Consider the following 42539-nt stretch of genomic DNA (forward strand, 5'->3'; position numbering starts at 1 on the left):
ATTACGCTACTTTGTCACCGTCGCCGAAGAAATGCATTTCGGCCGCGCGGCAATAAGGCTGCACATGACGCAGCCACCACTGTCGCAGGCAATCCAGTCGCTGGAAGCGATGCTGGGCGTGCAGCTGTTTCGCCGCACCAGTCGTAGCGTCGCCTTGACGCCGGCCGGTATCGCCTTGTTGCCGGAAGCGCAACGTATCCTCCAGCAAACCGCTGCGCTGCCTGATCTGATGCGCCGCGCGGCATCCGGCGCTTCCGGCCGTTTATCGCTGGCATTCGTCTCAACTGCCGATTACAGCGTGCTGCCACCCTTCCTGCGCGAATTCCGCGAATCGTATCCCGGTGTCGAAATCGATTTGCGTGAAGCGACCACCGACGTGCAGCTGGACGACCTGATGCAGGGCCGCATAGACGTCGGCCTTTTGATCCCCCCAATACCAGACAAGGCAAAATTGCAACTGGATTATTTACCGGTGTTATCGGAACCTTTGATTCTTGCTGCACCTAAGGGATTGAAGGCGCTGCGCGGCAAGCAGAGCGTCGCCCTTCAGGCACTGGCTGACCTACCGCTGATTATTTTCCCGCGACGTATTGCTCCCGCCTTCCACGATGCGATTCTGGCTTGCTATCGCGATGCCGGCCTGACGCCGCATATCGGGCAGGAAGCAATCCAGATGCAAACCATCATCGGTCTGGTCTCTGCCGGCATGGGGATCGCGCTTGTGCCACAATCCGTATCGAATTTAAAACGGCCGGGTGTCGACTACAAACCGCTGGCAAATAAAACGCCGCTGGTCGAAACCGGCCTCGCATGGCGACGCGATAATGCGTCACCGGTGCTGCAGGCTTTTCTTGAACTGTTGCGAAAGAACTAGAACATGTGGATACATCCTATGCCCGATCCGATTGCACTCTCCATCGGTCCACTTGCGATACGCTGGTACGGCCTGATGTATCTCGCCGCGTTTGCGCAATTCATCTGGCTGGCGCGCATACGCATCAGGCAGCCGCATATTGCCAATGCCGGCTGGAAGAAGGAAGACATCGATGACATGCTGTTCTACGGCGTGCTCGGCGTCATCGTCGGCGGTCGTCTGGGTGAAGTGATTTTTTACGATCCGGCTTATTACTTTTCGCATCCGCTGGAAATCTTCAAGGTATGGAAAGGCGGCATGTCTTTCCACGGCGGCTTCCTCGGCGTGTTGTTTGCAATGAGCATCTGGGCGCGCAAGCAGGGCCGCAATGTACTCGACGTATGGGATTTCATCGCGCCCATGGTGCCGCTTGGTTATGCATTCGGCCGCCTCGGCAATTTCATCAATGCCGAATTGCCGGGTCGTATTGCCGACGCATCGCTGCCGTGGGCAATGATCTGGCCGAATGTCGATAACCTGCCCCGTCATCCATCGCCGCTGTATCAGGCGCTGGTCGATGGCGTGCTGATGTTCATCCTGCTATGGATCTTCTCGCGCAAGGCGCGCCCACGCATGGCGGTCGGCGGCATGTTCGCGCTGCTGTATGGCTCGGCACGCTTCTTCACCGAATACTTCCGCATGCCGGATTACGAAGTGCATTTCGCTGGTATCACGATTTCTGCCGGGCAGATGTTGTCCGTACCATTAATCCTGGTGGGCATCGTCATGCTGTTTCTGGCTTATCGTAGTCAAGCTGAAAAAAAGGCTGCTTGAGGATGCAGACAAAGATACAAACAGACACACGTATAGAAGTCTTAATTTCAACATTCCGTGATGGGCAGCACCGATGATTTCCTGGGCTGCCTTTACCAAACTTGCAGATAGCAATTTCACGATGCCGGTCGCTGCCTTGCTGGCAGTGTGGCTGGCCGGCGCACGCGCATGGAAGCCGTTTTTTCAGTGGAGCTTTCTGTTCGGTGCCGGAATACTTCTGGTCGTCGCGACCAAGATCGCCTATATCGGTTGGGGCGCAGGCATACCCGCGCTTGATTTCACCGGTATCAGCGGTCATGCGATGCGCGCCACCGCCATCGCACCTGCGTTAATGGCAATACTGCTGCAAAAGAAAACGCGCCAGCTACAGCAAATCGGCCTGCTGGCCGGACTCGCCTTCGGCATAGCCATCAGCATTTCACGCCTGGCGATTCATGTGCATTCGGTATCTGAAGTCGTCAGCGGCTGTCTGTTGGGTGCAGCTGTCGGCCTTGGTTTTGCGTGGCTGATACGGAATCGGCCTATCGTTTTTGATCGCAAGCTATTGCTAGTTGGTGTAATCGCCTTGTTGCCGGTACTCAGTTTGAAACCGGCACCGACTGACTCATGGATGGAAAGCGTTGCCTATTACCTGTCCGGAAAAGAGCGTCCGGCGAAAACAACCAGTCTTGAATCGGTGACGACTGAATATCACTAAACCACCGGGCTGAAAACACTCGGCCTGGCGGCTCTTCAATTCGCTTTTTCCAATCCTGCACCACGCCAGTTCGCCAGCATATCCGGTAGCGCCTTGCGATACATCAGCAAGACGACTGCCGCATAACTGATGACGCCCACTGCCACTGACAATATCAGCACGGCGAGATTCGACCACCCTGCGCGTGCAATCGCCATCTGCGCCGCCTCTACACAAGTCGCCATCACGAACACGCAAAAGAACGGTGTGAGCAATGGTTGCAACTGTCTGCGGAAACTGATGTGCGCATATTTACGCAATAGATAAAGACCCAATGGATAGGTCACCGCAACGCGGCATGACCACGCAGCAATGATATAGATCGCCGATTGGTGCGCCGTCAGGAAAACAGCTGCGATCGTGCAGGCACTCGCGCATACTGCCGGCAACAGCAATGCACGCGGATAGCCCAGGGCACGCAAATACGGACTGACGAATACGCGCGTAAAACTGATCGCCCACACCAGACACAGAATCACGATCATGGCAATTGCTTCCGACCATTTATCGCCGAGCAGCAAGGGCACCCATTGTCCTGTCGTCAAGGCCAGGCCGACAAAGATCGGTGTCGAAACAAAGGCCATCACTTCCGTCACCTGCAGGAAGGCGCCTTGCAAACGTTCCTTGTCCTTTTGCATCGACGAGAACAGCGGCAAGCCGATACGGCCCGCAACGCTACCCACAATATTCGATAGCGCATCGGTTGCCTTGAATGCCACGCTGACAAAACCCAGCATGCTCAAACCGTGCATCGCACCGATCAGCAAACTGAACACGCGCGTCAGGAAAGCCCACAGCGCACCTTCCAGCATCACAGGAAAGCCGAACACGATCAACTGCTTCGCGTGCATCCATGAGAAGCGTCGCAAAGGCTTGCGCTTGTGGCCGCGCCAAAAAATCAGCGTCAGCAAAATGTTTTGCACAATACCCGCCGCCACGATGCTCCAGACGCCAAAACCCGCCAGCGCCAGACCAATCGCGACAAAGCAGTAACTCAACTTGCCAGCGACCGTACGCCTTGCAATCGCCTTGGTGCGCAACTTGCGATCCAGCATCGCCGACGGCAGCAGATTCAAACCGGTGAACAGACAGGCACTGCCTTCGGCGATCAGGATGGCGCCAACCAAAGGCTGTTGCATGAAGTAGATAAAGTACAGCCCGACCAGCAGACAGAAGGCGAAGCCGGACAGGCCGAGCAGAATGGACATCCAGAATGCGCTATCGATATGCAGCATGTCTATCGGCCTGCGCTGGATCAGTGCTTCGTTAATGCCGAGACCGATCACCAGTTGCGTCAGCACGACGATGGATTGCGCAAACGCGACGCTACCGAAATCGGTAGGCGTCAACACGCGCGTCATGATCGCCAGCGTCAGAAAACCGAGCAGGCCGACGCCGACGCTATCGACAATAGCCCACGGCACCACACGCCGCATATTCTTCATCGCGACACCAGCTGGCGTTTTATTTTTCCCAGTGTTCTTCTGATGCCAGAAATAAATGAAAATTTATTCAGCAAGCGATTCTTGCGTATCGTCAGCTTCAATGCGCTAACCCACGGCTCCTTGATGTTGCGCTTCCCGGCAATCTGCACGATCTCGTCCAGCAATACCAGTTGTGCATGATTACCGGCACGCAGCGCACGTATCTGCGCATCGCTCGGACGACCAGACAGGGATTCCGGCAATTCGGCGCCGACTGCCATGAAGTTGAGCTTGGTGCGCAGGCATTTTTCACAGCGTCCGCAATTCCGCCCCGTGATCGGCCCTTCCCAGCAGACGCGCAGATTGCGCAAGCCAACTTCCCAATCGAGGATGCGTTCGGCTTTTTCAGTGCGGGCAAATTCGCCACCGTCATACACAATCTGAAAATCGCGGCTGGACAACATTGCATACGTAATCGGATTGCCACCCCACGGCAATACCAGCCGTGTGTAATCTTCGTCGGAGCCGACCAGACCGGCCTGTGCGCTGCCCTGCCAGTTGCGCAGGCAGCTTGCGACGCCATTGCCGAATTCCATTTCCCAGTTCACGCATGCAACGTCGCGCCAGTTTGTTTTCAGGGTCACCATGGGCACGTTGATCGAATGCAGGGAATCCGCAGCAGAAGCCACCGTGATATCGAATGCAGCATCCGCATTCAATGCAATATCGAAACCCTGGATCAGCACGCCGGCCAGCAAGTGATAACTACGGCGGCCGGCGCGCCCGGTCACATGCCGCCATGCTGTAAACGAGGCATCCAGGCCACCGGAAAATGCCGCCACCGCTTGCGGCGTCTGCGGCAGGCGGATTGCATCATCAGGCAGCTCGCGCGCGGCGCTGACATGAATCTGCTGATACAGATCCGGCCGCCATGCCGCCCAGCATGCGATCAGATCCTCCAGATTTTTCAGTAGAGAAAATGTCACCGGGCCATCAATATACATATCCTGCCCGCGATGCATGGCGACAAATACCAGCGCCGTCGCCGCCATATCGTGCACCTGCAAGGGTGCCGGCAGAGATTCATTCTGCCCCGCCAACTCCCACCACACCTGCTGGTCGCCAAAACTGGCGATACGCCTGACCTGGCCATCGCTGCGTACTTCACGCAATTGCACAACCAGTGTTCCGCTTGCGGCTTTTATGAAAGGGATGTCCTGCAAATCCATCATGCGCGTTGATAAGCATCGTCGAAACGCACGATGTCATCTTCTCCAAGGTAAGCACCCGACTGTACTTCGATCAGGTGCAGCGGCATCTTGCCGGGGTTTTCCAGCCTGTGCGTCATGCCGATCGGAATGTAAATGGATTCGTTTTCCGTCAGCAGCCTGACAGTGTCGCCGCAGGTGACAAGCGCAGTGCCGGTCACGACTACCCAATGTTCTGCGCGATGGTGATGCATCTGCAGCGATAATTTTTCACCCGGATCGACAGTAATGCGCTTGACCTGAAAACGGTCACCGGCATCGATAGGCTCATACGACCCCCACGGTCGATACACGCGCGTGTGATTCAAGTGTTCGCAGCGGTTTTTCTGCTTCAGAAAATCAACCACGTTCTTGACCCGCTGTACCTGATCCTTGTTGACGATCAGCACGGCATCCCTGGTTTCCACCACCACGATATTATCCAGCCCGATCACGGAAACGAAACGACTCTCGGCGCGTATCAGCGAACGCTGCACCTTGTCCGTGTACACATCGCCCTGCAGCACATTGCCTTCCGCATTGCCATCCTGCATTTCGGACAGTGCTGACCAGGAACCGATATCGCTCCAGCCTATATCGGCAGGAATCACAATCGCCTGTTGCGTATGCTCCATCACCGCAAAGTCTATCGATTGCGCTGGGCATGCTGCATACGCAGTTTCATTCAAACGGCAGAAAGATAAATCGTTGTAGGCATTCGTTACTGCAGCCTTGCTACAGACCGCCATCTCCGGCTGCAGGCGCTCCAACTCGGAAAGATAGGCATCGGCACGAAACAGGAACATGCCGCTATTCCATGAATAGCGTTCATCTGCAACAAAGGCTTGTGCCGTCGCCAGATCGGGCTTTTCCACAAAGCGCTCAACGGCAAAACATTTTTCAGCACGATCGATCGCCGCGCCCCGACGTATATAGCCGTAACCGGTTTCCGCAGCCGATGGCAGGATGCCGAACGTCGCCAATGCCTTCTTGCCAACAGCATGCGCTGCCACCAGCACTGCGTCATGGAATGCGTCGGTATCGATAATCAGATGATCGGCCGGCAATACCAGCATCAATGCATCAGGATCAAGCGCCAGCAAATAATTGGCCGCCACGGCAACTGCGGGGGCGGTATTGCGTCCCTCTGCTTCCAGCAGGATTGCAGTTGGCCTGATATCGATCTGACGCAGCTGCTCCGCCACCAGAAAACGGTGATCGTCGCCGCATACGACCAGCGGTGGCGCAATCTCGGGCCAGCCGGCAACGCGCAATATTGTTTCCTGCAGCATCGTGCGATCGGAAACCAGCGGCAGCAATTGCTTGGGCGAAGCGGCACGCGATAAAGGCCACAGGCGACTGCCAGATCCACCGGATAGTATGACCGGATAAATTGTCACACGGCACCTGCACATGTTTTCTGGCCGGTAGCGGAAGCATCTGCCTTAAGCAGCGCTTTATTTTTCGCTGTCGGGGATTTTTTTTCGCGCGTCTTGCTGCGGCGATCGCGCGCATCGCGCCAGGAATCCTGCACGCAGTCGGATACGTGACGCATCTTGCCTTCGCGACTGACGCAATAATTCTTGCACACCACCAGTTCCTGCATATGTGAATGCGGCGACACGCGCGTGTACTCGAACAACACGCTGCGCTCAACTGTCGAGCCGCTGCAGATCTGGCTGCCATGTCCTATCCAGGTCGGACCTATGATGGTGCTGCCGGCTTCTATCGTACTGCCGGAACCGAGATAGACCGGTCCTTCTATCGTTGTGCCTTCCCAATCGATACTGGTGTTCAGTCCGACCCACAGGCCTTCTGAAATTTGCGTGCCGGGCATCGTCATATGCGCCATTTCTCCCTGCATCACGCTTTGCGAAACGGCCCAGTAATCCTTCACGTTGCCGATATCTATCCAGTTGAAAAAACGTTTTTGCGCAAAAAATGGCACGCCTTTTTCCACCAGTAAGGGAAACAGCTGCGAACCGATATCGAATTCTTCACCGGATGGAATCAACTCCAGCACTTCCGGCTCGAAAATATAGATGCCGGTGCTGGCCAGATTGGACAACGCTTCTTCCGGTTTGGGTTTTTCCTGAAATGACAGGACACGCCCTTCTTCATCAGTGACCACCATGCCGTAATCAACGGTTTTTTCAGGCGAAACTTCTTTCGTGATGATGCTGACCAGCGCGCCTTTTTGCCGATGTTCAAACAGCGCTGATTTGATATCCAGATCAATCAGGGCATCGCCGCAAATCACCAGCGTGGTTTCATCGAAAAAACCGCCGAACTCCTGGATTTTTTTCAAGCCACCAGCCGAGCCTATAGGCTTGGGCATGACTTCGCCGTCGTCGGTCATATAACCTTCAAACGAATAACCGATCTGTGCGCCGAAACGCTGGCCTTCGCCAAAGTAATCTTCGATTTTCTGATGCAGATAGCTGACGTTCACCATGATTTCATGGATGCCGTATTTGACCAGATGCTCGACCAGATATTCCATCACCGGCTTGCCGAGTATCGGAATCATCGGTTTCGGCAATTCATAAGTAAGAGGCTGGACACGCGTTCCTTTGCCTGCCGCAAGGATCATTGCTTTCATGTTTCCCCTGAATGATGTGATTGACTGAAAATGTAGAAATGAGATGGGTGGAAGCAAAAGCCGGAGCCGGTTTACTCATGAATAGGCAAAACGTTCTCCCTCCATACTTTGCCAGCGCCAGGTATCGATACACATCTGCTCTATGCTGCGCTCGGCACACCAGCCGAGTTCGCGTTGCGCCAGCGACGCATCGGCATAACACACGGCAATATCGCCAGGGCGTCGCGCCACCACTTGATAAGGTACGCGCCGCCCGCTCGCCCGTTCAAAGGCCTGGATCATTTGCAGCACGCTGCTGCCGCAACCGGTACCGAGGTTATAAACCTGCACGCCGGCTTCGCTGCCCAGCAATTTTTCCAGCGTCTTGACGTGTCCGATGGCGAGATCCACCACATGAATGTAATCGCGCACACCAGTACCGTCGTCGGTCGGATAATCGTCGCCGTACACCGACAGTAAATCGCGGCGGCCGGATGCAACCTGCGCCACGTAAGGAAAAAGATTATTGGGAATATCGTTCGGGTCTTCACCGATCAAGCCGCTCTCATGCGCACCGGCCGGATTGAAGTAACGCAGCAAGGCCACACGCCACGCGGGATCGGAATGCGCCAGATCGCGCAGCATTTCTTCTATCATCAACTTGCTGCGGCCGTAGGGATTGGTGGCCGCCAGCGGAAAATCTTCCTGTATCGGAACCGTTGCCGGATCGCCGTACACGGTCGCCGATGAACTGAAGACCAGATTCGTTACATAGTGCTTTGCCATGACCTGAAACAGCACCAGACTGCCTTCGACATTGTTGTCGTAATAGTCCAACGGTTTCGTTACCGATTCCCCGACTGCCTTCAGTCCGGCAAAATGCATGACCGCATCAAAATTGTATTGCTCGAATATTCTTTCGATTGCTCTGCGATTCCGCAGATCGGTCTGAATGAATGGAATCGTCGCACCGGTGATGGCCGCCACACGTTCCAGCACCGATGCCTTGCTGTTGCACAGATTGTCGATCACCACCACCTGATAACCGGCATTGATAAGTTCTACGCATGTATGTGAGCCTATGTAACCGGCTCCTCCCGTTACCAATATTTTCATGATCAATTTATCCAGGAAGCTCCATGAGCGTACCTTTACAAAGAGACATCAGTGAGGGCAAAGTTCACTTTTAGACAAGAGGAAATCGTAACAAAAAGTATCCTTGTAAAATTTATACGGATAGATATGCAAATTATTTTCTTTCGGAAATTTTCGGAGTAATAAAATATTTTTATTCAGAAATTTTTCCATGCAATCGAAGAAAAATGCCCTCTCGCAATCCTGTTTTATTTCTCAGCGCATAGCCATCTGCACAGTTTTCCCCCGCTCGGCATTGCTATTCCCTATCAGATAATCGGCACAAAACAAATGCAATAAACGTTGCACTGCAGCTTGCATATTGCACAGGGAAAATTCGTATCCGATTTTCGATTGATGTCCGAACAGCAGCATCAGCAACGCTATGCAGGCACTGTCGATGTGCGTCACTTCGCTGAAGTCGAGCCGGATATGAAACGGCGTCGCCGTCACACTGGCAAATACTTCGCGCAAGGGTTGCAGATTACTTTCTTCCCATGCACCGCTTGCAGCAATGATGCAGTTGCCCCCCTGCACTGTCAGCGATACACGTGCGTTTGCAACTGCATTGCTGTCGCGTCGATGCAAACGCGTCGCCACTGCGCACGGAATCACATGCAGTGCCATCAATTTGAGCAGCGTTATTCCATCATTGAAGTAGCGCTTCCACAACGTTGGTTCTTCCTTGATACGCCATAGCCATTCACCTCCAAGTTGGCCTACCCACGTCGGTGCACGCTTGACCGTGCCTGCGACAAAATTCACGACTGCCCCCAGATGGCTGACAACCGGCACCTGAAGTCGAGGCAGATTATGTTCTATCCATGCCTGGCCTTTTTTTGCACCCAATGCCACCACCAGAAAATCCGCCTTGCTGTCATTGATATCGTCGATGACGGCATCACTGCTCATCTCTTCGACGCTGGCAAAACCCGGCGACTTGTGTCCTGCGCAAACCAGGCCGGATGCAGTCGCATTCAGTTTGTTGGCTGCAATCTCGGCGACGCCATCCGGCCCGCCAAAGAAATACACCAGCAATACTTTGCCCGGTCGATGACGCAAAGCCTCGAACAAGGTCGAGCCGGCAACACGCTCCGTGACTGGCAATCCCAACAGTTTGGCAATCCAGACCAGCGGCATGCCATCGGCCACCGACAGATCGCTGCGTATGACGGAATCGCGAAACTCGCCGCCATCCAGACTGGCAACGGCAAAGTTCAGGTTCGGTGTGGAAAAGAAGCAGCGCTGGTGACTGCGTGCCGCATCGATAATTTTTGCCGTCGCCTGTTCCATGGAAATCGCATCGAAGGGCAGACCGAGGATGCAATAAACGGGACGCTGAAAATCGGTGCTGATCTTGCTGCTGGTGCTGATTGCAACATGCTCGATGCCTGCATCAAGCTCGGCTTCAGATTGCCGCCGTAGACGATTAGTCTGCATCGCGTTTCGCCCTCACCCATTCGACCTGGCGGCTGACAAAAAACTTCAGATACAGAGGCAGCTTCCAGAATACATACGTCACTGTGGAAAACAGATCGTGAAGACTGACTACATGCCGGCCGAAGCGCCGCCATGCAAGCAAGACAGCCAGTATCAATCCAGACAGGCTGAAAGCAGCCAGCAACAATGGCGCGATCCAGGCGAACATGAGATACCCAGCGATGGCAACGGAAAATAATGCGCAGGCAAGCAGCGTCAACAAGGCTACAGGCGGCACGCACATATCCAGTGCCAGCGCGATCAACATGCGATCATCGCGTCGCAGGCCTTGAATCAGCAAAGGCAAGCCGTGATGCAGGATCATGCTCATGTGGCCATGTTCCCAGCGCGTCCTCTGCATGCGTGCAGCTTCTTCACCAACCGGAAAATAACTGATCACGCAAGCATCGGGGCAGAAAATCGGTGCCGCATTCTTGCGCGCCATCTCTATGCCTAGCTGCATGTCTTCCGCCAGATTGCCGTTTGCCAGATCCGCCTGACTTATCAGCTTCCATGGAAACGCCATGCCGGTACCCATCAACTGACACGGCAAACCCAATCTGAGAAAGCCCAGTGGACGCACATGGTTTTTGACTATCCATGCAAACTCGGCAATCCGCATCTTCAAGCCGGAATTTTTCTTCGCCTGCATCAGATCCAGCGCCTGCACCGGCCTTTGCGTCGTTATCGCCAGGCAGGCAAGCCGGTCTATGGCTCCTTCCAGCAAGCGGCAATCGGCATCGATCATGATCACGACTTCCGGCGGGCTGTGCGCAAGATGCTGCACGCCGTAATCCAGTGCATAGCCCTTGCCACGCTGTTCCGGGTTAATGCGTTCAAGTACAGGCGCACCAGCCGCCAGCGCCAGCGCCGTCGTTTCATCCGTGCAGTTATCTGCCACGACAAGAATACGGTCACCATCGCGCAGTTGTTCGCGTATCGAGGCAATCGTCGCCGCGATGCCTTTCGCTTCATTGTGTGCCGGTATGACTACTGCAACACTGGGACGCCACTCGGTTGGCAAGGGCGTCACACGCGTCTTTTTCAGTGCCGCCAAAGTCTGCACCAGCAAAACCGCAACCGGTATTGCGGCCAATACCAGAACAATGATCAATCCGATGTGCAACAGGATCACCATTGCGCAGCCTCTACCAAGCGACGCTGCGGCTGCAAGGCCTGTTGAAACAATTGTTGCAGGCGTGCTACTTCATGATCGATATCGTGACGCTCCAGCACGCGTGCGCGCGCCAGCCGCCCCATGCGCGTCAACTCTTCAGCCGATGTTGCCAGGCAGCGTTCCATCGCCTGCGCCAATTCTTCAGCCGAACCGGGCGGATAGAGCCAGCCATTTTCGCCGTCGATCACCAGTTCCGGCACACCTGTAATCCATGTACTCAGGATAGGCCGCTGTAGCGACATCGCTTCCATGATCACGACCGGCAGGCCTTCGGCGAAACTCGCCATCACCATCGCGCGGGAATCCAGTATTTCCTGCTTGACCTGATCGCTGCTGATCCAGCCGGTGATACGTACACGCGACTGCAAACTGTGTTTGGCAATCAAGGCTTCGACTTCCCTGCGCATTTCGCCGTCGCCGGCCAGCACCAGTTCAAACGCGATGCCTTTTCTTGCGAGGATGGCGGCAGCTTCCACCAAAATCTGCTGACCTTTTTGCTCGCACAGGCGACCGACGCAGATGAAGCGCGGACGCTCAGGCAAAGTCATGTCGACGTTATTGTAAAAAGCCGGCTCCAGCCCGCAATGCACGATGTGCACCTTGTCCCATTGCGCATATGGCAGGCTGCGATACAACTGACTGCGACAGTAGGAAGTGATCGCCGCGACAAAGGTCGCGCGTCGCAGTTTTTCCGGCAGGCCGATGAATTCCGGCTTGTCGAATTCTTCCGAACCGTGAATCGTCAGGCTGTACGGCACGCCGCTCAATTCACTCGCCAGCATCGCTACCTCGGCCGAGTTGGTGCCAAAGTGTGCATGCAAGTGCGTGATGCCATCGCGTTTCAACCACAAGGCAAGGCGGCATGCTTCGGCCAGATAGATCAGGTGATACGGCAATGACCTGTCGGCACGCCGGCTCATGCGAAACGCCAAAGCCAAAGCCTTGATATATCGGATAGGCGAAGTCAGTTTGATCTCGATCACAGAACGCAACAGACCAAACACGCCGCGCTGCAGGATGTAGCGCGTGCGTTCACGCTCGACAAAATCTTCAGCATCGACCAGATCGCCTTCCCAGCCGCGCAAGGAAAATCTGTGTATCGCGAGACCCTGCCGTTCCAGCGCCAGGATTTCCCTGCGGATGAAACTATGGCTGACCTTGGGATATTGATTGATCAGGTAGGCTATACGTAATGCGCTCAAACCAGTTCCTCTCTACTTTCCTTATCGATTTCTTCCACTGCTGCCACGGACTGCGGCAGATCATATTTTTGTATCACTCTGGCCGGCACGCCGACGGCAGTTGCGCCATCCGGCACATCGCACAAGACCACAGACATCGCACCGATATGGCAACCGTTGCCGATACGCACACCGCCCAGCACCTGTGCATATGCACCGAATTCCACGTCATCGCCGATCACCGGCACCGGGCCATCGGCGACGCGATTGCCTATCGTGACGCCTTGGCGCAAGGTGCAGTTCGCGCCTATGCGCACTTCCGGATGTAAAAAAATCCCGCCGAAATGCCATATCCGCAAACCGGGCCCTATCGCTGCAGCCTTCGGCAGGCTGATGCCGACTGCGGTCTCGACCAGGCGAAACCAGAACCAGTAAAAAAACGTAAGTGATTTCCTGCTCAAACCTGCCGGCATGCGATCGACGCGACGCCCAAAGCGATAAGTCCATACAGCCCATATCGACTGCTCTTTTAAAAATGGACGGCGTAAGGCATAACGCTGCACATCGGCTTGCCAGTCGCTGTCCTGTGAAAGTCGCTTCATCAGACAACTCAATCCTGTAACAGCAATTCGCCGCGTACCGTCGATGGCTCGCCGACACCGCTGATCGCATGCACATTCACAATGGCAGTCTTCGATGGCCAGGTAAAAATCTTGCTCTCGCCATTGCCCAGTTCGCCACTATCGAAATGAATGGATGAGCCGGACGGTTCGCGCACCTGCAAGCGCAGTTTTGCACCGCCGCTGGCAAGCGCACGCACGCGATAAGTTTTGCCGACTTGCGGTGCAGCCCACGCCAGCGGATGCAAACCACGCGATGAATAATTAACTTGCGTCACACGCGTGCTGCTGGCCGGGAACACCACGGCCTGTTGCCAGGTATCGAATACGCCCGCTACCGTGCCTACATTCAGTTGCCATGGACCGCGCATCGACAGTAAATTGAAATTCTTTTGCGGCGTTACCGGCTTGCCGTTCCCATCCACCCAGCTCTGTGCAGATTTCACCTGGCGCAATGCATGGCGTATGCGTTCGAGATCGTCGGCCACGGCATTGTTCCAGCCGCCCTTGTGCAGATCGAAACCGGCGCCATTCTCTACATAGATGAAAAACGGCGTGCCGAAATTGCGATCGACTACGTAAGCGCCGTAGGTTTTCAGCGTCTCTGCCACCTTGCGCAAATCCGGGTTGCTGATTTTCTGTGTGTCATAAGACGACGGCAGCATCAGCAATGCGCCTTCCGGAATTTTCCCGGTGTTCGTCGTGGCGGCATTGGTATCGGCCGAAGTCGCGGGAAAGATATAGGTCGGATTCGGCGACAGCGCGTTGAAGGTCAGAGACATCGCCAGCGCATGGCGATACATGGTGTCGCCGTCATTGATTTCATGCTTGCGTATCAGGCCAGCCGCCGTCGGCACACCGGCTGCGCGCGATCCCTGAAAATAATGCGCCGGATCGCCCCAGCCACGGCCATCTATACGCGTCCATGCGTACTGCGCCGCTACCCATTTCCCATCGATTTTTTTCAGTTGCCAGAATGAATGCACGATACCCGTCACCGGATCGACGATATCGGCATGACCATCGCTGGCGCTGGCGGCCACCACATCCACCGGCCAGCGCGGCACCGTCACGTCGTGAAAGGTTTCTGCATCCGGATCCCACAAACCTTTTGTCTTCGGCAGGCCGGTGACCGTCATGGGTGCATCGCCGGCATTGGCGAGAAACACGCCCGTCGACCACTCGCCACCAGCCACGCCTGGTTTATAGGTAGAGACGGGAATCACGAAGTCGTCGAAAACAGGTGCCACCGGACGGCTGTTCCAGGGTGAAGTGGCAGCAAACGGTTTGCCATACGTTCCCCAGGCATCGGCGGCATGCACAGGTACTGCAAGCAGCAAGCCGGCCAGCACTGCTGCCGAAGTCGAAAAGACGGGCTTGAAACGCGGGGAGACAGATACAAGAGTTTTTTTCATGGAAGATCGGCTTCACGCCGTATTGAGTTTCAATTTTTTTACCAGGGTCTTGCCGCTTCCCGTCCACCAGCTTTCGTAATAAAAAGTGGAGACATGCGCGAGCGCGAAGAGAACAATAAACAGCAGCGGGCGCTTCAGGTATTTGATAATCACGTCACCGCTGCCCAGCCAGGTGCCGACTGCCAGCATCGGATGGATGACGTACAGTGCATAGGAAATGGTTGCCAGATAAACCAGCACGCGATTGTCCAGCAGCGGCGCAATGGCCCGCCCCGGATTCAGGATGGTGGCACCGACCAGCAAGGCTGCCAGATACGGCCGCAGATAATTCAGTGCTGCCCCCTGTTCATGGCAGGAGATCAGCAACAGCAGCAACAACGGCCATTGCGGTATCCGTTGCAGCCACGCCAGCAAATGCGTTCCCAGACGCCGATGAATAATCAGGGCGAGCGTGCAACCGGCCAGAATTTCATCCATACGGTAATAACTGACACTGGATGCATACACGCCATCCGTCACGCGCAGCAGGGTAAACAGCAAACCGATCAATGGAATTGCCAGCAGGCTGCGCACGCCGAACACGGCAAACATCAGGGCAATGCCGATATAGAACTGCATCTCCATGCACAGGCTCCAGATGTGCTCGGTCAGGCTGACCAGGTGCGTGGGCGGCAGATTTGCATAGAAAAAATAATGCGCCAGCCAACTATCCGACGATGCACCGGCCATGCCCAATGCAATCGCCAGATACAGCCACGCCAGGGGAATGATGCGAAAAAAGCGGCGCACCAGAAAATCGAGCGTGGACGGATTTTTCAGCAGGAAGGAAGTGATCAGGAATCCGGACAGCGTAAAAAACAATGCCATCCCCAGCAAACCGAACATCGCATTCAGTTGCAGGGATTTCGGCCCGACCGGCAGCAGATGCGCCGCCAGCACGCACAGGATGCTGATGCCGCGCCAGCCATCCAGCACTTTCAGATGCGGAGTTGATTTCATGGCCGCTCCAATGGGCGCGGATGGCCGCCGCTTTTCTTATCCGGCACGGCAACGCTGACTGCCAGCGCACAGCCTATGCCGACACTGAACCAGAAATACCAGTTGAAAACCAGATAGCCGAATATATTGTCGGACGAGGACACCACCAGATAGCTGAACACCAGCGCCAGTGTGACGAAGGCTGCCAGCCTGTCGATACGCATCAGCGATTTGAGCGTCAACGCTACCCGCGCATACAACCAGAGATAGGCCAGCAAGCCGATCATGCCGGCATCGAAAAACCATTGCACATACACATTGTGCGCACCCCAGTTCATGTGATTGGCTGCAGGAAAAAACGTTTGCGAATAATGGCGAAATGCCTCAAGGCCGTAACCGAACAGATAATGACTGGGCCGCATCCACTGCAAGCCGCTTTCCCAGATCGACAGCCGCCACGCAAATGAATTCAGCTTTGCATAAGCAACCGCTGTCGTGCCGCTGCCCAGATCGAGCAGGCGCTCGCGAATTTCTGGAACCAGCAATGCGACTAGCGGCAACAGCATCAGATACAGCAGGTAGCGGCGTTCGAACAACAAGGCATACGCGAAGAAAACGATCATGCAGGCCAGCCACGCACTTCTGGTCTGCGTCAGCACCAGCAGCGCCAGCAGATAGAACAGATACAGCGTCAGTGCAAGGCGGCTACCGCTACCCAGTGCCACCGTCTTGTCCTTCAGCGCATACAAGGTGAGCGGAATGATCAGCGTCAGGTAGAAGGCAAAAATATTCGGATGGGTAAATGTCGATTGCAGGCGAAATCCTTCTGCACCACCCGCGGCACCGTGCAGGGCAATATCCGCCAGCGCATACGCAGCCGGCAAGGCGGACGACCATAAAACCAGTTTCACGCAACGCCGGAAATCCGGCGCCGCACGCACAAAATAAAAGGCAATGACAAACATCGAGAAGTAGGACAACAGGGTCAGATAGCTGCGGATGGCATCGCCCTTTTCCGGCGACATCGCCAAACCGAACAAGGCAACCAGCAGGAAAGGCAGCCATGCCAGCACCATCTTTTTCGGCAGGCGCGATGGCTTTTCAAATACCAGCATGCACGCCAGCATGATCACGCACAGATTGATGAGGCCGCCTATGCCGGTTTCATAACCGCCTATCGAAAAACGCGTGGAGTCGAGAATCACGTCGCCGGCCGAGCGGAACACGATGATCAGCGCCAATAGCAGCAGACGGTTGAACAGTAGCAGCAGGCCGAATACCAGCACGGCCGGCAAGGCCAGCAGGCGCGCCGGCTTGTAATCCATCAGCTCGGCATAGAACGGCACGACGATGCCGATCGCCAGCGCCAGTACGATTACGACGAATCGCGTATACGCATCGCCGGCACCGGGCAGCCAGCGCGTATGCACCGTGGCACTGCCGGCTTGCATGGTCGATTCGGTTTGCATGTTCATCGCAGCACGCATGCCGTCATGCAAGCAGTTCTTGCGCCACGCTCATTTGAGCCTTGCCGGGGAAATGCCGGATCAGCCACGAACGTATCGCATTCCACTCACCGGTTTCCGGCGCATTGCGCGACTGGAAGCGGAAGTAGCGCCACAGCAGGCGCGCTTCCTGACGGGTGGTCGCCATCTTTCTGAATGCCAGCTCGCGTTCCAGCTCTTCCGAATCGCCCAGACCGCGCCGCAATGTATACGCCATGCGCTCGAAGGCGTCGGAAAAATCCGTTTGCCCGGCAACATCGAACAGGATGCCGCCGTGATTGCAGAATGGTGCCGGATCGAAATACGGCAAGCCATGCATGATGCTGAACGAGCGCGCCAGATAGCGCGAAATCGCCAGTGATACTTCGACCTGTTCGCGAAAGCGGGTCGCACTGACGTTGCTGCCGTGCCAGCGATACTGAATCAGCTGCGACGGTACATTCGTGCATTTTCCGAGTATCGCCAGTTGCCCGAACAGGAAGTAATCTTCTGCCAGCGCATTGACGGTCAGACGCTTTTCGGCCGGCATCACATTCAGAAAATCGACGCCATAACGCACACCCAGCTTTTGTATCGCGGCAAAATCCATCATGGCTGCCGGATGCGTGATCGGATTGCGGAAAAAACTCGCTGCCGCCACGCGCTGCCGACCAATAGGCATCTTGATACTGCCGTTGATCGCACTGCTGCCGTCTATCACTTCCGATTGCCCGCTGATGGCAATGCAATCCGGCTGGCGCTTGAAGGCGGCCAATACGATTTCCATGCGATCGATGAAACACACATCGTCGGCATCATGCCGCATCACATATTTGCAATCGCTGATCTCCAGGCCGCGATTGAGCAAACCGGCCAGGCCTTCCGCCTCGGGAAAACTGTGCACCTGTATGCGCGCATCACGGCGGTGATAATCCTCTGCCAGTTCCAGGCTGCCATCGGTAGAGCCGTGATCCAGCACCAGCAAACGCCAATCCTTGAAGGTTTGCGCGCAGATGCTGTCCAGCGAAGCCGCCAGAAAATCGATACCGTTTTTTACCGGCAGTAATACATCTATGGTTGCCAAAATAATGTTCCTTATAGTGTGGCCAGCTTCAAGCTGGCCTGTGCCACAGGCGAAGCAGATTGAGGTTTCTGCAACATGACCAGTTCGCTGTCGCCGGTCCACGCTTCGACGTAACGCGAATTTTTTCCATAGCTGTTGTCCAGCACGATGTTTTTCCTGTTCAGCAGGCAGGCCAGAATATGGCCGTGCAGACGATCGGTGACAATCAGCTCATGCTGCGCAAAAAGCCGCGCGGCATCTGCAATCAGGCGTCCCGAATAGGCCATCCACAAAGGCACCAGAATGCGATTGGCCTGTCGACCCAGGCCGCGGCGAAAGAAGCCGCCAATGGCGCGCCGGAACAAGTTGATCCGCGCTTCGCGTTCACCGACAAACTGCGGCCAGTCCGTTACCGTGCTCGACACCGTAGGCAGCATGCGGCTGTGGTCACTGCTTTCGTCATCGACGCGGCTGATGCGCAAACTGCCTGCGCCAGGTTGCAGCACATGCGCGCGCATCGGATGCAGCTGATGCGCCATGTCCGGCAAGAGATAAACATGGTCGGTGAATTCCTGCGCCATCTCGAACGAAACCTGGTCGCGCACACAGAGATGCGCATCCGCATGCGTACGGAATATTTCTGCCGACTGCGCCATCTTCTCCGGCGTCGAAAAATGCAGCGACTGCGGCAGGATGATGATGCGATTTTCCGGATGGCTCTGCACGATCCGTTCCCTCAATTCCTGGAAGTACGGATACAGATCGCCGAAGTTGCCGCCGCCGTGAAACACGATCACATCTTCCGGCGCAATCCAGCGCGCGTCGTAGGCAAAGTAAGGCGCAATCAATTTCGGCGTCAGCCCCTGCTTGCGAAAAAAAGCCAGCGTGCCGTGCATGATCAGCAAATCACCGATATTCCCGTGCACTGGAATATCGACGTAATGGAAAGGCGCGCAGCCGATCAGATCGCGCAATACTTCGTGCCGCGCCATCAGTTCGGCGCTCAGTTTTTCGTGCGTACTTTCAGACTGCATGCCATTTCATCGCCTGCGAGGCGATGCTCATGAAACTAATATTCATTCAGGACTGCTCCCACCACCATCACGCCCGCATGCTTCATCGAATCGACCAGATTGCCGATCGCGCCGGCATGGCTGATATCCTTGCGCGCCACCACCAATGCAGAGCCGGCCCGTGCAGCGGCAGTCTGGCTGTCGGCATAGTCGTGGTCGGGCGGCGTATCGATCAGGATCACGTCGAATTCAGTGCCGAACTCGCGCAGCATGTGCGGAAACGCCGCACGCCCCAGCAATTCCTGCGGATTCGGCGGCGTGGCGCCGCTGGGTAGAATCGATAAGTCCACCAGCGATGCAATCCGGTGCACGTCAGCCACGCCGCTACGGCCGGACAGGATGGAAGAAAGTCCGCTGCGGTTTTCAATACCGAACAACTGATGCTGGCTCGGGTTGCGCATGTCTGCATCGATCAGCAAGGTACGCTGGCCGAGCTGTGAAAACAGCACCGCAAGATTGGCCGCAATGAAACTGCGACCATCACCGCGTTCGGCACTGGTAATCGCCATCGCCGAACGTTTTTCACCGGCGCCGAACCAGCGCATGACCAGCTGGCTGCGCAAGGCGCGCAAGGCCTCGACCTGTTTGCTGAACGGGTCATAAGCGGCAATCACGTCTTCGCTGACATTGCTTTGACCGCGTATCAGATAGGGATAGGAAAACTGGTTTGACAAGGCAAAATCGATATCGGCCGGCGTCAGCAAACCCAGCGCAATCCCTGCATCGCCAAAGCGCTGGCGACCGACGGACTGCTCCTGCAAAATTCTCTGCATTTCATCGGTAGTCAGGCGACCGCTATCGACCAGAATGCTGCCTATCTGACTGCTCGCAAGACGCGGAGTCTGCTGATACTGCAGCCTGGCCGCATCCTGCAGTTGATTCGATGTTCTGAACATAATATTTTCCAATTCGCTTGTTTCAGATGTTGACTATCGGCAAAGTGCGCATCGTCAAGCCGGCAGAGGGCCGCCCAGGCGGCGTTGCGGGCGGTGTTTTATCGCTCGCGATTTTTCTATCACTCCCAGTAACGGAAGATCGAACAGCAGTGGCAGGTCTTCTGCCGAACGCACCCGATGATCGAACAGCTCCATCGCAATCGCCGCTGCGATACCGAGAATGCTGCCCACGACGAGCGCAACCAAAAGATTCAGCAACAGGCGCGGCGAGGCAGGACTGCGCGGTACGGCGGCAGCCGTCAACACCGAAATATCCGATTGCGTCGATTGCGCTTCCAGGCTGGTTTGTGTCAAACGCTGCGATGCAGTTTCATAGGCACGCTTGGCGTTTTCCATCTCGTTGGCCAGCACGCTCAATTCATCGCGTGCACTATTCAAGGCCAGCACCTTGGCCTTTTGCGCATCGAGTGCCGCCCGCACTTCGGCTTCACGCTGCTGCAGAATGCGCGCGTTGCCGGCAACGCCGGCTGAAGCCAGTCCTATCTGCTGATTCAGGTTGGCGCGCAACTGATCCACCTCAGACTTGGCGGCGATGTACTGCGGATGATTGACATTCAGACGCGCCGAAGTATCGGCAAACTTGGCTTCCGCTTCCGACAATCTGGCCTTCAGGGACTGGATCAGCGAATTGCTCAGCACATCGGGTGAACCGCCTGCATTCTTTTGCACCTGGCGCTGGCGCGAAGCGGCCTCCATTGATTGCCCTTGTACCATCACCAGCTGGCTGGACAATTCATTCAGGCGCGCAGTCTCGACATCGAGCTTGTTGTCGCTGCTGAAAATATTGTTTTCCTTTTGATAGGCAGACATCCTGTTTTGCGCCGTCTCGAATTTGTCGCGCAGCAGCTTGATCTGTTCATTGATGTAACCGCTGGCTTTTTGCGCCGGTGCCACCTTCAGGTCGACGCTGACCTGCTGATATGCTGCCGCGAAGGCGTTGGCGATTCTGGCGACATACTCGGCATCGTCACCCTTGAAGCTGATATTCAATACGCTGCTGTCGCGCGCCGGTTCTACCGTCAGATTGGCGCGCAAGCCATCGGCCAGCCAGTCCTGTATCGTCGCCTGGCCATGTTCGATGCGGGCAAAACGCTCCTTGATCGCAGGCTCTTCCGCCAGCTTCAGATCCTCTACTACCTTCAGCGCGACCATCTTGCTGTTGACGACATCAACCTGCGTCGGCAGGTAACCCGGCATCAGTTGCGCCGGCACGTTCAGACCGGTGACGGGATCGATACCCTTGTTATTGAGTACCAGCGAGGTCGTGGCCTTGTAGGTTTTCGACATCGCAAGACTGACGGCGAAGGCGGCGATCACCGTTACCGCCAGCAACAGCAGGGCGATCTTGTAACGGGCGCGCAAGGTGCGCAGGATTTGTGCAAGAGTCATGACAGTTTCCGCTTCAGAACAGGCTTTCTTTTACATACACGATGTCGTTCGGCTTCAGCAGATCGTCATGCTTGACGTTGATGATTTGCAGTACGCCATTCGCATCGCGCCGCTTGATGCGCACGCCGCGTTCGGTGCCGCGCGGACTGAGGCCGCCACCGGAAGACAAGGCCTGCAAGACCATCATGTCGCGCTCCAGCTTGTAGGAGCCCGGCTTCTGCACTTCGCCATAGATATAGAAACGCGGCGCACGTTCGACAAACAGCGAATCACCGGCAGACAATTGACGATTTTTTGACGGATCGCCGGATCGCACCAGTTCCAGCAGGTCGATGGTTTCCTTGCTGGTCTTGCCGTCTTGCGTATGCGTGAGGATCACGGTATCGCCCGCCTCTTCATTCGCCCCCCCGGCCAGCGCCAGGATGTCGGTCAGGCTGCGTTTGCCATCGACCGGATAACGTCCCGGTTTGTTGACCTGCCCCAGCACCGACACCTGCTGGCTCTGCATCTCCGTGACCATCAGATTGACCTGAGGCTTGCGCACGAAACCGCCCTTGTCCAGCAGCTCGGCAATTTTTCGCTCGGCTTCATTCGACGATAGCCCGCCGACCTTGACATCACCCACCAGTGGATAGGAAATGCTGCCGGCTTCGCTGACACGCGTTTCCAGTGTCAGGTCCGGATTGCCGAAAACGGTGATCTTCAGTACATCGCCAGGCCCGAGCGGTACATCGGCTGCATAGGCCCAGCTGCCGACCGTTACCATCAGCACCATCAACATGGCTTGTCTTATATTTTTCATGGTGATTTTTTTCACTATTTTCTCCATCTGCATGCATTTAATTTTCATCGTCAGTACGCGTTATCGCGTTTCAATACGACGCCGATGGTGCGCGCGATAATCCACAAATCCAGCGCCAGCGACCAGCGCCGCAGGTAATCCAGATCGTAGGCAATGCGCGCTTCCATCTTGTCCAGCGTGTCCGTCTCGCCGCGAAAACCATTCACCTGCGCCCAGCCGGTAATGCCGGGACGCACCTTGTGGCGCAGCATGTAACCCTTGATCTGCTTGCGGTACAACTCGTTGTGCGCAACTGCATGCGGACGCGGGCCGACGATGCTCATGCGTCCTTGCAGCACATTGAAAAATTGCGGCAATTCGTCCAGTGAGGTGCGACGCAGAAAGGCACCCACGCGGGTGATGCGCTGATCGTTGCGGGTTGCCTGCACCACGCGTGCGCCGTCTTCACACACGGTCATCGAACGAAACTTGTAGACGATGATTTCTTCACCATCCAGACCGTAGCGACGCTGGCGGAAAATCACCGGGCCCGGCGATGTCGCCTTGATCGCAATTGCAATACCCAGCATGACCGGCAGCAGCATCAGCTGAATGATCAATGCCAGCGCGATATCGCTGCCGCGCTTGATCATGCTGTTGATGCCGGTAAACGGCGATTCGCAAATCGCCACGACCGGCAAGCCGGCCACGCTGTCGAAGCGCGCCTGTATCAGGTCGAATACATAGATATCCGGAATAAAATAAATGGAGGCCGTGGTGTCCTGCAATTCATTCAGCAATTTGCGTATGCGCGGCTGGGCGGAGATCGGCTGACTGATGAAAATCGTGTTGATATTGTTGTTGCGTACATACGATGGAATATCCGCCATGCTGCCCAGTAGCGGTACTTTTTGATCTTCCGGTTGACGCGCGCTATTTCGATCGTCGAAGAAGCCGCTTACTTCCATCCGCAAATCCGGATTTTCATCCACGCGCTCCGCCAGTTTGACGCTCAGTTCGTTAACACCAACCATGACTACCGAGCGTGTACTTTTTCCATGCAAGCCAGAACTGGCCTTCTGCAGAATGATCTGGCCCAGCAGCAAGGCCGGCGGCGTGATCGCCAGCCAGATCAAGACCTCTCGCTGCAAAAACAAGTCAGACAAGCCGGCGACATACGCAAAGAACAGCAGCAGCACGACGATTGCCATCCACGCCAGTACGATGGATTTTCCCAGCATGAGAACATTGCTTGCCGATGCATCGCGCCACGGATCGCTCCAGCCGAAAACCGTGCAGCTGATGAGGAAAGTCAGAATCGCCAGCACCACATGATTGGCACTGAAGGCATGTCCGGACAGCACCGTGATCAGGTACAGCAATCCGATCGCAATCAGCGGGTCAAGCAAGTGCCGGTAAAACTTGCGCGCCGGCATATCCGCCGGATACTTGATTTGACTAATATCAGAATTCATAGCGTGTATTGATCTGAATGCCATTCGTCCTGTAGGACGCCTCGGCGATATTTGAATCCAGCGTCGTGCGGTAGACGGAAGCACGCACGCGCAAATGTGTAGTCGGTTTGTAAGTCACCCCCAGCATTGCATTGCGATAGCGGTCATCGCGATCCGATGGCGCTATGCCCTGAATCACCGCCACGCCGTTGTAGTCGCGCTTCTCGGTCATGATCAAACCGTCGACACTGATCTTGCTGCTGGCATCCCAGGTTGATCCCACACTGACACCCTGATTGCGCGCATAGTTGGCCGCCAGATCGTCTGTCGCACCCAGTTCGCGCCACACTCCCAGCGAAAAAGCTGTCTTGCCAGTGGCCTTCCAGTACGCCGTGAGGCGTGCGCTAGGCACACTGGAATCGCGTTGCGGATTGGCGGCGTATTCACGCTTGGCCCAGCCGCCGAGAAACTGCAGATAGGTCTTGCCGGTAAGTTGCCAATCGACCTTGGCCTTCAATTCATTCTGGTCGTAGGAATTGATATCCGCGTATGGATAACGACCCTCGATGTGACGTGCAACCAGACCGACCTTGTTGCCGCTTTTCGCCAGATAGTCGATCCCGATATCAGTCATGTCGAGATTGCGTTCGGAAGGATTTTGCGCTTGCGTGTCGTAACGCAGATCGAAGCGGTTGTATGCAGCGTTCAGTTGCCAGCTTGGATGGAAGCGCCAGGAACCATCGACATAATTCTTGCGCTGGGTGCGGATGCTGCGTTCAAAACTGCGGTAATCGTCGAAAGGTGTCAGGCCTTCCGAATAACTGGTGCCGACATTGCCGGAAAATTGGTTACCGGCCACCCATTTCCAGTTCGCCAGCAGATCCTTGCCATCATTACTGAATTGATTGAAGCGATCGTATTCGGAATGATTGGCAGACAGGTCTGCGGTCAATCGCTGTCGACCCAGTTCCTTGTCCATGCGCAAACCGATCGCAGCACGCGTCCAGCGATCGGAAAGCGCGGCGCCGCTTTGCTTCGCCGCTTCCGGCTGGCGCAACAGGTTGGCATCGTAGTAGGCGCCGAAGGTCACATACGGCGTAAACGTATCGACAGCCGCACTCTCTTCAGCTGCCTGCGCCGACACACATGTCAGCGCACCTGCAAGCAGTACCAGCACATACGAGCCGGCTACCGGATTCTCACGTCCATGATTCATGATGAATAATCGCAATCAGGCGACGCAAAGCATGCGGATGCTGTTACCGGAAAATTGCCCGGCAACCTTGCGCGAACCTGTGCGCTTGATCTGTACGCAAGCAATTCTGCTTGTAATCCATGTAGACATCATTGTTTCACCATTCCCTATTCCTGCGTCGTTTCTGCAGCGCACTCACACAAGACGAGTGCAATACATGCAAGATAACGACGGAAATTTTTTATGACACTGCGATAAAAATTAATCCGTCACGCAAGCATCGCTGCGTATGCCTTGTTGACGTATTGATATGAAATGCGGGGGTATGAGAAGCACAAATGTGAATTAGTTCCGCGACAAAAAATGGAAGCGCGTGCAGAGAGAGTCGAAGTATTTCTTGCTGGAATTTATAAGAAGTAATGAGAAGAAACTGCTTAATTTCGAGAACAGAAAAGATTGAAAAATATTTTGTAGGACAAGCAGAAGGGCCTCGCACAGCTAGCGACGATATCTCTTTGACGCAGCAGGGAAAATTAAAAAAACATGCTGAAAGCATCCATCGCATCACTGCTTAAATTTTAAGCAATGTATTTTTCGCGTTTGAAAAATTTACACAGGAATATTTACATGTCGGTTGCAGACATGGGGTTACACAAGGTTACAAATGGAAGCGGATTTTTTGTAACTGTGGAATGACATCGCAGAATTTATCGACGATGAATAGCGGAAATGAATACAGATGAAAAACAGCGAGAGAGAAATTCTGCCTATTTATTAAGCAATTTCTTGCAAATGAATTGCCACTCCTGCTCCGTGACCGGCGTAATCGACAGGCGGCTACCTTTTTGCAGCACCACCATTTCAGCCAATTCCGGCGTCTGACGCAATTCTGAAAGCGGCACCAGGCGTGTCTTCTTGCGGATGCGGACATCGACCAGCATCCAGCGTGGCGTTTCGCGCGTGGCTTTCGGATCGAAGTAATGGCTGTCCGGATCGAATTGTGTTTCGTCCGGGTAAGGCGTACTCGCCACCTCGGCCAATCCGGCGATGCCCGGTTCCGCGCAACTGGAATGATAAAACAGCACCCCATCGCCAACCTGCATTGCATCACGCATGAAATTACGCGCCTGATAATTACGCACGCCGGTCCATGCCACGGTCTGATGTGGCGCCGCCAGTGCATCATCGATGCTGACTTCGCCGGGTTCGGATTTCATGAGCCAGTAGCGCATACGTTTTTATCTGTTAGCGACGGAGTGAAGAACGGAAAACGAAAAACCAGGAAACACTTGAGGATATTACAGAAAAACGGGCAATAAAAAAACGGCTGCATTTGCATGCAACCGTTTCAGTAATCAGGCCCCGCCAATGCCGCTTTGCCGGCATCCTGAACCAAGAGGTTCAAGTTGGCCACAGTTAGTTCAACTTCGGGTTCATCGAGCTAGCGACGATCACTCCCATCGAACAAAATTCCGCAGCCGCTGCGCATAAATGGTTCAAGGAATTATGGCAATGGCGAACACGGCAGGAACGCTTAGTTTACTCCAATCGGCGCCTGCGGGGAAAGAATTACTGCAGATATTTAAAATAGATTTTCTTGCGGTGCAAGTGCAGCATCGAGTGTTTCGTGCATCGCCGCAATTTTCTGTTTGACTTCCGACATCGTCATGTCGGACAAAGGGCCGTCCGGCGATTTGGTCGCCAACAATTCTGCCGTCACGCCCAAGGCGGCCATCACCGCGATCCGGTCATTACCTTTCAGCTTGCCGGCATCGCGTATCGCACACATTTTCCCGTCAAGATAGGCAACCGCTTCCCGCAATGCGTCTTCTTCGCCTTCCTTGCACGCCAGTTTATAGGATTGCCCCATGATGGATACATCGAGCTGGATCATACTGCTTCCTCATCTTGTTCTGGCGTTGGAATTTTTTCAAGCAAGGCGGCAACGCGTTCATGCGCTTCCCGCATGCGGCGCGCCAGTTCGGCATTCTCGGCCGCAAGCGCAATCGATTTGATGCGCAAATCCGCATTTTCGCTGCGCAGCGATTGCGTTAACTCGGCCAGTTGGCTGATTTTGTCGGAAAGTTGGTGGAAGTCGGAAATCATGTCGCCACTATAGTTGTGCATACGAATAGCCGTCAATAGACAGCAAGGCCGGACCGCCCGTTTTTCGCCACCGGCGGCAAACTTGGCATCGCAAGTGTAGCAGCAAGCGCGTGATTGCCAGATTTACATGCATATATCCTGTGCCAGAATGTGCGTACGCAGCACGTACGCCGGCTTTCCCCTGCTCCTGCACTGCTCTTGTTTACGCCAGCTCCGTCAAACGCCCATCCACCGTAATCAATCCGCTGCGAATACGCACATCGGGGAATACCTGTTGTGCCGCCGTACGGTAACGTTCGAGTTGCGCTGCGTACGCTGCACGTTCGCTATCCAGCAAATTGCGTTTGTAATCGAGTATCCACAATTCATCGTCGAACATGACGGCGCGATCGAAACGTGCAACGCCGGTGCTGCTGACAACTTCCATCTCGTTGCGCGCAAAGCGATGCTGTGCCGGATCGAAAAAGCGCGCCAGCTCCGGCTGCGCCAGAATCACACTTGCCTGTCCGCTTACTTTTTCCGCCATGTCATGCGTGCACGCCAGCCATTTGGCGATCAGTGCCGGTGCATGCATGGCAATCGGCCAGGTTTGTGGCGGCGTCAACAGCTCCATCAAGGCGTGCAATGCGATGCCTTCGTCAATTTCTGCACTGGAAAAAACAGTGGCCGACTCGATCTGCAGCGCCGGCAAGACGGGCGGATTGAATATGGGCAGCGAGAATTCAGCTTCGCTCGCAGCAGCCGATGCCGCCAACAGCGCATCCGGCTGCACAGGCTGCGCCCCCTGAAAGCGCGAATACCAGCGTCCATCTGCCACACCATTTGCCGCAGCACTGCGATGATCGGCCACACCGCTGACAATCAGCAGGTTTTTCGCACGCGTGGTCGCGACATACAGCAGGTTCCAGTCTTCCTGCTGCTTCAATGCTTCTTCCTCGGCAAACAGCGTATCGCGTGCCGCTCCGCGTTCAGCCTGGCGACCGAAGACGGAAAAATGCGTGGGCGCATCGCGATCCTGCGGCCATGCACACAACACGCCGGCATCGTCGCGCGCGCCATCGCTGTGATTCGCATCCAGCAACACGACGATGGGCGCTTCCAGTCCCTTTGCACCATGTATCGTCAAGATGCGCACTGCATCCAGCGCGGCATCGATATCAGCTTCATCAGGCGCATCGCTGTCGGCAGATTTTTGCAGGCGGCGCAAGGCGTCTATGAATTTCGGCAGACTGGGATAACGTCCTGCATCCAGATTCAGGGCCAGTTCGGTAAACGCTTCGATATTGCCCAGCACCTGCCCGCGCACCAGCGGTGATGCGGTCTGCGCATAACGCGCGATCACATCGCCTTCATGCAGAATACGATCGAGCAAATCATGCACCGGCACGCGTGGCGCCAGCTGCAGCCATTTTTCCAGCAAACCGCCAGCGCGCAACAAGGCCGGCGACGACAACTCTGTCACCTCGGCCTGCAAGCGCAGCCACCATGTTTTTTCACGACGCGCTGCCAGCGCGATCAGCTCATCGTCGCTAGCTGCCATGATCGGAGATTTGAGTACATGCGCCAGCGCCAGATTGTCGTGCGGCGTAATCAGAAAATTCAGCAAGGCGATCAGGTCCGCCACTTCCAGCGATTCCAGCAAACCGCCGCGCTTGTCGGAGGCAAACGGAATCCCGGCTTCACGCAAGGCCCGCTCGTAGGCGCGCAAATGCGTACGCTTCTTGACAAGCAGCATCACGTCCGACCAGTGTGCACTTTTGAGTTCCGTTCGCGCCTGCCATATGGCCAAAGCAACCGCTCTGCCTTCTTCCAGCCGGCGTGCATCCTCTTCTTCCTCGCGCGGTGTGGTCAGCGGGTCGCGTAACTGTGTCGGCGACCAGACGATTTTTTCCTGCTTGTCCTGCTGCACCAATGGCAGCTGCCACACTGCGCCCGGTGATTTTTCCAGCGTGGTTTGCGGCTGGTAAATCGGATTGGCGACAAAACTCGCATTCAACACCTCGACGATACCGGCTGCATTACGTCGCGTCTGGTTGGTGCGCAGAAAGTCAGCGCCCTGTGCCACCAGCGTTTCTCTCGCTGCGGAAAACACGCGCGGTTCGGCACGACGGAAGCGATAGATCGATTGCTTGGGATCGCCGACCACGAACATGCTGGGCTTGTCGGCATCGTCGCCATAGGCATTCAGCCACGCCTGCACGATGCTCCACTGCAGCGGATTGGTATCCTGAAATTCATCCAGCAACACATGCCGGTAACGCGCATCGAGACGGCTTTGCAGATAAGCTGCATGTTCTTCGTTTGTCAGCAGGCGATAGGCCTGCCATTCCAGATCGGCGAAATCGAATACGCGCTGTTCGGCCTTCACCGCCTGATAGATTTCCAGATAGGCAGCGCCGACTGTAAACAATGCGCGATTGAGCGCAATCACGGTCGGCTCCATGCTGCGACGGAGTATCGTCTTCAGCGCTTCGCCCAGAGTCTCGAATTCAAACTCGAATGCATATACGCCGTCATCGCCGAGATTGTTTAGTAAAGCCTTGGTCAAATCCTTGGTCGTGCGGTTTTTGCGAAACTTGCCACTCGCGTCAAAGAACTCATTTGTCAGCGCGGCGAAATTTTCCAGTGATGCGCCGCTCGACAACGCTTTTTCTATGGCCGTCGCACGCTCCTGATTGACGGTGCTGCCCTGCCCGAGCAGCCAGGCAATCTGGCCGATGCGTGCTACAGTTTTCTCATCGTCCCACAGCGCAAGACGCGCATCGTTTTCAGCATCTGCGCCGCATAATTCGCGCAGCCATTCAATCGGTTCACCACCCTGTACCGAAGCCCACCATTCGGCACGCTTGGCTATAAACGCATCCAGCAGATTGCGCGCATTACTGTCGCCAACTTGTGCGTACAAGGCGATCAGCGCATCTTTCACATCCTGATTATCAGCCTCGTTCACCGCTTGCATGAAACGGCTGTAGGCATCCGACAGCAATTCGCCGGTGGATTCCGTCAGCGCATAACCGTGCGGCACGCCGGATGCCAGCGGTGCAATCTGCACCAGCCGTGCAAACCAGCTGTGGAAGGTATCGATAGAGAGCGCTTGCGGACTGCGCAATACACGCTCATACAAACCGCGCGCCACCGGCAGCAGCGCCGGCAGTTCGTGTTCTGCAACGCCGCGTTCGCGCAGCAGCGTCAGCACATCCGCTTCCGGCTTCAGCGTCAGTTCATGCAGCAATTGCATCAGGCGCTCGCGCATTTCCTGCGCCGCCTTGCGCGTAAACGTAATCGCCAGTATCGCTGCCGGCTCGGTGCCGGCCAGCAGCAGGCGCAATACGCGCGCCACCAGCAGCCAGGTCTTGCCGCTGCCGGCGCAGGCTTCCACCACCACCGAACGCGCAGGATCGCAGGCCAGTGCGACGAAACGCTCTGCATCGGCCTGCACGCCGTTAATTTCATATGCACGCGGCACAGACGTATTCGTATTTTGTTCGCTCACTACCATGCTCCCTTGCGGCACAGTCCGCGCACATCGCAATACTGGCAAACTGGCTCGGGGCCGGTGGCAGGCAGAGGCGCACCGTGTGCAATCGCCTGCATGTTGTGGACGATTTGCTTCTCCAGATTCTGTTGCCACACCTGATAGTCGGGCGCTTCAACTTCCTTGATTTTTTCCTTCGTCGCTTCCAGCGGCACATACAGGGCTGTACTTAAATCGCTATCTGCTAGCAGGCCGTAAAACGGCAATTGATGATCTTCACCCTGCCTGAGCTTGTCGCGCAAGGCGCCCTGGTTCGTGCTTTTGTAATCGAGCACCGCACGTTCGCCATCGGCATTTTCATCCATGCGGTCGACGCGGCCGTGCAGCACAATTTCACCATCATCCCAGCGCAGCAGCTTTTCGAATTTTTCTTCGCCAAGGACGAAATGCCAGCCCTGGCTTTCCCGCTCGGTTATCCAGTCCAGATAGGCCGGCATGGCTTTTTGCCAGCGTGCGTAATAACCGAGTGCAGCCGCGCTTTTATCGAGTTCATGCGCAAAAATGCGATCCGATATTTGCTGCAGCAAGGGCGCACGTTCCGCCAATGGAATCGGTGCTTCCTGCAAAGTCTGATGGAACTGCGCCAGTATCCGATGCAGCCAATCGCCGTAATCGCGCTTCTCCGGCATATCCGATACGTCATCGATACCGGACAAACCCAGCATGCGGGTGGCAAAGAACTGATACGGACAGGCAACCAGGCTGTTGTATCCGCTGGCCGAAAGTTTTTGCGGCAGCAGTTGCGGTGCAGCAGGCGCCGGCATCAGCACCGGTGTCGGCTGCAGATGGCGCGGCGCAATCTGCACTGCATGTTGCACAAGCGGCGCCACACCGGCACGCGCCAGACACAATTCCAGTCGTTCTATCCACGGACTGACCGGATTCGGTTCGCCATTCTTGTGCGCCTGCCACGACAACACCACGCAATCGTTGGCCGACAATAATTCAGTCACGTCGCGCAATTGCTGGCGCTGCCTGCTTTCGCGCGTGGCCAGTCCGAGTTCGCGTCGCACCACATTGGCAAAAAACAGCGTCTCCATCGGTTGCGAAGGAAGATGCTCGGCATCCGCGCCCACCAGCAGGACGGCATCGAAACTGCGCAGGCGCGCGCCGTTCAAGGGCAGCATCACGACGCGCTTGTCCTGATTGACTTGCACGAAGGCTTTCGCTTCCAGTTGCAGGTTCAGGAAGGCGCGCCATTCCGCAAATGAAAATGCATGGCCGACCTGCACGCAATCCTGCGCAACATCCTGCAGCAATTGAAGCAGTTGCGCACCGGCGGCATCGGCCTGCAAGGCGTCGCGCATGCCGAGCGTTGTCAGCATCTGCTGCGTGGCACTGATCCACTCGCACAAAGTCTTGCGGCCGCTGAAACCGGAAGCCTGCTGCGCCAGCAGCGTCATCATCTTTTGTGCTGCCGGGACTGCAGTCAATGCATCGCTGACGGCTTCCCAGCCACTCAACACTTTCGCGCGCTGCAATGCAATTTCACTGACCATGACCAGTTCCGCCTTGTCAGCCATATCGGCAAAGACAAAAGGCGATTTCAGGAAATCCAGCAAACCTACTATTTCAGCACGTGCCGCAACCAGTTCCAGCCAGGCCGCCATGGCAGACGCCGCGCGCGTCGTGGAGAGCTTCCAGCCGGTTTCATCGGCAACCACAATCTGTGCGCGTTCCAGCAATGCGCGTATGCGACGTGCCACGACGCGATCCTGCGCGACGATGGCAATATTCGTTTTACCCTGCTGCAGCCAGTCGATCACGGTTTGTGCGCCGGCTCTGGCTTCCGCTTCCATGTTTGGTGCCGCATGCAACTTCAAACCTGGCGGCGTGGCAATCGGCAAGGCATCACTGCCCGCCTCATCGACCAGCATTTCCGGCCAGGCTGCGGCGTACGTACTATTAATAGAGTGCAGATGCCAATCCAGCGTGATCACGGTCAAGGCCTGCCGTGCGCCATAGGCGTCGAGAAAGGCCTGCTCCATTGCATCCGGTGCGACCGGGCTGATCCAGAACAAGGGCTGCCGTATGTGTTCCACCTGCTGCACCAGACGCATCATCTGTGCGTAGCGCACGACGTTCGCATCGCTGGCGTCGAGCTGGCTTTTCCAGATCGTCCACACCAGTTGCGTTTCATCCGACAGCAGATTGCGTGCGACCGGCGATAACTGTTCCAGCGCCGCCTGCCAGCGTGCATGACCGGCATCCGGCGACGCCTTCAGCGACGGCAGCATGGCTTGCGTCAGCTCATCGGACAGCGCCAGCAGAATTTCTGCCAGCGGCAGCAAATCGGTATTGCGCCGTGCGCTGAACAGTTTTTTCAGCCATGCATGCTGGCGCAAATCCGCATATAGCGACATCAGACGTTCGCTCGCCGCAGTCGCTGTTGCAGCACTTGGCGGCAACTGGCGGATATATTCGGACAATGAGGTAATCGTTGGTGGAATGAAGGCGCCACCTATCTGGCGCGCCAATGCGTTTTTCAACAACTGTATATGTGCAAAGGTCGACACCAGTACGCGCAGCGCAGAAAGATCGCTGATCGTTGCATCCTGATTCCGCTCAATCACTTCGCTTTGCAGTAATGCGCGCGCAGCACCATCCCAAAAGACAGCGGAAGGTGGAATCAGTATGGTGGTGCTAGGCGGCATCGGGGCTCGATGTGAAATGTGGTGCGTCAGGAAAAACCGTCATGGCGGGCAGAGTAATGGGCATTTTATGCGAGGCGACGCAAAATTTTATGGGCAATGCCCCACTTTTTATAAAATAGGTTATGATTTGCCCAGACCCCGCCTGATTACCTCTTGCCACACCTTCAAAACTTGAATTAAAACGTAACGTCTCCATCTCTGTTCCAGTAACCGGAGGCGCTGCAGGAAAATACCGACAAGAACGGTTGTCACCAAGGCGCTGATTTATTCTTTTCTTCTCAAACTCGAGACACACATGAGCGAAAACATCACACATATTACCGATGCGTCTTTTGATACAGACGTACTGAAATCCGATACGCCTGTCCTGGTCGACTTCTGGGCCGAGTGGTGCGGTCCGTGCAAAATGATTGCACCTATCCTGGAAGACGTCGCCAAGGAATACGCAGGCAAGATCCGTATCGCCAAAATGGACGTGGACGCGAACCAGGCTGTTCCAGCCAAATTCGGCATTCGCGGTATTCCGACCTTGATTCTGTTCAAGAACGGCGCACCTGCGGCGCAAAAAGTCGGTGCATTGGCAAAAGGTCAATTGACCGCCTTCATCGACAGCAACATCTGATATAAATAAAAAGTTGCAGCGATGCGCCCGCATCGCTGCCTTATTAAATAAGCTAACACCACCACGCAGTTCCCTCCCCCACCTTTTTTATATCCCATCCCGGGAAACTCAAACATATGCATTTATCCGAATTAAAGGCGTTACACGTCTCCGCCCTGCTAGAAATGGCAATCAGCCTGGACATCGACAACGCTGCGCGCTTGCGCAAACAGGAACTGATGTTCGCGATTCTCAAGAAACGCGCGAAATCAGGAGAACAAATTTTTGGCGATGGCGCCCTCGAAGTATTGCCTGACGGCTTTGGCTTCCTGCGCTCGCCCGACGCCAGTTACATGGCGTCCACCGACGACATTTATATTTCCCCGTCGCAGATCCGCCGCTTCAATCTGCACACCGGCGACTCGATCGAAGGTGAAGTCCGCACGCCGAAAGACGGTGAGCGCTACTTTGCACTGGTCAAGGTCGACAAGGTCAACGGCGAACCGCCGGAAGCATCAAAACACCGCATTCTGTTTGAAAACCTGACGCCGCTGCATCCGAACAAGCCCTTGCTGCTTGAACGTGACATGCGCGGCGAAGAAAACATCACCGGCCGCATCATCGATTTGATCGCACCTATCGGCAAAGGCCAGCGTGGCTTGCTGGTGGCATCGCCGAAATCCGGTAAATCCGTGATTCTGCAACACATGGCGCATGCGATCACCACCAACCATCCGGATGTCGTGATGATCGTATTGCTGATCGACGAACGCCCGGAAGAAGTGACCGAGATGCAGCGTTCGGTACGCGGCGAAGTGGTCGCTTCGACTTTCGATGAACCGGCTACGCGTCACGTGCAAGTTGCTGAAATGGTTCTGGAAAAAGCCAAGCGTCTGGTCGAAATGAAAAAAGACGTCGTGATCCTGCTCGACTCGATCACCCGTCTGGCACGCGCCTACAACACCGTGATTCCGGCCTCCGGCAAAGTACTGACCGGCGGTGTGGATGCCAACGCATTGCAACGTCCAAAACGCTTCTTCGGTGCTGCGCGTAACGTCGAAGAAGGCGGCTCGCTGACCATCATCGCAACCGCACTGATCGAAACCGGCAGCCGCATGGATGACGTGATTTTTGAAGAATTCAAAGGTACCGGCAATATGGAAGTGCATCTCGAACGCCGTCTGGCCGAGAAGCGCGTCTACCCTGCAATCAACCTGAACAAATCCGGCACACGTCGCGAAGAGTTGCTGATCAAGCCGGATCAACTGCAGAAGATCTGGGTCTTGCGCAAACTGCTGTACGGCATGGACGAGATCGAAGCGATGGAATTCATCCTCGACAAGATGAAGGCGACCAAGAACAACGCCGAATTTTTCGACATGATGCGTCGCGGTAATTCGTAATCATTATTTAAAGCATTTCAGCCGATCAGGCTGATATCAAAAAGCCCGTTTTCCTTGCATGCTCTGCAAATGAAAACGGGCTTTTTTATTACGCTGTTCTTTTCAATGCTGCTGCGTTCAATTCGGCAATTTCAAATCCAGCCGGACCGCCAGCAAGCGCATCGCCGATGTCACGACAATACTGACAATCAGGGCCAGCGCGGAAGATATCTGCAACAACTCCATCAGCAGGTAAACCCAGCAACCGACAAATGAACAGGTGGCATACAACTGGCCGCGCCGGAATACCATCGGGATTTCATTGCACAATACATCGCGCAACACGCCACCGAAAATACCGGTCGTTACGCCCATCATCGCGCAAATGAAAATCGGCATCTGCGCTTCCAGCGCCAGCGATGCGCCGACCGCACTGAATAATCCCAAACCCAGCGCATCGGCAATCACTATTGTCTTTTCAGCCACAGCCGAACGCAGATGTGCGAAAAACGGCCAGGCCAGCAGCGCCAGAACAAAAACCAGGATCGCGTATTCCTGATGCTCAACCCAGAACAGCGGACGCCTGTCCAATAGCATGTCGCGCAAGGTGCCGCCACCAAATGCGGTAATAAATGCCACGATAAATACGCCGACCAGGTCCATTTCCTTGCGCCGCGCCTCGATAAAGCCGGAGCAGGCAAAGGCGATGATGCCGCAGACTTCCACCGCCTGTAACAAGGTACTCATGCCATCCTGCAAACCAATTGCCACAGCCCCTCCCGAATATGACGCGATTGCAACAGCGGCAACGATATCAGCAAACTTGCCGCAAACCCATGATTTTATTGAATTTTCAATGTATAATTCTCGGCTCGTTCCAACCTCGGCAAGTGATAGGCAATCGGGTCAAGAAGCAGTGCGACCGACGAAGTGCTCATTGGCTACCAAACTATTTAAGGCAAATCATGAAAGCTGGCATTCACCCGGATTACCGTGAAGTTTTGTTCCACGACGTTTCCAACGATTTCAAATTCATCACCCGTTCGACGATTCAAACTCGTGAAAACGGCGAATTCGAAGGCGCACAATACCCACTGGTAAAGATCGAGGTTTCGTCGGAATCGCATCCGTTCTACACCGGCAAACATAAAATCGTCGATACCGCAGGTCGCGTGGATAAATTCCGCAAGAAGTTCGGTACCGTCGGTTCCAAAACGCAAGTGGCTGAATAATTTCGTCACCGCGTTTCAAAAAGGCAGCTACGGCTGCCTTTTTTGTTAGCAAAGAATTTTTCCGGCACAATACGCCGAGTCCAATAAAAACAGTCATCGCCTTCCATGAAGCCAGTCCGCCTCCCCGCCTCCGCTACGCATGCTCTCCCGCGCTGGGCGTTGTTCGCACTGTGTCTGCTGTATATCCTGCCCGGTCTGATCGGCCGCGATCCCTGGAAGCCTGATGATGCCGCCGGTTTCGGCATCATGTGGACGATGGCGCACGGCTCGCTGCTCGACTGGCTTGCACCGAACATCGTCGGCCTGGCGATGCCGGACGAAGGACCGCTGGCATTCTGGCTGGGCGCCATCTGCATCAAGTTATTCGGCTGGCTGCTGGGCGATCCGATGGCCGCCCGCATCGCGCCTATCTGTTTCTTCCTGCTCGGCTCGACGTCGGTCTGGTACACCACCTATTTGCTCGGTCGCAGACCGGAAGCACAACCGCTGAAACTCGCCTTCGGCGGCCAGCCCGAGCCGCGCGATTTCGGCCGCACACTGGCCGATGGCGCACTACTGATTTACCTCGGTTGCCTGGGCTTGCTGGTGCACAGTCACGGCACCACTACCGAGGCATTGCAGGTATCGCTGATCGCATTCTCGCTTTATACCGTTACACGCCTGTTTGAATCGCACTCTCTGCGCAGCGCAATGGCATTCGGCCTGGTGCTGGGCTTGCTGGTGCTATCACGTGGCTGGGTTGTTCCGCTGGCATTATGGCTGGGCGTGCTCGTGCTGGCATCTGCGCGCGAACGTGCACTGCTGCTGCGCCTGATACTGGTTGCATTGCCGCTGGCAGCGCTGGTAGCAGGCGCGTGGATATTTGCCAGCCAGCAGGTTCAGCCTTTCGGCAATTCGCCTAGCGATGCATGGATGGCATGGAATATCCGTCAGATAGGGTTGCCGTCGTGGTCCACCCTGCAGTATTTCCTGAAGAACGCGATCTGGTTTGCGTGGCCGGCATGGCCATTTGCAATCTGGGCCATCTACGCCTGGCGCCGTCAGCATGAAGCGCTGCATATCACATTGCCGCTGACTTTTTTTATCACCCTGCTGGCACTCGCATTGCTGAATCCGCGTGGCGAGGAAGCGATTTTATTACCGCTGCTGCCCATGCTGGCCATCCTCGCCGCATTCGGTTTGCCCACCATGAAACGCGGCGCCATCAATGCAGTGGACTGGTTCTCGGTCATGATGCTCAGCACGTGCGCCAGCTTCATCTGGCTGGGCTGGATCGCCAAGCAAACCGGCTGGCCGGCACAGATTGCCAAAAATGCATTCAAGATCGCACCCGGCTTCAAACCGGAATTCAATCTGCTGGCTTTCATCGTTGCCGCCGCCGCAACGGCTGGATGGATCTGGATTGTGTACTGGCGCATATCGCGCCGCCCTTCGGTGCTGTGGCGCGCCGTGGTGCTGTCGTCCGGTGGAATTATTCTGTGCTGGCTGCTGCTGATGACACTGTGGCTGCCATGGGGTAATTACATCAAGAGTTATGCCAGCGTTGCGCAACAAGTTGACGCTGCCCTGCCGAAAGTAAAACGCTGCGTCTCCAGCAATGTCGGCGCCTCGCAGCGCGCCTCGTTCGCCTATTTCGGCAACGTCCAGTTCGCCCGCTTCGGCGACAGGAATTGCGATTATCTGCTGCTGCAAGACCATCATCGCGGCAACGATGCCGCGCCAACCATCACACGCGACAAGTTGCAATGGCAACTGATCTGGCACGGCCGCCGCCCTGCCGATCGCGATGAACGCTTCCGTCTGTATAAACGCATTTACGCGCCACAACCCGCACAGGAATAATAGATACGCACCATCGTCATTTAAAAAATGACAAGGTGACCTTTGCGACCGGCATCGCATGGAAGCAATCGATAGCCCTCAATATTCCTGCACGTGAATCTTGCTCAAATTCCGCAAATCGAGCATAATGCTCAGCTTGCGTTGCCGAGATGGCGGAATAGGTAGACGCACGGGACTCAAAATCCCGCGCCGCAAGGCGTGCCGGTTCGATTCCGGCTCTCGGCACCACTAATAAACATGCGGTTCTCAAGAAATTGAGCGCCGCATTTTTATTTCCGCAAAATATAGTTTTTTCCGCAAAACTTGGCGTTACTGGAAACTCCCGTCCACCAGGCCGATTCGAGTCAGCACGCAATCAAGGCAAGTTGCGCAGGATTTCATAGTCCTGATCGCCGATGGGTACAAAGCGCATCACATTTAAATTCTGCATCAAATTCTTATTTGCATTGCCGCCGCGTTCCAAAAACACAGAAATGATTTTTCGCTTGAGGTCGGAGCAAAGCTGATTACGCAAAACAAATGGATTGCGTGGTATTGGTTTGGAAGTCCACAGGGTACGAAACGCATCATTTTTGATCTTGCCACTCTCAACAGGCACAGCGAGAATCGTGCTCGATATGAACGCTGCATCGACCCGTTTTTTGCTCAAGTTCAGCATGGACTGATCATGCGCGCCGCTATAGACCACTTGCGAGAAGTATTTTTCAAGAGGCAGCCCGATCTGCTTTGAAAAAACATGCCGCGGGATCAAGGCGCCGGAAGTGCTGTCGGGATCGACCAATGCCACTTTTTTTCCGCGCAAGGATTCGATTGTTTTGTAAGGACTATTTTTGCGTACGATCAGGATGGAACGATAAAAAATATCTTCGTCTGGCTGGGCCGGATTTTTGCGTGCCACAGTTGCAAATGCGGTGATGCCAGGATCCTGCTTCTTTGCCGAAATATAAGCAGCTGGCCCAAGCCGCGCCAGATCAACCGTACCCGCCAGCAATCCTTCGATCACAGCGCCGTAAGAAGATGGCGTCACCACATCAACCGACATGCCAAGCGCCAGTTGCAGCTCGTCGAACAAGGGCTGCAGAGCCTCGATTTCAGTTTGTACGTCACTCTGGGGAACGAACGAGAATCGCAGATGGCCCGGTTTTTCGCATTCAGCCGCCTGCGCAATGGAAATGCACAGCAACGCTGCTATCGATATGATCAAAGGCCGAAAAAAACCACGTACATTCAACATCGGCAATTCTGTCATGATGGCGTGAACCTTCCTCGTTGAAGTAGTGTGCCCATTTCCGTCGCGGCAACTGGCCGCTGAAAATAGAATCCCTGGACTTGATCGCAACCAGCCGTTTTCAGATGCACCAGTTGTTCCTTACTTTCCACGCCTTCCGCGACTACTTGCAAACCCAGATTGTGTGCCAATGAAATGGTCGAGGCGACAATCACTGCATCGCTATTGTCATTCCGGATATCGCGAATAAATGAACGATCAATCTTGATTGCATAAATTGGCAGGATTTTCAGATTCTTCAAACCAGAGAAACCTGTTCCGTAATCGTCCAGCGCAATCTTGATGCCGTTTTTCTGCAGTTGTTCCAGCACCTGGCTTGCGGCGTCAAAATCTTCGATGAAGCAACTCTCCGTCACTTCGATTTCCAGCATGTCCGGCGCGATCTGGTATTTCGCCAGCGTCGTCATCACCGTTTCCAGCAATGTGTCATCTTTAAGCTGGCGCGAAGAAACGTTGATCGCCACTGGCACTATAGGCAAACCTTGCACGCGCCATGCAGCCAACTGCCGGCATGCAGCATCGACGACCCAGTTCCCCAAAGGCACGATCAAATCATTGCTTTCAGCCAGGGCAATAAAATCGTTCGGATAAATCAGGCCATGTTCAGGATGATTCCAGCGTATTAATGCCTCCAGACCCACCACAGAGAACCCCTGCAATTCGACGCGGGGTTGATAGTGAAGGCAAAACTCGTCATCCCTGATTGCGCGCTTGAAGCGACTGAGCAATTCAGCCTCACGCGCAGAAGATGCATTCAACGATGTGTCGAAGAATCGGTAAGTTGCGGCGCCCGCCGATTTGGCGCTATACATGGCCAAGTCGGCATGTATCAGCAACGCCTCTACATCCTGGCCGTCACGAGGGTAAAGTGCAATGCCGATGCTTGGACTGACATCGATATCGTTTCCATCCAGATCAAGGAAAGGAGCACGCACCACATCAACCAGCTTGGCTGCGACTCTGGCAATATCGCTTTCCGATGCCATCTCCGATATGAGCATCACAAACTCGTCGCCACCAAGGCGCGCCAGCAAATCATATTCGCGCAGCGATTCACGCAAACGTCGGGCTACGCCTTGCAGCAACAAATCGCCGACCGCATGTCCCAGCGTGTCATTAATCAACTTGAACTTGTCGAGATCGAGAAAAAACAGCGCATACAATTTTCGGCTGCGTTTGGCCCGTGCCAATTCAGTTGCTGCCATCTCATAGAAGAGTCTGCGGTTGGGAATCCCGGTCAAATAATCATGCGATGCCTGCAGCAATGCGCGACTTTTTTCCTGTTCCAATTGGCTGATCAGATTGAGTTTTTCCTGTTCGGAAGAAGTCAGCACGTTATACAGGCGACGCTGTCTGAATGCGACCATCAACAAACCGCACAGAAGGAGCACCACCGCCATCGATACGACAACCGCGCGCCATAGATAGTCCTGGTGACGATCTGCCAGTCGGCTCATCAGATAGTTTTGATCGTGCGTGACAACTACCAGAAACGGATAATTGCGCACTCGACGCAGCACGCCGATGTCCTCCAACGGCATCCCTGGCCGTTTGGCATCGATCACGCCATCCTCGGCATGTTCCAGAGACTTGCCAAACTCAGAGGCGCTGAAATCGATACCGGCAGAAAGCATCGCGCCATTCAATTCGGCAAGTTGATAGCCATCGTGCGCAAGAACTTCAATGCGTCCGGCATCGCCAAGATTGACGTCCTTATACAATTGCAGAAAGTAACCGAGATCAATTATTGCGGTAAAAAATCCGCGCCTCTGGGCCGAAGAAGTGAAAGGAATAAGAATAGGCACGCGCCATGCCGAACTATCGCTACGCGAGGGCCGGCCTACGATCAATTGATCATCTTGAATTTCAGCATGCTGGTTTGCCTTCGCCATCAAAACCAGTTGTAAAAGCTCAGGCTCCGATGTGCGATTAGCGGATGATTGAAGCAGATTTCCCTGATCATCAAATACGGCAACCCGCAAGTAGGCGCGATCGCCATCACGAGTCGGATTCAATTGCTGCGCTGCCGATGGATCTCCCTCCATCATGGCCTGCGCAATCTGTGCATAGCGTGTAGCCCGCTCAAGCACTCCATGCAGATTACTGGCAACAATCGCAGCAATATTCTTGCTCTCAGCGATGGAATTTTCTAATGTGAGCGCCTTTTCATGTTCCACGCGCGTCCATGTTCCCCACCAGATAATCGCCAGCATCGCCAACACCAGAAAGACGGGGCCGCCGACTAGACCTTTCTCGGTCAGGAAAACATTGCTGATATACCTTTTCAGGAATTGGAGAACAGAATGCAAAATGACACTTTATAAATATCGGCGTCATGGACGCAAGATGCGAGAGTAGAAGAGTAACGAATAAAGATTTCAACTTGATGACAGGCAATATGATTGCCATGATGCTGCGGCTGCTTCTTCTATTCGCGATACTCTAACGTGCAGGCAAAGTACCGCGCGGATTGTGCCATACCTTGCAAAGGCTATCGCCCCGGTAGCACACCAACGCCAGACTCCTTTTTATCGTTGTCTTTGTTGGCTCAATTCCAATGAGCACTTATCAAATGAAATACAAGAAAGGATTCCTGGCTTGTTTTCAACTCCACCTCACATACCCACTTGAAAACATACCCAGCTGGGTGTGTTTTACATTTTGACGTCGTACGTATAGTCAAACAACGCTACGCCTCAAGCCGGCATCCCGACTGAAACAGCAATAATGATTATTTCTTCATCATTGATGAATATTTTCGGTATTCATTCACGCCTGCACAATTTGATTAAACGCAAAATTTTGTGACATTTCCCCTATTTGTTGTTTTTGCCGACCATGCGTA

The 42539-nt window shown here is 55.0% G+C and carries 34 protein-coding genes, 1 tRNA gene and 1 other RNA gene; 8 read left to right on the plus strand and 28 right to left on the minus strand.

The window, feature by feature from the left end:
* The 3 genes from ABWP27_RS02745 to ABWP27_RS02755 form a co-directional block, all read left to right on the plus strand.
* On the plus strand, positions 1 to 874 hold an 874-nt coding region (locus ABWP27_RS02745; RefSeq protein ID WP_353153152.1), incomplete at its 5' end, for a LysR family transcriptional regulator.
* A gap of 3 nt (positions 875 to 877) precedes the next feature.
* Positions 878 to 1687 (plus strand): prolipoprotein diacylglyceryl transferase, encoded by an 810-nt coding sequence (gene lgt, locus ABWP27_RS02750; RefSeq protein WP_353153154.1) that lies wholly within the window; start codon positions 878 to 880, stop codon positions 1685 to 1687.
* A gap of 73 nt (positions 1688 to 1760) precedes the next feature.
* Positions 1761 to 2384: a phosphatase PAP2 family protein gene (locus ABWP27_RS02755; protein WP_353153156.1), complete on the plus strand. Its 624-nt coding sequence runs from the start codon at positions 1761 to 1763 to the stop codon at positions 2382 to 2384.
* 35 nt (positions 2385 to 2419) lie between these two features.
* Here ABWP27_RS02755 and ABWP27_RS02760 read toward each other — a convergent pair whose 3' ends face one another.
* From ABWP27_RS02760 to ABWP27_RS02880, 25 genes are all read right to left on the minus strand, one after another.
* The gene (locus ABWP27_RS02760; RefSeq protein ID WP_353153158.1) at positions 2420 to 3868 is read right to left on the minus strand and encodes a lipopolysaccharide biosynthesis protein; all 1449 of its coding nucleotides are present in this window, start codon (positions 3866 to 3868) and stop codon (positions 2420 to 2422) included.
* Positions 3865 to 5079: a hypothetical protein gene (locus tag ABWP27_RS02765; protein ID WP_353153160.1), complete on the minus strand. Its 1215-nt coding sequence runs from the start codon at positions 5077 to 5079 to the stop codon at positions 3865 to 3867. The genes ABWP27_RS02760 and ABWP27_RS02765 overlap by 4 nt, the downstream gene beginning before the upstream one ends.
* Positions 5076 to 6494 carry a mannose-1-phosphate guanylyltransferase/mannose-6-phosphate isomerase gene (locus ABWP27_RS02770; protein ID WP_353153162.1) on the minus strand — a complete coding sequence of 473 codons (1419 nt, stop codon included), beginning with the start codon at positions 6492 to 6494 and terminating at the stop codon, positions 5076 to 5078. Before ABWP27_RS02770 ends, ABWP27_RS02765 begins: the two co-directional genes overlap by 4 nt.
* Entirely contained in the window at positions 6491 to 7696 is a 1206-nt protein-coding gene (locus tag ABWP27_RS02775) for a nucleotidyltransferase family protein (protein ID WP_353153164.1), read from the minus strand. The genes ABWP27_RS02770 and ABWP27_RS02775 overlap by 4 nt, the downstream gene beginning before the upstream one ends.
* A 75-nt stretch (positions 7697 to 7771) precedes the next feature.
* Entirely contained in the window at positions 7772 to 8791 is a 1020-nt protein-coding gene (galE, locus tag ABWP27_RS02780; protein WP_353153166.1) for a UDP-glucose 4-epimerase GalE, read from the minus strand.
* A gap of 234 nt (positions 8792 to 9025) precedes the next feature.
* The gene (locus tag ABWP27_RS02785; RefSeq protein ID WP_353153168.1) at positions 9026 to 10249 is read right to left on the minus strand and encodes a WecB/TagA/CpsF family glycosyltransferase; all 1224 of its coding nucleotides are present in this window, start codon (positions 10247 to 10249) and stop codon (positions 9026 to 9028) included.
* A complete protein-coding gene (locus ABWP27_RS02790) occupies positions 10239 to 11426 on the minus strand; it encodes a glycosyltransferase family 2 protein (RefSeq protein WP_353153170.1) in 1188 nt (395 codons plus the stop codon). Before ABWP27_RS02790 ends, ABWP27_RS02785 begins: the two co-directional genes overlap by 11 nt.
* Positions 11420 to 12667 carry a glycosyltransferase gene (locus tag ABWP27_RS02795; protein WP_353153172.1) on the minus strand — a complete coding sequence of 416 codons (1248 nt, stop codon included), beginning with the start codon at positions 12665 to 12667 and terminating at the stop codon, positions 11420 to 11422. The genes ABWP27_RS02790 and ABWP27_RS02795 overlap by 7 nt, the downstream gene beginning before the upstream one ends.
* On the minus strand, positions 12664 to 13248 hold the full coding sequence (locus ABWP27_RS02800; protein ID WP_353153174.1) for a serine O-acetyltransferase: 585 nt from the start codon (positions 13246 to 13248) through the stop codon (positions 12664 to 12666). The genes ABWP27_RS02795 and ABWP27_RS02800 overlap by 4 nt, the downstream gene beginning before the upstream one ends.
* An 8-nt stretch (positions 13249 to 13256) precedes the next feature.
* Positions 13257 to 14681, minus strand: coding sequence for an Atrophin-1 multi-domain protein (locus tag ABWP27_RS02805; protein WP_353153176.1), 1425 nt, complete (start codon positions 14679 to 14681; stop codon positions 13257 to 13259).
* A 12-nt stretch (positions 14682 to 14693) separates the two neighbouring features.
* A complete protein-coding gene (locus ABWP27_RS02810) occupies positions 14694 to 15680 on the minus strand; it encodes an acyltransferase family protein (RefSeq protein WP_353153178.1) in 987 nt (328 codons plus the stop codon).
* On the minus strand, positions 15677 to 17134 hold the full coding sequence (locus ABWP27_RS02815; RefSeq protein WP_353153180.1) for an O-antigen ligase family protein: 1458 nt from the start codon (positions 17132 to 17134) through the stop codon (positions 15677 to 15679). Before ABWP27_RS02815 ends, ABWP27_RS02810 begins: the two co-directional genes overlap by 4 nt.
* Positions 17135 to 17150: 16 nt before the next feature.
* Positions 17151 to 18227: a glycosyltransferase family A protein gene (locus ABWP27_RS02820; RefSeq protein WP_353153182.1), complete on the minus strand. Its 1077-nt coding sequence runs from the start codon at positions 18225 to 18227 to the stop codon at positions 17151 to 17153.
* A gap of 11 nt (positions 18228 to 18238) precedes the next feature.
* Positions 18239 to 19240 carry a polysaccharide pyruvyl transferase family protein gene (locus ABWP27_RS02825; RefSeq protein WP_353153184.1) on the minus strand — a complete coding sequence of 334 codons (1002 nt, stop codon included), beginning with the start codon at positions 19238 to 19240 and terminating at the stop codon, positions 18239 to 18241.
* Positions 19241 to 19275: 35 nt separating this feature from the next.
* Positions 19276 to 20175, minus strand: a complete 900-nt coding sequence (gene epsG / locus ABWP27_RS02830; RefSeq protein ID WP_353153186.1) for a chain length determinant protein tyrosine kinase EpsG — start codon at positions 20173 to 20175, stop codon at positions 19276 to 19278.
* A 54-nt stretch (positions 20176 to 20229) separates the two neighbouring features.
* Complete coding sequence (epsF, locus tag ABWP27_RS02835) at positions 20230 to 21624, minus strand: chain length determinant protein EpsF (RefSeq protein ID WP_353153188.1); 1395 nt, start codon at positions 21622 to 21624, stop codon at positions 20230 to 20232.
* Positions 21625 to 21637: 13 nt separating this feature from the next.
* On the minus strand, positions 21638 to 22426 hold the full coding sequence (gene epsE, locus ABWP27_RS02840) for a polysaccharide export protein EpsE (RefSeq protein ID WP_353153190.1): 789 nt from the start codon (positions 22424 to 22426) through the stop codon (positions 21638 to 21640).
* A 50-nt stretch (positions 22427 to 22476) separates the two neighbouring features.
* Positions 22477 to 23880: an undecaprenyl-phosphate glucose phosphotransferase gene (locus tag ABWP27_RS02845; RefSeq protein ID WP_353153192.1), complete on the minus strand. Its 1404-nt coding sequence runs from the start codon at positions 23878 to 23880 to the stop codon at positions 22477 to 22479.
* Positions 23870 to 25075 carry an XrtB/PEP-CTERM-associated polysaccharide biosynthesis outer membrane protein EpsL gene (gene epsL / locus ABWP27_RS02850; RefSeq protein ID WP_353153194.1) on the minus strand — a complete coding sequence of 402 codons (1206 nt, stop codon included), beginning with the start codon at positions 25073 to 25075 and terminating at the stop codon, positions 23870 to 23872. Before epsL ends, ABWP27_RS02845 begins: the two co-directional genes overlap by 11 nt.
* 746 nt (positions 25076 to 25821) lie before the next feature.
* Entirely contained in the window at positions 25822 to 26286 is a 465-nt protein-coding gene (locus ABWP27_RS02855) for an EVE domain-containing protein (RefSeq protein ID WP_353153196.1), read from the minus strand.
* A gap of 123 nt (positions 26287 to 26409) precedes the next feature.
* Positions 26410 to 26588: non-coding RNA, 6S RNA (gene ssrS, locus ABWP27_RS02860), on the minus strand.
* A gap of 48 nt (positions 26589 to 26636) precedes the next feature.
* Positions 26637 to 26948 carry a cell division protein ZapA gene (locus ABWP27_RS02865; RefSeq protein ID WP_353153198.1) on the minus strand — a complete coding sequence of 104 codons (312 nt, stop codon included), beginning with the start codon at positions 26946 to 26948 and terminating at the stop codon, positions 26637 to 26639.
* Positions 26945 to 27181 carry a DUF904 domain-containing protein gene (locus tag ABWP27_RS02870; protein ID WP_353153199.1) on the minus strand — a complete coding sequence of 79 codons (237 nt, stop codon included), beginning with the start codon at positions 27179 to 27181 and terminating at the stop codon, positions 26945 to 26947. Before ABWP27_RS02870 ends, ABWP27_RS02865 begins: the two co-directional genes overlap by 4 nt.
* Before the next feature lie 181 nt (positions 27182 to 27362).
* Positions 27363 to 30659: a UvrD-helicase domain-containing protein gene (locus tag ABWP27_RS02875; protein ID WP_353153201.1), complete on the minus strand. Its 3297-nt coding sequence runs from the start codon at positions 30657 to 30659 to the stop codon at positions 27363 to 27365.
* Complete coding sequence (locus ABWP27_RS02880) at positions 30653 to 33349, minus strand: PD-(D/E)XK nuclease family protein (protein ID WP_353153203.1); 2697 nt, start codon at positions 33347 to 33349, stop codon at positions 30653 to 30655. The genes ABWP27_RS02875 and ABWP27_RS02880 overlap by 7 nt, the downstream gene beginning before the upstream one ends.
* A 295-nt stretch (positions 33350 to 33644) precedes the next feature.
* Here ABWP27_RS02880 and trxA point away from each other — a divergent pair, with 295 nt between their 5' ends.
* Both trxA and rho read left to right on the plus strand, forming a co-directional pair.
* Positions 33645 to 33971 carry a thioredoxin TrxA gene (trxA, locus tag ABWP27_RS02885; RefSeq protein WP_353153205.1) on the plus strand — a complete coding sequence of 109 codons (327 nt, stop codon included), beginning with the start codon at positions 33645 to 33647 and terminating at the stop codon, positions 33969 to 33971.
* 116 nt (positions 33972 to 34087) lie between these two features.
* Positions 34088 to 35353, plus strand: a complete 1266-nt coding sequence (rho, locus tag ABWP27_RS02890; protein WP_353153207.1) for a transcription termination factor Rho — start codon at positions 34088 to 34090, stop codon at positions 35351 to 35353.
* 117 nt (positions 35354 to 35470) lie between these two features.
* Here the strand turns inward: rho and ABWP27_RS02895 are convergent, their stop codons facing one another.
* On the minus strand, positions 35471 to 36079 hold the full coding sequence (locus tag ABWP27_RS02895; protein ID WP_353153217.1) for a trimeric intracellular cation channel family protein: 609 nt from the start codon (positions 36077 to 36079) through the stop codon (positions 35471 to 35473).
* Between the two features lie 218 nt (positions 36080 to 36297).
* On the opposite strand from ABWP27_RS02895, the gene ABWP27_RS02900 reads away from it, so the two are divergent.
* The 3 genes from ABWP27_RS02900 (at position 36298) to ABWP27_RS02910 (ending at position 38634) form a co-directional block, all read left to right on the plus strand.
* Positions 36298 to 36564, plus strand: a complete 267-nt coding sequence (locus ABWP27_RS02900; RefSeq protein ID WP_353153209.1) for a type B 50S ribosomal protein L31 — start codon at positions 36298 to 36300, stop codon at positions 36562 to 36564.
* Between the two features lie 105 nt (positions 36565 to 36669).
* Positions 36670 to 38406, plus strand: coding sequence for an ArnT family glycosyltransferase (locus tag ABWP27_RS02905; RefSeq protein ID WP_353153211.1), 1737 nt, complete (start codon positions 36670 to 36672; stop codon positions 38404 to 38406).
* 143 nt (positions 38407 to 38549) lie between these two features.
* A tRNA-Leu gene (locus ABWP27_RS02910) sits at positions 38550 to 38634 on the plus strand.
* 127 nt (positions 38635 to 38761) lie between these two features.
* On the opposite strand, the gene ABWP27_RS02915 is transcribed toward ABWP27_RS02910, so the two are convergent.
* Both ABWP27_RS02915 and ABWP27_RS02920 read right to left on the minus strand, forming a co-directional pair.
* Positions 38762 to 39655 (minus strand): phosphate/phosphite/phosphonate ABC transporter substrate-binding protein, encoded by an 894-nt coding sequence (locus ABWP27_RS02915; RefSeq protein ID WP_353153213.1) that lies wholly within the window; start codon positions 39653 to 39655, stop codon positions 38762 to 38764.
* Positions 39652 to 42003: a putative bifunctional diguanylate cyclase/phosphodiesterase gene (locus ABWP27_RS02920; RefSeq protein WP_353153215.1), complete on the minus strand. Its 2352-nt coding sequence runs from the start codon at positions 42001 to 42003 to the stop codon at positions 39652 to 39654. Before ABWP27_RS02920 ends, ABWP27_RS02915 begins: the two co-directional genes overlap by 4 nt.
* Between the last annotated feature and the right edge of the window lie 536 nt (positions 42004 to 42539).

Source organism: Herminiimonas fonticola, from assembly GCF_040395855.1.
Taxonomy (GTDB): Bacteria; Pseudomonadota; Gammaproteobacteria; order Burkholderiales; family Burkholderiaceae_D; genus Oxalicibacterium; species Oxalicibacterium fonticola_A.

Bases quoted from the DNA above. Each gene is read 5' to 3' on its own strand.
- lgt (WP_353153154.1), top strand. From the start codon at position 878: ATGTGGATACATCCTATGCCCGATCCGATTGCACTCTCCATCGGTCCA.
- ABWP27_RS02755 (WP_353153156.1), top strand. From the start codon at position 1,761: ATGATTTCCTGGGCTGCCTTTACCAAACTTGCAGATAGCAATTTCACG.
- ABWP27_RS02760 (WP_353153158.1), bottom strand. From the start codon at position 3,868: ATGAAGAATATGCGGCGTGTGGTGCCGTGGGCTATTGTCGATAGCGTC.
- ABWP27_RS02765 (WP_353153160.1), bottom strand. From the start codon at position 5,079: ATGATGGATTTGCAGGACATCCCTTTCATAAAAGCCGCAAGCGGAACA.
- ABWP27_RS02775 (WP_353153164.1), bottom strand. From the start codon at position 7,696: ATGAAAGCAATGATCCTTGCGGCAGGCAAAGGAACGCGTGTCCAGCCT.
- galE (WP_353153166.1), bottom strand. From the start codon at position 8,791: ATGAAAATATTGGTAACGGGAGGAGCCGGTTACATAGGCTCACATACA.
- ABWP27_RS02785 (WP_353153168.1), bottom strand. From the start codon at position 10,249: ATGCAGACTAATCGTCTACGGCGGCAATCTGAAGCCGAGCTTGATGCA.
- ABWP27_RS02790 (WP_353153170.1), bottom strand. From the start codon at position 11,426: ATGGTGATCCTGTTGCACATCGGATTGATCATTGTTCTGGTATTGGCC.
- ABWP27_RS02800 (WP_353153174.1), bottom strand. From the start codon at position 13,248: ATGAAGCGACTTTCACAGGACAGCGACTGGCAAGCCGATGTGCAGCGT.
- ABWP27_RS02805 (WP_353153176.1), bottom strand. From the start codon at position 14,681: ATGAAAAAAACTCTTGTATCTGTCTCCCCGCGTTTCAAGCCCGTCTTT.
- ABWP27_RS02810 (WP_353153178.1), bottom strand. From the start codon at position 15,680: ATGAAATCAACTCCGCATCTGAAAGTGCTGGATGGCTGGCGCGGCATC.
- ABWP27_RS02815 (WP_353153180.1), bottom strand. From the start codon at position 17,134: ATGAACATGCAAACCGAATCGACCATGCAAGCCGGCAGTGCCACGGTG.
- ABWP27_RS02825 (WP_353153184.1), bottom strand. From the start codon at position 19,240: ATGCAGTCTGAAAGTACGCACGAAAAACTGAGCGCCGAACTGATGGCG.
- epsG (WP_353153186.1), bottom strand. From the start codon at position 20,175: ATGTTCAGAACATCGAATCAACTGCAGGATGCGGCCAGGCTGCAGTAT.
- epsF (WP_353153188.1), bottom strand. From the start codon at position 21,624: ATGACTCTTGCACAAATCCTGCGCACCTTGCGCGCCCGTTACAAGATC.
- epsE (WP_353153190.1), bottom strand. From the start codon at position 22,426: ATGAAAAATATAAGACAAGCCATGTTGATGGTGCTGATGGTAACGGTC.
- ABWP27_RS02845 (WP_353153192.1), bottom strand. From the start codon at position 23,880: ATGAATTCTGATATTAGTCAAATCAAGTATCCGGCGGATATGCCGGCG.
- epsL (WP_353153194.1), bottom strand. From the start codon at position 25,075: ATGAATCATGGACGTGAGAATCCGGTAGCCGGCTCGTATGTGCTGGTA.
- ABWP27_RS02855 (WP_353153196.1), bottom strand. From the start codon at position 26,286: ATGCGCTACTGGCTCATGAAATCCGAACCCGGCGAAGTCAGCATCGAT.
- ABWP27_RS02865 (WP_353153198.1), bottom strand. From the start codon at position 26,948: ATGATCCAGCTCGATGTATCCATCATGGGGCAATCCTATAAACTGGCG.
- ABWP27_RS02870 (WP_353153199.1), bottom strand. From the start codon at position 27,181: ATGCACAACTATAGTGGCGACATGATTTCCGACTTCCACCAACTTTCC.
- ABWP27_RS02875 (WP_353153201.1), bottom strand. From the start codon at position 30,659: ATGGTAGTGAGCGAACAAAATACGAATACGTCTGTGCCGCGTGCATAT.
- ABWP27_RS02880 (WP_353153203.1), bottom strand. From the start codon at position 33,349: ATGCCGCCTAGCACCACCATACTGATTCCACCTTCCGCTGTCTTTTGG.
- trxA (WP_353153205.1), top strand. From the start codon at position 33,645: ATGAGCGAAAACATCACACATATTACCGATGCGTCTTTTGATACAGAC.
- rho (WP_353153207.1), top strand. From the start codon at position 34,088: ATGCATTTATCCGAATTAAAGGCGTTACACGTCTCCGCCCTGCTAGAA.
- ABWP27_RS02895 (WP_353153217.1), bottom strand. From the start codon at position 36,079: ATGAGTACCTTGTTACAGGCGGTGGAAGTCTGCGGCATCATCGCCTTT.
- ABWP27_RS02900 (WP_353153209.1), top strand. From the start codon at position 36,298: ATGAAAGCTGGCATTCACCCGGATTACCGTGAAGTTTTGTTCCACGAC.
- ABWP27_RS02905 (WP_353153211.1), top strand. From the start codon at position 36,670: ATGAAGCCAGTCCGCCTCCCCGCCTCCGCTACGCATGCTCTCCCGCGC.
- ABWP27_RS02915 (WP_353153213.1), bottom strand. From the start codon at position 39,655: ATGACAGAATTGCCGATGTTGAATGTACGTGGTTTTTTTCGGCCTTTG.